The organism is Anthropogastromicrobium sp. (genome assembly GCF_037349415.1).
Taxonomy (GTDB): Bacteria; Bacillota; Clostridia; order Lachnospirales; family Lachnospiraceae; genus Anthropogastromicrobium; species Anthropogastromicrobium aceti.
Genome location: NZ_JAXWCK010000029.1, coordinates 57,672 through 115,342 on the forward strand (window position 1 = coordinate 57,672; position 57,671 = coordinate 115,342).

Genomic DNA, 57,671 nt, shown 5'->3' on the forward strand with positions numbered 1-57,671 from the left:
GTGATCTTTTATTGAAGTAACCATAATTTCAAGATCAGGTGTAAGAACAGAAACTTGTGTGCCATCATCTGGCACATAACAAAGTTCACCAAGCACATAGCCGCCGAAGGTATCATATTCATCAAGCGGAAGTTCCACATCAAGTTCCTCTGCAACCTCATCTAGTGAAGCTGCACCCTGAATGCGCCACAGGCTATCACCAATTTTTTCTATATCACTTGGCTCAGGCTCTTCATCATGTTCCTTCCACTCACCAACGATCAGCTCAAGCAAATCTCGCATAGTAACTATTCCTGCCATTCCGCCATACTCATCAATTGCGACTGCAAAATAGTTTCCTGTCTTTTTCATATTTGAAAACAATGACGCGGCTTTCATATTTTCAGGAATAAAATAAGGCTTTCGCACGCAGTTTTTCAACACGGCTTCCCTTGAATGGTCTCTTGATCTTAAATACTCTCTTGCATCGAGCACACCAACAATATCATCAGTATCCTCTCCGCACACAACATAGAAGCTGTGACGGTTTTCGTAGATTACTTTTTCCCATTCCTCACGGCTCTCATCGGCATACACACAGACAACATCTTTTCGATGCGTACAGATTTCATCGACAGAAACATCATTAAACTCAAACACATTTTGTATAAATTCATTTTCCTGTGTATCAATCGTTCCCTTCTGACTTCCAGACTCTGCCATCAGGCGAATCTCTTCTTCCGTAATTTGAGTCTGACGATGTGGATCAACACCACATAAACGAAGAAGCGTATGTGACGCGGCAATTAAAAGCCAAATTAGCGGAAAAAAGACAATCTGTACCACATAAACAATAGAAGAAAAACGAACTGCCATCTCTTCTTCCTTTTCTGCTGCCAAACGCTTTGGCACCATACGTCCCAAAATCATCGTTACAATGCATAATACAAGTGAAATTGCAGTGACACAAAGTCCATCCAATACATTTGGATTTATTGCCTGTCCGCTTTTTCCAATAAAATCTTCCAGCGGTTTTCTAAAAACAAGCGCCGCATATGCACTTCCTAAGCATACACTTGCCATTGAAACAAGCTGCATAGCTGTTAAAAAACGCTCCTGCTTTGCCTTAAATCCAGATAAAAGCGCTGCTTTTGCTTCATCCCTTTTTGCCATCTCTTCTAATTGATTGTCGTTTAATGAAACGATTGCCGTTTCTGCACACGTAAACACTGCGTTCAGTGCGATCAGAATGACCTGCAGAATAATTGCCCCTATCATGCGAGACCTCCTTTCGAAACTCTCACAAAAATCTGCTTATTCGTATCCGTATCCGCGCTGCCGTCGTCTTCCATTATGGTTTCCTCCTGTTTTTAAATAAATTACTATGTTCATTTTTTGATAGCTATTTCACAATGTTTTTTATTGAAATAATATCCTTTTTATTGTAAGATGGAAGCATGAAATTGTCAATGTATTTCGCATATTATAATGAAAGGAAACCATTTCTATGAGTAAATTTACACTTGACTGGAAGCAATATGCTGCACTTGCAAGACAGGCTGCTGCTGAGGGCTGCGTGCTTCTTGAAAACAAAAACAATACACTTCCTCTTGCCGAGGGCGAGACATGTGCCGTATTTGGCCGTACTCAATTTGAGTATTATAAAAGCGGAACCGGATCTGGCGGTCTTGTTAATACAAGCTATGTACATGATCTTGACTATGCCCTTACAGAATCTTCTCTTATAATTGACGAGGAAGTAAAAACAGCTTACAAAAACTGGTTAAAAGATCATCCTTTTGATTTGGGAAATGGCTGGGCACAGGAGCCTTGGTGTCAGGTCGAAATGCCGCTTAGCGATGAACTTGTATCTGGCGCTGCTTCCCGCTGCCAGACTGCACTTATCGTAATCGGCCGCACTGCTGGTGAGGACCGTGACAATGCTGCTGAGAAAGGAAGCTGGTATCTGACAGACGGTGAAGAGGCAATGCTTGAAATCGTATGCCGCCATTTTTCACGTACAGTTGTTATCTTAAATGTTGGAAATATCATTGATATGAGCTTTGTTGACCGCTATGAGCCATCATCTGTTCTTTATATATGGCAGGGCGGCATGGAAGGCGGTTCTGGTGCTGTCGATGTCATCACCGGAAAGGTTCCTGCCAGCGGACGCCTCAGTGATACGATTGCTTATCATATTGATGACTATCCATCTACCCGGAATTTTGGCTGTGAGGATACCATTCGCTATGAAGAAGATATCTATGTAGGCTACCGCTATTTTGAAACATTTGCGAAGGAAAAAGTTCGCTATCCATTTGGCTATGGTCTGTCTTATACTACCTTTGATGTACAGGCTGCACTTGACATGTGTTCTCTGCCAGCCGGACTTGCAAAGGGCGAAGTTTCTAAAACCGATACCTTACATGTTACTTACGATATTACAAACACAGGCGATGCGGCAGGTAAGGAAACAATACAGTTTTATGTACAAAAGCCACAAGGTTTTCTTGGAAAGCCGTCTCGCGAGCTGATTCGTTTTGCAAAGACTGAACTTCTTGAACCTGGGGAAGGTGAAAGCGGTATTCTTGCAATTGACTTTTATGCACTTTCCTCCTACGATGACAGCGGCATTACAGGACATGCGTTTTGCTACGTGCTTGAGGAAGGCACCTATACAATTTTAGCTGGTACCAATGTGCGAAATGCAAAGGAAATCGGAAGCTTCGCGCTTACAGAAACAGTTGTTTTAGAAGAACTCTCACAGCAGCTTGCTCCTCGCCGCCATCTTGAGCGCATGACTCCTAAGACAAATGAGGATGGTACACTTGTACCTATTATTCAGGCTGCTCCTGTTTACTTACAGCATTACAGTGAGGATACATGTCCGCAATGTGCTGACTATACTGGTGATAAGGGCTATAAGCTTGATGACGTAAAACGCGGCATTGTTTCTATGGACGAATTTCTTGCACAGCTGTCTGATCTCGATTTGTGCCATATAGTAAAGGGCGAAGGCATGTCAAGTCCAAAAGTAACACCTGGAACTGCTGCTGCTTTCGGTGGTCTGACACCAAATCTTACATACTTTGGTATCCCGGCTGGCTGCTGCACAGATGGTCCGTCCGGCCTTCGCATGGACTGCGGTACTAACGCATTTAGTCTTCCTGGCGGAACCTTGCTTGCCTGCACGTTCAACACAAGCCTGAACGCTGATCTTTTTGAGATGGAAGGAATCGAGATGAGAAATAACCATATCGAAAGCCTTCTTGGACCTGGCATGAATATTCACCGCTGTCCGTTAAACGGCCGTAACTTCGAATATTTCTCTGAGGATCCACTTTTAAGTGGTGTGATCGCCGCCTCTCAGTTAGAGGGAATGGGACGCGCTGGTGTAACAGGAACAATCAAGCATTTCTGCGGAAACAATCAGGAGTATCACCGTCGTTTTGTGGACAGTGTCATTTCTGAGCGCGCAGTTCGTGAAATCTACTTAAAGGGCTTTGAGATTGCTGTAAAAAGCGGCTATGCAAGCTCTATTATGACTACCTACGGAAGCGTAAATGGTCTTTGGACTGCTGGAAACCATCAGCTTAACACAGATATTTTGCGTAGTGAGTGGGACTTTGACGGCATCGTTATGACAGACTGGTGGGCTGAGATCAACAATGCACCAAAGGACAAGCCATCTCATGAAAAATTTGCTGCTATGGTTCTCGCGCAGAATGATCTCTACATGGTAACATCCGATACAACACAGGTAATGGGTGATCTTGAAGCTGCACTTGCAAGCGGTCGTTTAGAGCGCCGTCATCTGACTCGCTGTGCTGAAAATATCTGCCGCTTTTTGATGAACTCCCCTGCTCTTCTTCGTCTTACTGGCAAAGAAGCAGAGATTGAGCTTGTAAATGTACCGGAAAATGCACAGATTACTTCTGATTTTGATATCGTATATCATGATATCAAGGGAGTTACCACACTTCCTCTTACTGGAATTTCCAGCGAAAAGGGCGACAGCCATATGTTTGGAATCACCACTGAGGGCTTTGGTACTTTCCGTATCAGCATCACAGCTTCCTCAGAGTCCACACCACTCGCTCAGATGCCGGTATCTGTCTTTGTAGACAATCAGCTGTTTGGCACCTACATTTTCAACGGAAGTGAAGGAAAGGAAGTGACACTCTCCAGAGAGGGCGGTGTATTTGGCTTCCACCACTATGTACGCCTTTACTTTGGTCATGGCGGTCTTACTCCAATTTCCATAACATTTGAGCCAATTGATATTGTCACTAGCTTTAGCGATAAAGATTGATAAAAAAGAGGCGTTCAAAGTTCGGTTAACTCGCACCGGACTTTGAACGCCCTTATTTTGTTTCTATTTTCCTTAGATTCCCTTATACTTCTCGCTCTGTGCCTTAATAAGCTCAACATCATCAAAATAGTTGATCTTCATTGCACTCTTTACCTCAGACAATGTCTGTGCCGCAACCTCTCTTGCAGCCTCGGTACCCTTGCGAAGAATGTTATAAACTTCTGGAATATCCTTCTCGTATTCCTTACGTCTCTTACGAATCGGCTCTAACTCTTCCTGAATGATGTTATTTAAGAACTTCTTTACCTTTACATCGCCAAGACCGCCTCTTGTGTAATGAGCCTTTAATTCATCCAGATTTGCATAATCTGGCAGATATCTCTCAAAGTGCTCCGGCTTACAGAATGCATCCAGATAAGTAAATACTGTATTGCCCTCAAGATGTCCCGGATCGCTGACAAGAAGATGCTCTGGATCGGTATACATGCTCATGATCTTCTTCTTTACATCTGCTTCACTGTCAGACAGATAGATACAGTTTCCAAGAGACTTACTCATCTTTGCCTTGCCGTCGATACCTGGCAGACGAAGACATGCCTGATTAGTAGAAATTAAAGCGCTTGGCTCAACTAATACTTCATCATATACAGAATTAAACTTGCGGACGATTTCTCTTGTCTGCTCGATCATCGGAAGCTGATCCTCTCCAACTGGAACTGTCGTCGCCTTAAATGCAGTGATATCTGCAGCCTGACTGATCGGGTAGGTGAAGAATCCAACTGGAATGCTTGCCTCGAAATTTCTCATCTGAATCTCAGACTTTACAGTAGGATTTCTCTGAAGTCTTGCTACGGTAACAAGATCCATATAGTAGAAAGTCAGCTCACACAGTTCCGGAATCTGGGACTGGATTAAGATATTACTCTTTGCCGGGTCTAATCCGCATGAGAGGTAATCAAGCGCTACTTCGATGATGTTCTGACGAACCTTCTCCGGGTTTTCAATATTATCTGTTAATGCCTGTGCATCTGCAATCATAATAAATATCTTGGAATATTCACCAGAGTTTTGCAGTTCTACTCTTCTTCTTAAAGAACCTACATAATGTCCTACGTGAAGTCTTCCTGTCGGTCTGTCACCTGTTAATATAATCTTTTCCATGGTCTGTTTTACCCTTTCCTAGTTACTGTCTCCAGTCGTATCGCCGACCTTTGAACCTTGATATAATCATATCTCACTTTTTGCTGTACGTCAATCCATATCGTCAAACTATACAACTAGTGATTTACCTCAACACGACAGCTTCTTGTCGTGCTAAGAATTGTCTTGCCATAATCATCCTGCTGTGCCACGCACACCTCAAGACTTCCTCCAAGTTTGAGATCTTCTATCTTAATCAGATTCTGGTGCTGTGAGGTTGGCTCATACTGCTTTCCATTTATGATTACAATTGAAAACTCATTAAAATTGCTTCCATACAGCCACATTGTATCATCTTTGTATACAACACGATCTAATGTTATTGGAAGAATGCCCATCTTAAGATTCTTCGGCTGATACGGATTTTCGCCTCCAAATACCTCTTTATCACCATACAGCATATCATACTCAATAACAGCCATTGAGTCTAAATATGCACTTTCGTTTGCATTCTGCTCCTTAAAATATTTCTGATGATAACGGAACATAATTCCCTCATTGATGCCCATTCGCTGCATTACATATGCACCAAGCTGGTATGCCTCGACGTTTTTATCCTGCTTTTCCATCTGGAAATTACTCCACAAAATATATTTTGTTGTGAAGAGATTTCCCTGGTTCATATCAGTCTCCTCAATTCCAAGACTTGGCAAGTGATCACCATACATAACAAGAATACACGGCTCATTAAAGTCCTTTAATTGTCTTGTCAGCTCAGCTACAAACAAATCCATTTCATAAATCTGATTTGCATAGTAGGTCAGCTGATTTTGTCTGGCCTCATCCTCTTCTTTTAACGTCACTTTGATGTGAGGATCCTTAAGTACCTCTTCTGTCGGATACGCGCCATGTCCCTGCACAGAAATTGTATAGATAAAGTCACTTGTATCAGTTGACTCCATCGCCTCGATAATGTTGGTAGTAAGTACCTTATCCTTTGCCCAATTTTCAGGCGTATATGTCAGGTTATACATATACTCCATGCTCGTAAAGGTATCAAAGCCCAGACGTGAAAATACCATGTTTCGATTATAGAATGTAGCAGAATTGTTATGAATTGCATGAGATGTATAGCCAATGTTGTCATAACAATACGGTAGGCTCTCACATGTCTGCTCACGAAGTACTGTCTGATATGGATATTCGCCGCAGCCGAAGAAATCCAAATTCATGCCTGTCAAAATCTCAAACTCTGTGTTGGCTGTTCCCGCACCGACAGATGGAACGCTCAAAAAACCAGACGAGCATGTATCAAACAGGCGATGGTAATTAGGAATCGGATCTTCATTTACTGTCACATCATTCAAATCAGTAATATCAAAGAATGACTCTAACTGAAGATAAATAACATTGACGCCTGCATCGTACTCTTCGATTGGTGCCTTTGTCTCTTCTTCATATTCTTCTGGGACAGATACTTCCTCTGGTGCCGTAGTTTCCACTGGATCAATCTCTACTTCAGTGTTTACAGGCACAACCTCTTCATCCAGGATATTTTCTACCTTTTGCGCATCGTAATTATCAGGCTTTGAAATTCCAGTACTGATGTATGAATTTGTAAAGCAGTAGGCAAGACCATAAGTCTGATAAGCTTCCGCGATATTGCTGAAATTACGCGGTAAAATTGCAGACCAACGGCCAACACCCCAAAAATAAACTGTTAACAATGCCACAGTTACTACACTTGCCGCACCCTTTTTGTAATTTGGCCTTTTTTCAAGACGTGCTGCCTTTTTAAACAACACAACTATAAGCACAATACACGCTGCAATCACAGCACCGATTGCTACAAATCCAATTCCCGATACATAATGATTCATGACCTGCATCGCAGAATCAATCAGGCTTAAATCATGCCAGTTAAACGGTGTTGTTCGAAACAACAGCAAAACAAAATCTGTAACGCCTATTGCGCCCCAAAAAATCGCCACAAGTCCTCTGACAAATCCCCACCTTCTTGTCAAAAACATAAACGAATATGTTGTAAGCACAATCATAAAGTTCATTAAAAACAAATGCGGTGTCACAAATACAAAATGAAGCAGACTAAATAATGATTTTCTGCTGAGTAATTCCAACAGCAAAACAGTTACAATTGTACTGCCAAACCACACAGCAAGCGGATGACAATCAATTTTCATCCATCCTTCTTTTTTAATCTTCTCTGCAAAGGATTTCTTTTTTCCCTTCATAGAAATTTCTCCTCTCAGTCGAAATCACTTTCAAATGTTTTTTTACTTTTCCCCTTGTTTACCAATATCAATTTTTTTATCATTTTTTTCCAGACGAATCTCATCAAGCTTTTTCTTAACATCATCAGATGTCTCATGAAACAAATAGACTTTACCGCTGTCTGACTTTGTTGTGCACATTTCGCGAATCTCATGACCGGCACTTTCAATTTGCTTTTTTAAGCCAAGTGCTGACATACGCACACCACCCTGTCCAAGAATGATAACCTGCTCAAGACCATCTGATGTAGCCACAGTTACGCGATGCTTTCTTCCCATTGCATGAACTGTTTTTTCAATATATTGATCTGCTGTCTCTGCCTCTTTTGTGTACACAATGTAAATATTGTGGTACTTTTCAACATGCTCTGTTCCTCCTGGCACCTTATAGGCATCAAACACAAGGATCAGCTTACACTTGCTGTAACCCTGATAATTACTTAAAATATCCATCAATGTAAGCCTTGCTGCCGCAATATCTGTCTTTGAAAGCTCATTTAATTCTGGCCAGCCAAAGATAATATTATAGCCATCTACAAGAAGATATTCCTCTTCTTGCTGCTTTTTCTTTGCTGGGCGATATGTAGATGCTCCCTTTGGCGCTGAGGATTGATACTGCTCCTCGTCATCTTGGCGATACACCTTTACAGGTCCATAGGTCCTCTCAAAGATCTGCTTTAGCTCCTCATTCTCTGCCTCATAGTCTTCAAGAGAACGTACTATTTCCTGCTTAGCACGTTTTGCCTCATTTGCTGCACGAAGCATTTTCTCTTCTTCTGATTCCTGCTCCATACCTTCAATATGCATATAATCTGGCACTTCATACCATGGAACAACAAAGCCTGCTCCATGCGCGCAAAATACTGAGTCTGGCGTATTTGACAGATCTGCTTCCGGCAAATAGCCGATGCGTTCCACTACCTCTTCCTCATTGTGGCACGGTGCATATCCCTTTAATGTACAAAAAAGACGACCATGACCTCTGCTGTAGGCAACGACCTCTCTTTGATAGCCCCGCATCGTTGATACTGGTGCTGTTCCAGAAAGTATGCTTAGCTCTCCTTCCTGCTCAGGAGCAGAAAACGTACCGCACATCTGCTGAATATCAGTCATTGCTCTTCCAATACATTCTGATGGAATTTCAAGACGGTACGCGTACACAGGCTCTAAGAGTCTGCTCTTTGCTTGCATCAAGCCCTGTCTGACAGCACGGTAAGTAGCCTGTCTAAAATCTCCTCCCTCTGTATGCTTTATGTGAGCACGGCCTGCTATAAGTGTGATCTTCGTATCGGTCAGCTCTGAGCCTGTCAGCACACCCTTATGTTTTTTTTCTTCTAGGTGCGTTATAATAAGGCGCTGCCAGTTCTTTGAAAGCAAATCTTCGCTGCAGTTTGTCTCATAAACCATTCCGCTGCCTGGTTCTCCCGGTTCTATTAAAAGGTGAACCTCTGCATAATGACGAAGCGGCTCAAAATGACCGATTCCCTCAACAGTATTCTCCACAGTTTCCTTGTAAATAATGGAACCAGAAGTAAAAAAGGCTTCCACGCCAAAGCGCTCACGAATCAAACTTTGCAAAATTTCAATCTGCACCTCACCCATGACTCTCGCATGAATCTCAGAAGTCTCCTCCTGCCATACAAGCTGCAGCTGCGGCTCCTCCTCCTCTAACACAGAAAGCTTTCTATACATCTCGTGAATATCAATCTCTGGCGAAAATGACACGCAGTATGTAAGAACAGGTTCCAAAATCGGCGTTTGCGCCTGAATCTCACAGCCTAAACCTTGTCCTGTCACAGTATCATTTAATCCAGTTACGGCACAAACCATACCAGGCTGTGCCTCTGATACTGATGTAAATGAAGCACCTGAGTAGACGCGGATCTGATCAATCTTTTCCTCACCAATCACCTGCTTTGCTTTAAGCACACCGCCTGTCACCTTTAAATATGTCAGTCGTTTTCCCTGTGCATCACGTGCAATTTTAAATACACGTGCTCCAAACAAATCGCCATACACTGGTACTGTCGTATACATCTCAAAGCCTTCCAGAAATTCTGTTATACCCTGCATCTTTAAAGCTGAGCCAAAATAACATGGAAAAAGCTTTCGATCCTTGATCTGCTTTTTTATATGTTCCAGTCTAATCTTTCCAGTCTCAAAGAACTGTTCCAATAATTCCTCATCTGTCTCTGCCAGACGCTCATCGAAATTTTCAAGATCAGAAAAGTCTACGCAGCGGCCATCAAGGCGTTTCTGCAGCTGCAGCAGCGTTTCTTCTTTATCAGCACCTGGCTGATCCATTTTATTAATAAAAAGAAATACAGGAACATTATACTGCTTTAACAAACGCCACAATGTCTGCACATGACCAGACACGCCATCTGCAACACTAATTACCAATATTGCATAATCAAGCACCTGAAGTGTTCGTTCCATCTCTGCCGAAAAATCCACATGGCCTGGCGTATCTAAAAGCGTAAGCTTTCTGTTTTTCAAATTTAGCTCTGCCTGCTTGGAAAAAATCGTAATTCCTCTGTTTTTCTCAAGCTCATACGTATCTAAAAATGCATCCTTGTGGTCAACTCTTCCCAGCTTTCTTGTGCTGCCTGTCAGGTAGAGCATACTCTCAGCCAATGTTGTCTTTCCTGCATCTACGTGCGCCACAATTCCGGCAACGGTATGTGCACATTCTTTTATCTGAGCCGTTTGCTCCATCTTAAGCCCTCCTGATCATTTACTGAATCTGGTTATAATATTCGTTTGGAACATATCCGGTGACAGCTACGCCATCATCACGATACTCCTCTGTTACAATCTGTCCATACTTGCGAAGCAACTGAATTTTTCCCATCTCATCGTATCCATAGAGACGCTCCACATATTTTTTGCGATTTCTCAGAAAAGAAAGAAGCACCTCGCGCAGCTCGTCAAGACCTGTGCCATCTTTTACTGAAATCTCAATTGTGCGGTCTGCCTGCATATCTCGCTCGAAAAGATTTTTTTCTTCTTCTGATAACAGATCCTGCTTATTCATAAGAGTAAAGATTGGTTTTCCCTCTACACCTAACTCCTTTAATGTCTGGTATACAACCTGCATCTGAGTCTCATGCTCTGGATTTGAACAGTCTACAACATGAACAATCAGATCAGCATGCTTTGCTTCCTCAAGCGTACTTCGAAATGCATCAATCAAATGATGTGGAAGCTTATCAATGAAGCCTACTGTATCCGTCATTAAAAGCGGCTCATCATTGCCTAAACTAAGCAGTCTTGTTGTTGGATCAAGCGTTGCAAACAGCTTGTCCTCTGCAAGTACCTCTGAACCAGTCAGCTTATTTAACAAGCTTGATTTTCCAGCATTTGTATATCCCACAATTGCAGCAACTGGTATATGCGTATCATTTCTTCTTTTTCTTGTAACTTCTCTTGTGCGCTTTACCTGCTCAAGCTCCGACTTTAACTGACCTATACGCTGATGAATCAAACGTCGGTCTGTCTCAAGCTTACTCTCACCTGGTCCTCTTGTACCAATACCACCGCCTAATCTCGACATAGACTGACCCATTCCTGTCAGACGATTTGCACGGTAACGAAGCTGTGCCAGCTCAACCTGAATTTTTCCCTCACTGCTTCTTGCGCGAGATGCAAAAATATCAAGAATTACCATTGTACGGTCAAGCACATTAAAGCCAAGCTCCTGCTCTAAATTTTTCATCTGAGCTGGTGTAAGCTCATCATCACACACAATACCGTCTGCGTCTAACTGTGCTGCCAGCTGGCGAATCTCTTCAATCTTTCCTTTTCCAACATAAGTAGCTGAAATTGGATGATCAAGATTCTGATAGATAGAGCCGACGGCCTCACCGCCAGCTGTATCCACCAAAAGAGCAAGCTCCTCCAGCGATGCTCTTACTCTGCTCTCCTCTGCCGTATTCACCGCAACTAAAAGCAGACGTTCTTTTTTTTGTGCTGTTTCTATCATAAATTACATTTACCCTTTCTTTCTTCGTCCTTTTTTAAGATGCCTTTCATTATAAACAGATAAGCAATCCAAAGGAAAATTCCAGCAGTCACCCATGCGCTTGCATTAGCAACACAGATACCTGTATAACTTTTTGCACTTGCTGCCATGAATGCAAACACACTTCTGCTGATCAGCTCAACGACACCTCCAAGTGTAGGAAACAGTGCATATCCACATCCCTGAAGTACATTTCTATAAATAAAAATCATACCAAGCGGAATAAAGCAAAGTCCACAGATTTGAATATACTCGCGCACATAGCCGATCACCGTGGTCAGATCACCGTCAAAGAACAGTGATGTCATAAAAGGAAGTATAGCAAGAACGACAAAGTAAATAATTACAGCATAGCTACAGCTAAGAACCATTGCTGTCTTTTGGCCTTTTCTTATACGCTCAGTAGAATGTATGCCCCAGTTTTGTGCACTGTATGTTGCCATTGTCATGCCCATTGCCTGAAATGCCTGAGTCACAAGCTGCTCTACCTTGCAGGCTGCTGTATAAGAAGCAACTACTGTAGAGCCAAGCAAATTCAATGCTGCCTGTAAAATCATAGTTCCGATTGCAGTGATAGAAAATTGGAGAGCCATTGGAATACCAATATTTAACTGAATTTTCGCACCAATTGGATCGAGCTTAAAGTGCTCCTTCTTTAGTTTTAGTATATCTACTTTTGTAAGCAAAAATACAAGACATAAAATTCCTGAAACACCCTGTGAAATAACTGTTGCAATGGCAGCACCAGCTACGCCCCATGACAATACCATGATGAAGAACAAGTCAAGAACAACGTTTAACAGTGCTGATAAAATCAGAAAATAAAGCGGAACTTTACTGTTTCCTACTGCACGTAAAATGCTAGCTGTTAAATTATACAATGTTGTAAATATAATACCCACACAGATGATAACAATATATTCCTTTGACATATCAAAGATATCCTCTGGCGTCTGCATTATGCGAAGCAGCCAGTCCATGCCAAGCAAGCTCGCAATTGTCATAATAACAGTCACAATCAAGCCAAGCACAAAAGCATTGCCGACACTCTTTCTAAGCCCTTCATAGTCGCCTGCTCCATAACGCTGTGATGACAAAACAGTAAAGCCTGTCGTCAATCCATTCATAAAACCAAGAATGAAAAATACAATTGTTCCGGTTGCACCTACCGCAGCAAGTGCATCTGATCCAACACCTTTTCCTACTATAATCGTATCGACCATATTGTAAAGCTGCTGAAATACACATCCTAACAATACAGGGACTAAAAACTTTAAAATCAGCTTTAATGGGCTGCCTTTTGTCATATCAAGATTCATAGTGTTTTCCTCCTGTTTACTTAAATCTCCTCTACTACAAAGCCCCATGGTGCAAGCGTCAAACGATCTTTTTTCAAAACTGCGCCCTCCTCTTTGAGCACTCTTGATACCTTTGACGCCTCTTTTGGCAGCTTCACGCTCTGTTCCTTTCCTGAATAATTAAACAGATAGCGAATCTTTTTCCCCTCCTGATTTACACCCTCTTTTATGATAACTGGAAATGCAATTTCCTGCTTCCAGCCCCAAAGTCCTGCCTCTTTTACAATGCTGGCAGTCAATTTCTTTATGTATGCACTGCTTGTCTTGCAGGCGATATAATAGCAAGTACCTTTGCCCCAGCTGTTTTTAGTTACCGCGGCATACTCTTTCCACATATAATGATCATAAAAGGCAAGTACCTTTGCCCCAGTTGGCTCAACTAACTCCATAAAGTCTTGTACCTGCAATTCATCCTTTGACACGCCAAATGTTTCACCAGACAGACCAACATTTTTTGGTGCAGTAAAACGATCATACCAGGCACCCATGCACTCAGAAAGACCTGCCGGCTGTCTGTCACAATTCACCTTGACATGCTCATCAGTAAAGCCTGTCTTAAAGGTAGCAACAAGTGTACCTCCATTTGCTGCAAATGCTGATAAACGCTCAAATACTTCCTTTGGCGCACTATATAATGCAGGGACAAAAATCACTTTATATGCATCGAGATTAGTTTCATCTGTCCAGATAATATCACACTCTATATTCTGCTCATAAAGTGCATCATAAATCCAGCGCACAACATCATTATAGGAAGTTTTTCCGCCAGGAATTTGGAACCAGTTAAGCGCAGTTAATGCTTCATTGCTGACCATAATAGCAGCCTGATTCGTTTTCTTTAAGTGAATCAATTTGTCGCTTAAGGCCTCAAATGATTTTCCTATCTGGCTAACCTCACGATAAATTGCATTCTCCTGCAGATCATGACTTAAAATACCTTTCCAGTATGTTTCACATGCATTGTGAATTGAATGCCAATGCCAGTACATCACACTGTCAGCTCCGCTTGCAAGATGAGAAAATGCCTGTAATTTAAGCTGACCTGGATATGGTGTCCACTCTGGAAAACCTTGTGCTTCTGTCTCAATTACAAGATAATTATCCTTTTTAAGTGAACGTGTCATATCACCACAGAAGGAAATTTCCTTTCCTGTCAGATCATCCTGTGATGGATGATAAATATCACAGCCTGCTATTGTAAGTGCCTTTGATGCAGCCGGATGGTCAACATCTGTTTGAACACCGTAAGAATGACCCTTCCATGCAAAGTCAAAATTATGAGTAACAAACTGATCCTCGCGCAGATATTCCTGCACAATGCTTCTTTGCCACATCAAAAATTCCGTTACAAGACTTCTTTGAAACTGCTCAAATGCACAGCCAAGGCTTCCATTTATAGTACCTCTTACACTTGGAAACTGCTCCCAGCTGTTAATTCTGTTACTCCAGTAATCCAGTCCGAAATCGTGATTGAACCTCTCAATATCTCCCTGATACTGCTTCTTAATCCATGATACAAATGCCTGCTGTACATTTTCGCTGCTCGTACCAAAATGCTTTGTCTCATTGTCAAGCTGAAATCCAATAACGCAGGAATAGTCCTTTACCACTTCCATCAGCTTACGAATAATACGCTCGCAGTAGAAACGGTAAGCGTGATGTGTTATGTCCATAATCTGACGCGCACCGTATGGACGTTGCCCACTCTTATCTGTCACCATGATATCCGGATACTTTTTTGCCATCCAAGCTGGTATTGCATATGTTGGTGTTCCGATAATAACATTAATTTTTTCACGTTCACAAGCTTCTAGTACCTTTGTGACATGAGAAAAATCAAACACTCCGTCTTCTGGCTCTTCTGTGCTCCAAGTCGACTCTGCAATCCTGATTACATTGATTCCTGCCTTTTTCATCATAGCAAGATCCTTGTCAAGCCGTTCATACGGCATATACTCATCATAATATGCACAGCCATATAATAAATGATCCATCACGCTTTCCTCCTGCTGTTTTTTAATTTATTGCTCCTGCCACTTACGCACCATGGCAATCTCTCTTGCATAACCGTCATCCTCGTTAGGTGTCTCAAGAATAAATGGACGACCCTGAAGCGCCGGATGAGTGACAACTCTTCTTAAAGCTTCCTCTCCAATTTTTCCAAGACCAAGCTTTTGATGGCGATCCTTATGTGCACCGCAATCATTCATACTGTCATTTAAATGTACAGCACACAGTTTGTCAAGACCGATCAGACGATCAAACTCAGAAAGAACTTCATCAAGATGATTAACGATATCATAACCGCCGTCCCACACATGACATGTATCAAAACAAACACCAAGTTTTTCCTTACATGAAACACGGTCCATGATTTCTTTTAATTCCTCAAAGCTTCTTCCGACCTCGCTTCCCTTTCCGGCCATCGTCTCAAGTAAAATCGTTACGCTCTGTGTACTGCTTATGCACTCATTTAACGCTGCTGCTATAAGCTCAATGCCGGCTTCGCTTCCCTGACCAACATGTGAACCCGGATGAAAATTGTAAAAGGCACCTGGCAGATATTCCATACGCCTTATATCATCCTTTAGCATCTCCACAGAAAATTTGCGAATATCCTCCTTTGCTGCACAAACATTCATTGTATATGGTGCATGTGCAACAAGAGGACCAAATGAGTGATCTTTCATCAGTGTCAGAAGACGCTGTACATCTTCATCTTTTATCTCTTTTGCGCTTCCGCCTCTTGGATTTCTTGTGAAAAAGGCAAACGTATCGCCGCCAAGCGCTACTTCCTGTTTGCCCATCGCCTCATATCCCTTTGACGAAGAAACGTGATTTCCAATATAAATCATTCTCTATGCTCCTATCACTCTAGCGGCAGACCAATTGTATAAACACCATTAAATACACCGCCAACCTCTAGCATTCTTTCATATGCGCGCTCCTGAAGTGTACCTGTGAAATCATCTGCATCGCATCTTCCATGCCATGGCTCTAAGCATACAAATGGTGCATCGCTCGTTGGTGACCACAGTCCAAAGATTGGCTCATCAAACTGCATAACTACATACTCCTGTCCATCCGGATAAGCCAGTGCCAGACGTGATGCCTGATCATCCTTTGAAATAATAGCATCTCTTGAAAAAAGATCAGCTGTAAGCGGCAGGTCACGCGGCAATACAAGAGTATCATCCTCAAGTGCCATTGCATTTTCTGTAACACGATAGCAGGTAAATGTTCCTTCAATATTATCGCCCACGTGAAGATGATCTGTATCTGGACCAGCCTCTAGTGTCATACTGGTGAAGAATGCCGGGTGTGCACCAATGGAAAAATACATTTCTTTTGTATCTGTGTTGATTACATTCCAAAGTACAGTTACTTCTGTTCCCTTTAACTGATAACCAACCTCAAGACGGAATGTGAATGGATAATTTTCCATTGTCGTCTCGTTAGATACAATTGAAAACCACAGCGTATCCTGTGTCTGACTGTCCAGTGTAAATTCCATATCTCTCGCAAATCCATGCTGTGTCATTGTATAAGTCTTTCCATTATAGCGGTACTCTTTGTTTTTCACACCGCCGACAAACGGAAACAGAATTGGAGAATGACGCTTCCAATACTTTGGATCTCCATCAAATAAATATTCCTTTTTTGTTTTCTTGCCAACCAGACGCACAAGCTCTGCGCCGTGACTTGCAACCTCCAGATAAATGTGTTCGTTTTCTAATTGATATACTGCCATTTTTCCTCCTACATATTTTTTATTGTATTCATTGCATCTTCATAGCTGGTAAACACATGTCCATTCATTTTATTTCGCACTGCACCGTCAATATTTTCCTGTTTGTCATCAAAAAACAGACATTCTTCTGGCTTTAATGAAAATAATTCAAATAACTTCTGGTAGATCGCATCATCTGGTTTTATCATCTTGTAGCGAAATGATAATAGCACACCATCTGCCTGATCAATAAATGGAAGCTTTTCTCTGCTGTCATGCAGCTGCTGATCACTGAAATTGGACAATAGATACACACGATATCCCATTGACTTAAGCTTTGGCACCCATGTGCTTGTATACGGATACTCACCAACTGTACCATTTATATTTTCCATTACCATATAAATTTCTTTTTCAATACCAGGATCGTTCTCAATGAAGCGAGCCAAAAGTTCTTCTTTTGTCAGAACACCTCGGTCAATCTCGTTCCAGTCATCATTTAAAAAGACTGCATCTGCCAGACGTTTCTTTATTTCATCTGAAAATCCAAAATGATCCAGATGCTGCCGCCATGAAAACGGAATCAGTACATTTCCAATATCTAATACAATATTTTTAATCATTACTTTTTTCCTTTCTCAAGCAGACAGACTGTTTCCACATGTTCAGCCTTTGTCCACGGGAACATATCGACTGGTGTTGCCTGCTTTGTATGATAGCCTTTCTTTGCCAGATATTTAAGATCTCTTGCCAGTGTCTGCGGATTGCAGGAAACATATACAATGCACTTTGGATTTAAAACAGCAACCGAATCCATAAATGCTTCACTGCTTCCGCTTCTCGGCGGATCCATGAAGACAACATCGGCATGACTTCCCTCCTCTGCCATCTGTGTCATCTGTTCTCCTGCATCTCCCTGAAGAAAATGAATATTTGTCACATGATTTGCTCTTGCATTGGCAATTGCATCCTTTACAGCGAGCGCATTTAATTCAATTCCAAGTACAGTTTTTGCTTTTGATGCTGCAGTCATTCCAATAGTTCCAATTCCACAGTAAGCATCAATCGCAATTTCCTCACCTGTCAAATTTGCCAGCTCAACAGCCTTTTCATACAGCTTTTGCGTCTGAACCGGATTAATCTGATAAAAGGACTGCGCTGAGATACGAAAACGGTTATTGCAAAGCACATCTTCAATATAGCCCTTTCCGTACAATACAATATTTCTATCGCCAAGCACCATACTTGTCATACGGTCATTTACATTTAATACAACACTTGTAATCTCTGGATGCAGCTTTAAAAGTGCTTTCACAAAGTTATTCTTTGATGGGAACACTGGTGAAGTAACAACAAGAATCACTAGCACTTCACCTGTTGTAAAGCCTCGTCTGATCATAACATGGCGCAGCAGACCATAACGTGTGCGCTCACTGTAAATCGTAATCTTAAATGATTTGAGCAGTCCTCTTATATCACATATAATCTGATCTGCGGTCTGATCCTCTAACAGACAGGAATCTATCGGCACAACACTGTGACTTTTCTCCTCATAGATTCCAGAAAAAATTTCGCCTTTTTTATAGGAAAATGTTGCTGTCACCTTATTGCGGTAATGGTATGGATTTTCCATTCCGATAATTGGATTTACCGGACAAATTCCTTTTAGTTGTGTTCTCACATACTGTTCTTTTTCTGTAAGCTGTTTCTCATAACTTCCGTTAATATAAGTGCAGCCGCCGCACATACCGGCCGCTGCACACTTATTTGCATTTTTTGTCTTCAATTTAGTTTTCTCCATCTGTTGATTCATCTGTTAATTCATCTTTTGACGCATCTTGTTCCTTACTCTCGTCCAGATCGCATTTTGACAGAATCTGACTGCTTAATCCCTGCAAAGATGCCAGATCAAACTCCTCATTTCCAGATACAGACATACCATGGCGTGCTGCCAGATCACTTGTGTAATCAGCCAGCGGATATGTTGTGACAATGTCATAATATTCACTAGATTCTCTCTGCTCATAATGAGTTACAACAAAATCAAGTGAGTAATCTGAAATATGAGTTCCATCCTCTTCCTTACTGATTGTTATATTCGCCTGACCGCCAAGCATATTTTCCACTGTATTCTGGATTGACTGGAAATTGCCAAGTGAATAATAAACAAGAGTACGATCTCCATTTTCTGCTGTGATCCATTTAACAGGTTCTACTACATGAGGATATGATCCAATAATCAGATCAACACCATTGTCCGCCAGAAACTGTGCCTGACGCTCCTGCTCCTGCGTGTAGTCCATGCTGTTTTGCTCGCCCCAAAATGGAAATGCGATAATAAAATCAGCTTCCTCTCTTGCCTGCTTTAATACATCAGACAGCCAATCCTCATCATACTGATTTAATAAATATGGACTTGCATCCAGATCAGCTGTCTGGTTAGAACCATAGCTATAATTAATCATTGCAATCTTAATGTTATTTGTCTCCACATAAACAGGCTCATCCTTAGCCTCTCTGGAGTTATTTACACCAAGAAGCGTAATATTCGGATATTTTGTACTAAAATAGCTCATCATCGTATTCAGGCCGGCACTGCCTTCATCCATGATATGATTATTAGCAGCAAGAACAACATTGATTCCTGCATCTGCCATACCATCCGCAAGTTCCACTGCAGTGTTGAAAATACCTGTCTCAGTAGAGGTCGCCCCAAGTTCAATACCACCTAACACAGTATCCTGACTAATCACAGCAAGATCGGCTGCCTTAAAGATATCAGCCATATTTGCAAAATGCTTAGTAAAATCATATGTTCCATCAGCATTCTTTGCGCTTAATGTACAGGAACGATGCATAAGATTGTCTCCTACTGCGACAAGCTTAGCACTAGTTGGCTTAAACACCTCCTCCGTAACCACTTCTGTATCTGCCTGTACCTGATTTGTCGGTGCCTGTCCATCCACATCAATCGGATATCCCGGATCTTGTACCGGTGTCTGTGAACTAATACTTGCCTTAGCACTCTTAAAACCAGCTAATAAAATACTTCCATAATGGTATCCAAAATAACCAATTACAGCCACCGTAACTAGCATCTCTATTCCCAGTATCATATATATAATTTTAAAAGAATCCTTCTTTTTCTTGTGGGATTTACTCATTCTTCTATTACTGCAGCGTTCTCACTGCACTCCTTTCCATTCTTTATGGGAATTTCCCCTTCGATACCAGATTGCATCAGATTTCTGACCTTTTGACACTGGTATCATCTTATCACATTATAAAACAGCAGGCATAATTTTACAAGATCTTTCTCTGAAATGTCAAGCATGAAAGTTACAGTTCACGGAACGCCCATTCGCAAAACTATAATATTAAAAAAAATAAGCATCTATTTCGTTTCCAAAATAAACGCTTACTTTTTTACATTACATCACCTTTAAAACGGCCTGTACAATCCATGTAACTCCAACGAATGTAATTGCGCCAAACATCAGATATACTGTACGGATCGGCATTGACGTTCTCCATAAATGTCTTTCATCTATAATATCTGTGATAAATTTCATCTCTGACTCGGAAAGCTTTGACTTATCAAGTGTCATGATCTGCTCATCTTTTTTTGTACACAGAACAATTTCTTCCTTGCGGTTATATGCGCCAAGTACCTGAGACCACTCATACTTGCGTTCTTCCTGTGCCTCAATACGATAATTTACGATCTGCTCTTTTGTGATTCGTATATGCTTACCTGTCTTTTTTAACCACTCTTCGTTTTTAGAAGCTCTCTTGAAACGACTGATATGATTATAATTCATATAGACAACAAGAACAAGTAATACAAAGCCCATACCGCCGTTGATAATGGCTGTGTTGTTTGTTCCCGTCAAAATCTGAGGGAGTGCTGATGATATCATTAACATAGAAAATGCATACATAACAGCTGTCAGAAACACATAGCTTTTCTTTCTGCAGTACATATTCCATATCGACATCTCGTAGAATTTTTTTCCGTCCAGCAAAACGGAACAATCGACCTGATACATCTTTTCCTCTTTTCCGTGCTGCAAATCTCACAGCACCTTGTATTCTTCTGAAAAATCAGCCACAAAAATCAGCCATGATCCAATTTGCGACCTCCATGCCTTTAAGCGTGAGCGCAACATGTGTCTCATCTGCTTTCATCATCCCCATCGCAGTATATTTCTTAACTACTTCCCCATATACTTCATTAAATGATTTGCCAAAGCGTTCATAAAATGACGACAGTCTGACACCTTCTTTTGTGCGAAGACCAAGAAAGGCCATCTCCTCCATTTGTTCCTGCAAAGAAAGTATATCACATTCCGCAAAGCATTTGTCTAAAGACGACGGATCATTCCAGTCAATCTCTGAAAACGCTTTTGTATCAGTAATGACCTTCAAACGACAATAATCACCTGATGAATTTGTTTTCATATACGAAGCAGCACCTGTACCGACACCAAGATATTCTTCACAGTGCCAGTACTTTAAATTGTGTCTGCATACGCTTTCTGGCAATGCATAATTAGAAATCTCATAGTGCTCATAGCCAGCCTCACCTAAAAGTTTCCAGGTAAGTTCGTCCATCTGCACCACTTCATCTTCAGAAGGAAGCAATTTCGCGGCATCCTTTTTCTTCTTTTTGGAACAATCAGTTTCACCATACTCATCAAAAAAAGGTGTTCCCTCTTCGATGATCAGGCTATATGCTGAAATATGCTCCGGATGAAGTGCAAGCACACTTGTCAGCGTATTTTGATATGATAAAACTGTCTGACCTGGAAGCGCACTCATGATATCAATATTGATATTAGTAAAGCAGGCATTACGAGCCGCTTCAAAGGTATCTAAAAATTCTTCCCATGTGTGGATTCGCCCTAAAAGCGCCAGTTCCTCATTATCAGCTGACTGCAGTCCTATGCTTAGGCGATTGATTCCTGCTCTTTTGTATGCACAAAGCTTTTTTCTCGTGACAGTGCCAGGATTACATTCAGCAGTAATTTCAGCATCATCTGCAACATAAAAAGATTCTCGCACCACATCCATCAATGCCTGCATCTGATCAGATGATAATAAAGACGGCGTACCGCCTCCTATAAAAATACTGTCTACAATATAATGTTTCCCTGACTTTTTTTGTCTCAGACGTTCACCAATTGCTTTTATCTGACCATGCAGGCTTTTCAGATACGCTTCACGTTCTGAATCACATGCAGGTGCCGATAAAAAATCACAGTATCGGCATTTTCGCACACAAAAGGGAATGTGAATATAAAGACCAAGCATCCGATTACTCCTCATCAAGCTTGAGCACACTCATAAATGCCTTTTGCGGAATCTCTACGTTTCCGACCATACGCATGCGCTTCTTTCCTTCCTTTTGCTTTTCAAGAAGCTTCTTCTTACGGCTGATATCACCACCGTAACATTTTGCAAGGACATCCTTACGCATTGCACGAACAGTCTCTCTGGCGATAATCTTGCTTCCAATTGCTGCCTGAATCGGAATCTCAAAAAGCTGTCTTGGAATTTCATCCTTAAGCTTTTCGCACATTTTTCTTCCTCTTTCATAAGCACTGCCTGCAAATACAACAAATGAAAGTGCATCGACTGTCTCTTTATTTACCAGGATATCAAGCTTTACAAGCTCTGATTTCATATAGCCCTTTAATTCATAATCAAATGATGCATATCCTCTTGAGCGTGATTTAAGCGCATCGAAGAAATCGTAAATAATCTCATTTAATGGCAAATCATACTTTAATACAGCGCGGTTCTCCTCGATATATTCCATACCAAGGTAAATACCTCTTCTTTCCTGACAAAGATCCATTATGGCTCCTATATATTCACTAGTTACCATGATTTCTGCTGAGACAACTGGCTCTTCCATATGTTCAATTGCAGATGGATCCGGCATATTGGAAGGATTTGTCAGCTCCATCATTGTCCCATCTGTTTTATAAATATGGTACACAACGCCTGGTGCCGTGGTTACAAGATCAAGATTGTACTCTCGCTCAAGACGTTCCTGAATAATTTCCAAATGGAGAAGACCAAGGAAACCACAGCGGAAGCCAAAACCAAGTGCAATAGATGTCTCAGGCTCATACTGCAGGGAGGCATCATTTAGCTGAAGTTTTTCAAGCGCATCTCTAAGATCTGGATACTTTGCACCATCAGCTGGATAAAGACCACAGTACACCATTGGATTAACCTTTTTATATCCAGGAAGCGGCTCTGCTGCCGGATTGTCATTATTTGTTATTGTATCACCGACACGAGTCTCACGCACATTTTTGATGCTTGCTGTAATATAACCAACCATTCCTGCTGAAAGCTCATCACATGCAATAAACTGTCCTGCACCAAAATAGCCAACCTCAACGATCTCTTCTACTGCTCCAGTTGCCATCATTCGCACAGTATCGCCTTTTTTAACAGTTCCCTCCATAATACGGCAAAATACGATAACACCGCGATATGAATCATACTTTGAATCAAAGATCAATGCTTTAAGCGGTGCGTTCGGATCTCCCTTTGGTGCTGGAATTTTGTGAACTATTTCCTCTAAAACGGCTTCGATATTTATTCCATTTTTTGCTGAAATGCGCGGTGCATCCTGCGCCTCTATGCCAATAATATCTTCGATCTCAGCCGCCACACGGTCTGGATCTGCACTTGGCAAATCAATCTTATTGATAACTGGAAAAACATCCAGATCATGATCTAACGCTAAATACACATTCGCCAATGTCTGTGCCTCAATTCCCTGTGCAGCATCGACAACCAAAATGGCACCGTCACAAGCTGCGAGGCTTCGTGACACCTCATAATTAAAATCGACGTGTCCAGGTGTATCAATCAAATTGAAAATATACTCCTCCCCGTCATTGGCCTTATACATGGTACGCACAGCCTGTGACTTTATGGTTATGCCTCTCTCTCTCTCAAGATCCATATTGTCCAGAACCTGTTCCTGCATCTCTCTGCTGGTCAAAAGGCCTGTCTTTTCAATAATACGGTCCGCTAACGTGGACTTTCCGTGGTCTATATGCGCAATAATACAGAAATTGCGAATCCTGCTCTGTTCTGATAATGACAATTTGTAACCCAACCTTTCATAGAAACAAGCAGCAGCTGCCTTTGCAGCTGCTGCCTGGTAGTGTTTGCTCGTTGTGCCAGATTATACCAGCGCAACAGTCTCTCTTGCGATTGCCAACTCCTCATTTGTCGGAATTACTGCAACCTTAACCTTAGAAGCTGGAGTAGAGATCATTGTATTCTCGCCTCTTCTCTTATTTGCCTCATGGTCAACCTCGATGCCAAGGTAAGTCAGACCGCTTAAGATCTTCTCTCTTGCATTTACATCATTCTCACCAACACCTGCTGTAAATGCAATTGCATCTACACCGTTCATAGCAGCAACGTATGCACCGATGTACTTGATTACGCGGTAGATAAATGCCTCGTTTGCTGCCTTTGCTCTCTCGTTTCCTTCATTTTCAGCCTTTGTAACATCACGGAAGTCACTGGAAACACCAGAAATACCAAGAACACCAGACTTCTTATTTAAGATATTTAATACCTCATCAACAGTCTTATTCTCTTTGTTGCAGATATACTGAACAACAGCCGGATCAACATCACCACTTCTGGTACCCATGATCAGACCTTCCAGAGGAGTCAGACCCATACTTGTATCTACACACTTACCGCCAATTGATGCAGAAATACTTGCACCGTTTCCTAAATGGCAAACGATAACCTTGCAGTTCTCTGGATTAAGGTTTGCAAACTTAATAGTCTCCTTAGATACGAAGCTGTGGCTTGTTCCGTGGAAGCCATAGCGACGAATGCCGTACTTTTCATAATACTCGTATGGAATTGCATACAGATATGCCTTCTTTGGCATGCTCTGTCCAAATGCAGTATCAAATACTGCTACCTGCGGTACACCTGGCATAGCTGCCTCACATGCTTCAATACCAATCAGGTTTGCTGGATTATGAAGAGGTCCGAGATCGAAGCACTCTCTGATTACTCTCTTAACATCCTCATTTACAACGATAGAATCGCTGTATACCTGACCTGCGTGCAGAACGCGATGGCCTACTGCTGAGATTTCCTTGATATCGGTGATTACACCGTGATCCTTATCTGTCAGTGCATCCAGCACAAGCTTTACAGCAATCTGGTGATCCTTCATCGGAGACTCTACTACATAGTCTTCCTTTCCAGTTGGCTTATGAGTCAGCTTAGAACCTTCAATACCGATTCTCTCGCAAAGTCCCTTTGCCAGTACCTCCTCCGTCTGTGAATCAATCAGCTGATACTTCAGAGAAGAACTGCCGCAGTTAATAACTAATACCTTCATAATTTATCTCCCATCTGCTGCCCATGCAGCGTTTGTATCGTTGCTGTCCGTAGGGCAAACTGTCCCCAGACCGCAACAGGCTAATTCTATTCTACCGCGTTTCAAAAAGGTTGTAAAGTACAAAGTTGCCCGAAAGTTTACTGAATATTTGGATTTGCATAATAATAATCTGCTATATCCTGCTTCAGCTTATTCCATGCATCCTCATGCTCCACATAATAAAGCGGACAATATTTTCCATCACAGTCGAAATGGCGAATCACATGATCCGGTGTCAGACCTTTTTGCTGTAAAAGCCACGCTGTAAGCTTTACAAGTGTATTGTATGTAGTATCTGAAAACTTACCTGTCTCATCTGGATGACACACTTCGATTGAAATCGTATCTGGATTTCTTGAACGAACTGCATATGCCATCTCATTAAGTGGAAGACACTGTACTACCTCACCATCAAGCCCTACAATCAAATGTGCACTTGCCTGGCGGCCGGCACCTTCTACAGCCGGATTATCAAGTGAATCAAAATAATCCCTGTTTGCCTTTGCAGAGCTTCCCGGATTTGCCACATAATGAATTGCAATATCATTTACAGCATCAAGGGCAATTGCTGGTCTTGACACATTATTAATATGGATCAAATCAACAGTAATCCAATCTGGAATAACAATACCAGACGGATCAATGACATGCTGCGCTGTATCAACTGCATTTACTGTCGCAGCAACAGATTCTGCCGGCTGACTTTGCGTCAGCTGTACCTGCTCTGTTTCACCAACTGTCTCCAACTGATTTGTCTCTTGAATCTGTTCCTGTGTAGTTGGCACAGTAGCTTTCACTTCTGGTTCATTTGCCTCTTCAATTTGCCCGCTTGTTATCTCCTCCTGTGAGGTCTGCACAGGCATTGTTTGAAGCTGTTTATCATCTTTTTTATTGCAGGATCTAAAAAGAACTGCTATCACAATCAAAGCAGCAACTACAATCACTGCTGCTATAAACCGCTGCTTCAATGCTTGCTTTTTCTGCTGCAGACGGCGTTCTTCACGCTGTTTTTTTTCATATTGTATGCGACGCTCCATGTCATAAGTGCCATCAGCTTCCTTAGCACGTCTTTCGGCATTGCGCCTTTGATTTTCAAATGCTTTCTTGCGTTCTTGTTCTGTCATATTTTTTACCTTTCATATAGAGGAAAGAAAAAGATTTACTTTTTTCTAATCCTATATTACAATAAGAATGCCGTGTTGTTTACATATATACGCCGGCCAAATGGTCAAACGCATTATTTATTATATGCGAATTTGAATCATCTGTAAAGTAAAAAGGAGCACATTTAATATGAAAGACAAAATCATGAACTTTCCACTGATTCGTTTTATAATCAATCTTAGAATCTGTCAGTGGGCTGCCAATAATCCTGTTTTGTCGCGTTTTTGCAACTACGAAGTCATTAGCTACCTTGTCTGTGGTGTCCTTACAACCATCGTCAGCTATGTAAGCTACTTTCTTGTCCGTATCTTTTCTGGAGTCTTGATTTCTCAATGTATCTCCTGGGTGCTCGCTGTTGCATTTGCCTACGTCAGCAACAAGATTTTTGTTTTCCTGTCAGATGACTGGTCTGTGCCTGTTTTAAAAAAGGAACTGATTCCTTTTTTAAGCTGCCGTATCTTTTCCTTTTTTGTCGATACTGCCTTCATGGAAATTACAGTCAGCCTTCTTTGCTGGAATGAACCGGCAATGAAACTGTTGTCTAATGTATTTGTTCTATTAATAAATTACATTGGCAGCAAGCTTCTTGTTTTTAAGAAAAGAAGCTAGTCACAGAATGATCAAAAAACAATGCTATCATAAAGATATATTTTTAAGAAAGGATTTGTGCTATGAATTTGAATTTTTCAAAAATCATGCCGCAGCAGGCACATTCGAAGCGAACATGGAAGGATCGTTTGCCTTATCTTCTGGCTTTTTTTATTCCAGTTCTTTCCATGATTATGATCTTTATCGGAAAGGAAATCTACCCATTTGGCGACCGTTCTTTTTTGCGTACTGACCTGTATCACCAATACGCACCGTTTTTTCAGGAACTAAAGGATAAGCTCGCAAACGGTGAAAGCTTGTTTTATACATGGGACATCGGTTTAGGTACAAACTTTATGGCAATCTTTGCCTACTATCTTTCTAGTCCGCTTAACTGGTTTTTGTTCCTGTGTCCAAGCTCACTTGTCATTGAGTTTATCACATATGGAATTGTATTAAAAATGGCACTCTCTAGTCTTACGATGACCTGGTATTTAAACAGACACAACCACACAAACAGCATCGCAGCTGCCTTTTTCGGCATCTTTTATGGCCTAAGCGGCTACATGGCTGCGTACAGCTGGAATATTATGTGGCTTGACTGTATGGTTTTGCTTCCTGTAATTTTCCTTGGTTTAGAGCGGCTAATCAACGATGATAAATGCTATCTGTATTGCATCAGCTTAGGACTTGCCATTCTCTCCAATTATTACATTGCAATCATGATCTGCATTACGCTTGTAATTTATTTTGTAATCTGCATGATTCTCGCAAAAGGAAAAAATTTTAATTACCCGAAAAAGATATTAAATTTTGGTCTGTTTTCCCTTTTAGCCGGCGGACTCGCAGGTGTTGTGCTTTTCCCTGAGATTGCAGCACTCTCATATACAGCTTCCGGCAACTTTAGCTTTCCAAAGGACTGGTCCTCTTACTTTTCTATGTATGACATGATTGCTCGTCATCTTGTTAATGTTGAGGTTGAAATCGGACTAAAGCATTGGCCAAATATTTACTGCGGAATTGGCATCCTGTTGTTTGTACCGCTCTATTTTATGAACAAAAAGGTTTCCTTCAAGGAAAAGATTTCTTACCTTTGTCTGATTATTTTCTTCTACTTAAGTTTTAGCACTAATGTGCTTAACTTTATATGGCATGGTTTCCATTATCCAAACTCTCTTCCGTGCCGCCAGTCCTTTATCTATATTCTGTTTTTGCTCGCGATGGGATATAAAGGCTTTCTTGGTTTAAAGGATCGCCCTAAAAAACAATACCTAGGCGTTTTGCTTGGTGTTGTCGCCTTTATCATTCTGACAGAAAAGCTAGAAGCCTCCTACACAGGAACAGGTGATGAACAGTATTATCTGTTCTCCTCATTCTATTTAAGTATTCTCTTTGTGGTAATTTATGGCATTTTAATTCATTTATACCGTTCAAAGGGCAAAAACTGGCGTATGCCTATTACTGTTGTTACACTTATCATTATTACTGCTGAAGCCACAATCAATATGTCGTATACAAGTGTTACAACAGTAGGAAGAACAACTTATAAGGAATATGATTCCAATGTACGCACACTTACCGCTGCTGCCGCAGCTGATGATGACACTGTATTTTACCGTACAGAGAAGGTGAACAATCGTACGAAAAATGATGGTGCATGGCTTGATTATCCTTCTGCATCGATCTTTTCATCAACAGCCTACGCTCATCTAACTTCTTTTTATAAGAAAATTGGTTTAGAGTCATCAACTAATGCATATGGAACTGCCGGCTCCACACCTGCTTCCAATATGCTCCTTGGCATCCGTTACTCTATATACACAGACAACGATCCAAAGCCAGAGGATACTTTGCTTAGAAGTTTCTATCAAAGCACAGACAATGTAGACCTCTACAAGAATACTTATGCACTGCCGTTAGGTTTTCTTGTCTCTAATTCATTAGAAGCAGATTGGGATTTAACAGCAGATGATCCTGGCATAAACTGGAACAATCTTGTTCATTCACTTGGTATTGCTGATGACTTATTTGTTTCGCTTGACGTGACAAACAACGGAACCACTAGCGTAAACGTTACAACAACAGAAGGCGGCTACTACTGCTTCTATTCTGCTAAATCGGGTCCTTCTAAAATTCGCATAAGCCATCATAATACATCAAAAACTTTTGACAATTTAAGCCGAAGCTTTTTTATGTCATTTGACTATCAGACCGACGGCTCACTCTTTACTATCACAAATGATGATTCTTCTAGTTCAACCATCATCAATTTGTCCGCATACCGTCTGAATGAGGATGTGCTAAAAGAGCTTTATGAAATTCTTGACGAGTCACCGATGGAAGTTACTTCCTACACAAGCACAAGTGTAGATGCAACTATTACTGCATCTACTGATGGACGCGTTGTAACAACAATTCCTTATGACACAGGATGGACTGTCACTGTTGATGGAAATACGGTTGATATGACAGCCTTTAAAGACACATTCGTCTCCTTCGAAATTTCTGAAGGTACACATACCATTCATCTTGATTACACACCAGATGGTTTTTATCTCGGTCTTGCAAGCACGCTTATCTGTATTATTTTACTGATTATGATTGCTGCACTGATTCACCTCTGGAAGAAAAATCAAGCAGATGAAGCTTCACTTAATGATCAGGAGGAAATTTCTGCTTCTCAGGCAACTGCTTTGGCTGATTCAGAAGATCTTGAAAATGATTTATCTGAACCTACAGATGGTACTTTAGATGATGAAACAGATAATGAAATCGAGACGGATGATTCAGTAATAGTTGAAGATGATGATCTATCTGATGAATTTTTTGAGGAAGATTCAAACGAACCAGAAAAACCTTCAGAAGAAGAACTTTCGGAAGAATTTTCAAATAAAGATTTTTCGAAAGAACTTTCAGATGAAATGCTTTCGAATAAAAATTTTTCAAAAACAGATGAAAAGCGTGATTCATCAGCGAAAAAAAATGTCAGCCTAGACAGTATTGAGCTTGATTTAACTCGCAGCCGTCACAATTCATTAAGCAAAAAAACAAACAAAGACAGTCAATAAGCTGTCAGAAAAGAGGATTGATTATGAAATTATGGGGTGGACGCTTCACCAAAGAAACTAATGAGCTTGTAAACCATTTTAATGCATCACTTCCATTTGACTGTCGCTTTTACGCACAGGATATTCGCGGCAGCATTGCACACGTGACTATGCTTGCAAAATCCGGCATCCTGACAAATGATGAGCGAGATCAGATCATCAGTGGTTTAACAGGTATTCTTTCTGATATTAACAATGGCACACTTACATTCGATGACGGAAGTGAAGATATTCACAGCTTCGTAGAAGCTCATTTGATTGAACGCATCGGAGAGGCTGGAAAGAAGCTTCATACAGGCCGAAGCAGAAATGATCAGGTTGCACTTGACATGAAGCTTTACACAAGAGATGAGATTGATGAGACTGATGGTCTTTTAAAAACTCTCCTTGAAGAATTGCTCACTATTATGAAAGCAAACCTTGACACCTTTATGCCAGGCTTTACTCACCTTCAAAAAGCTCAGCCAATTACACTTGCTCATCATTTTGGTGCATATTTTGAAATGTTTCGCCGTGACCGCAGCCGTCTGGCTGACATCCGCCGCCGCATGAATACATGCCCACTTGGAGCTGGCGCTCTGGCAGGAACCACTTACCCGCTTGACAGAGAGTACACTGCGTCTCTTTTGGACTTTGACTGCGCAACTGTAAACAGCATGGATTCTGTTTCTGATCGCGACTACCTGATCGAATATCTGGATGCACTCTCAATTATTATGATGCACCTGTCCCGCTTCTGCGAAGAGATTATCACCTGGAATACTAACGAGTATCAATTCGTCGATATTGATGATTCTTACAGCACCGGTTCTAGTATTATGCCGCAGAAAAAAAATCCTGATATTGCAGAGCTGATCAGAGGAAAGACAGGACGTGTTTATGGTGCTCTTGTGTCTCTTTTAACTACCATGAAAGGTCTTCCGCTTGCATACAACAAAGATATGCAGGAGGATAAGGAGATGGCATTTGACGCATTTGATACTGTTAAGGGTTGCATTGGTTTGTTCACAGGCATGATCGCCTCTATGACATTCCGTAAGGATCGCATGGAAGCCAGTGCAAAAAATGGCTTCACCAACGCTACAGATGCCGCTGATTATCTTGTAAATCACGGTGTTGCATTCCGTGATGCACATGGCATTGTTGGTCAGCTTGTTCTAATGTGTATTGATAAAAACTGCTCCCTTGATGAGCTTTCTCTTGACGCATATCGTTCCATCAGCCCAGTATTTGATGAGGATATCTATGACGCAATCAGCATGAAGACTTGCGTAGAAAAGCGTCTTACAAAGGGTGCTCCAAGCCGCACTTCCATGGAAGCGCAGATCGCTTTTTGCGAAAAATATCTGCTTGAGAACTAAATTGATTTTACTATAAGATCCTGAATAATTATGTTTTTTACAGAGAAAGGGCACGAATCTAAACTTGATTCGTGCCCTTTTTATACTTACCAGATGCTTCGATCTGTTTCTTTTATCTTACCTTATTTTTAATTTCTTCATGGATCTTCTCAACAAACTCATCAAGTCCAACTGTTGTAGTATCCATTTCTCCATGAAGTCTATAGGAGACTGACTTATTCTCCATTTCGTTAAATCCGATTACAAGCAGATACGGTACCTTCTGAACCTGACCTTCGCGCATACGATAACCAAGCTTTTCTGCTCTGTCATCTAACTCAACACGAACATTTCTATCCTCAAGATTCTCACAGATCTGTCTTGCATACTCCATGAGCTCCTCGTTATCTGTCTTAACAGGCATAACCTTTACCTGAACTGGTGCAAGCCATGTTGGCAGATTTCCCTTTGTCTCCTCAAGAATATATGCCATGAAACGGTCAAGAGATCCCAAAATTGCTCTATGCAAAACAACAGGAGTCTTCTTCTCGCCATCCTTGTCAATATAAGTCAGCTCGAACTTTGCCGGCAGGCAGAAATCAAGCTGGCAAGTGGACAGTGTATACTCGTTTCCAACAGCTGGCTTTACATTTACATCAAGCTTCGGACCATAGAAAGCAGCCTCACCAATCTCCTCTGTATACTCGATTCCAAGGTCATTCATAACGTCTCTAAGAGCATTTTCTGCCTTATTCCACATCTCATCATCATCATGATACTTTGTCTTATTTGCCGGATCTCTCAAAGACAAAACACAGCGATAATCTGTGATACCAAAATCCTTGTAGGTACTAAAGATCAGATCAACAACATTTGAGAACTCATCCTTGATCTGCTCTGGTGTTACAAAAATATGCGCATCATTCTGGCAGAAGTGACGGCCTCTCTCAATACCCTTTAAGGTTCCACTTGACTCATAACGGAAATCATGAGCAATCTCACCTATACGGATTGGCAGATCCTTATAAGAATGCATACGGTTTGCATAGATCATCATATGATGCGGACAGTTCATCGGACGAAGAACAAATGCCTCTCCATCTACTTCCATAGCTGGGAACATGTTCTCCTTGTAATGATCCCAGTGACCAGATGTCTTGTACAGATTAACTGTTCCAACACACGGTGTCATAACATGCTGATAGCCAAGCTTTCTTTCCTTATCCTTGATGTAGTTTTCAAGCTCCTGCCAGATTACATAACCCTTTGGAAGGAACATTGGAAGACCACGGCCTACCAGATCGTCTACCATGAACAAATTCATATCTTTACCGATCTTTCTGTGATCTCTCTCCTTAGCCTCCTCAAGAAGCTTTAAGTGCTCCTCTAATTCCTCAGCTGTCGGGAAACATACACCATAGATTCTCTGCAGAACCTTATTATTCTTATCTCCCTTCCAGTAAGCACCAGAATGCTTTAACAGCTTAAAGTAACGGCAAAGCTTTACATTGTCAACGTGAGGTCCGCGGCAAAGATCTGTAAAATCTCCCTGCTCATAGCATGTAATATTTCCATCTTCCAAATTGGAAATCAGATCAAGCTTATACTCATCATCCTTAAACATTTCCAGTGCTTCTTCCTTGGAAATCTCCTTACGGATAATCTTAAAGCCTCTCTTTGCGATCTTCTTCATTTCCTTCTCGATTGCAGCCAAGTCCTCTTCCTTAAATACGTGATCACCGAAATCAACATCATAATAGAATCCCTCTGCAACAACTGGTCCTACCCAGAATTTTGCCTGCGGATACAGATGACGGATTGCCTGTGCCATCAAATGTGCACAGGAATGATTCAATGTGTTTAATGCTTCGTCTTCTTTAAAGTTTACCATTTTGATCTCCTCTTATCTTTTTACATTTTATTTTCCATCGGTGACAGAGCAGGATACAGGAACATAAAGTTTAACTTGTGCAATAAAAAAACACCCTCAGGTATCTCAATACCTAAGGGTGCTAGCGCACGGTTCCACCTTATCTTTCACTCTTTGCTTATAACGCAGCAACACGGCAACGCTTCGAAGCTTTTTGCTTCTTTCACGCACAGCTCAGGAATGGTCTTCATACAGTATTCCCATAAACCGCTTCCACCATACACGGCTCTCTCTGAATGATCTTGCTGTACTACTCTTTCCGTCATTGCTTTTATTTTAAAGATTTCAGATCTCATTCTACCACGGCTTTTTATAATTTACAATAGCTTTTGTAAATTTATTTTTTATTTTGGTTATTTCCATAATAATAACCGTAATTTCCCTTGCCATAATAACTGGAATCCTTTTTGCTACCGACCATATTCTGGACAACACCAATTACATTCGCACCCACTTTATCCATCTCAGACTTCATCTGCGCCAATGTCTTCTTCTTTGTAACACCATTTTCAATAACAAGAAGTGTTCCATCACAAAAAGATGCCACAATTGCTGCATCTCCCACTACGCAGATCGGAGGTGTATCAAAAATAATATAATCATAGGAATCTCTAACTTCTGTACAAAGATTTTCCAACCACTTTGCAGACAAAAGTGCAGATGCATTTGGAACAAGCTTTCCACTAAACAATACATGCATATTTGGAATGCCAACATCATAAATAACCTGACCTAGCTCTGCATTTCCAGAAAGATACTCAGAAAGTCCAAGCTTTACACCTTCTAGTCCCATACGTCTTTGAAGCACTGATTTTCTCATATCTGTATCAACAAGAAGAACCCTTTTTCCCACCTGTGATAAACTATATGCCAAATGGAATGAAATAAAAGATTTTCCCTGATTTTCAAATGCACTCGTAACTACAATCGTTTTCACATCCTTGCTGCTGTATAAAATTCCTGTACGCAACTGATAAATAGACTCCGATGCATTAAATGGTAAATCCTCAGGCCACATAATTTTCTTCTGTTTTTTTCCTTTGTAATCTGGAATCGCACCAAGAACTGACAAACCAGTACACTTTTGCACATCCTCATCAGTTTTTACAGATACATTTGTAATGACCGTCAATGCTATAATGCCACATGCAAAAAACATTCCAAGAGCAACACCAATCACAGAATAAAACAAAATAGAATGGCGTGTATTCTCTGTAAATAAAATGTCAGCCTTATCTAGTACTGTCGGTACACTGCTTCCTAAAACATTCGGAATTTCTTCAATGCTGATTTGCAAAATTTCATTTGCAATATCAACTGCTTCTTTTTGATCTTGTGAAACTACGTTTATTTTGATAATTCTTGTTCCATCTGGATTCTCTATAGAAACTGCATTATACAATCCCTTATATTCAATATCCAGTTTTAGATTTGCAATTACTTTTGTAAGAACAACACGACTTTTAATAATTCCTTCATAATCATTTATCAGTGCTGATCCAACTTGCAAATCACTCATAGACACTTCTTTATTGCTGTCAATAATACACATTGATGCCTCAGCTTCATAAGCATCCTTTACAACAAAGCGTCCATATGCTCCCAATGCAAAACCAAACGCTACAGCTACAAAAAGAACAATATACCATTTTTTTGCGATTGCATGAAAAATACCCCAAAAGTCTATGGTTATCTCATCCTCTTCCTCATTAACAATCATTACTTCATCGCTGTTCATAACAACCTTCCACCCGGCAAATAATAGTTTTCTCCTTTGTTTATTTACCGCCCTTTTCTATTTTTTATTACTTATTTATGATAATAAACATTTATGATTTTGTCAATAGATAAAATACCTCTATGTTTGTTCTATCCGTATTCACTTAAATTTGCTTTCGAACAATTCTATACTCATCTTTGTACTGAAAGTGCGGACAAATATAGCGATCACCATAAAGGCTCGCTCTTGCAATATCATCCTCATCAAAATAGAATTGACAGCCGTATGATTCCTCTTCCTCATCATATTCAAAATATGCGCACTCTTCACAAGATGTTCCCTTCATCTTTTCCCTGCCTTTCTTATTTTCTTCATCCATTTTAAAATACCTGCGGCTGTTACCGCAGGTATCCACTTCTTTTAATTTCACTCGCCTAATCTGCGAATTTCTGTGTACGCCAACAAAAATGGACCAACACCCTTTGCATCATCCTCAACTACTGGTTCAGACATATAGTATTCGTAAGTTCCATCTCTCATCTGCGGACCACCAAGTCCTGCCACTAAGCATATTCCGCCAAGACTTAAACGCCCGTCTTTTTCCTTCAGATAGCGATCACAAATACCATGAAATGCTTTTTCGCCATATGCACGAAAACTCTCTGGCAAAAAGCCAAGTCTCACGCCCTTAAGCATTGAATATGCCATAATTGCACTTCCGCTTGTCTCAAGATAGTTTTTCTCACGGCCACCCATATTGACAACCTGATACCACATGCCACTTTCATCCTGAAATTTTACCATAGACTCCATCAAATCAATAAATATCTGCTTTAATTGATCGTATTCTGGCTGATAGCTGTTATCTGCTTTCGTCAATGTATCAAGCAGCGCCATTGAATACCATCCAAGCGCACGCAGCCAAAAATTCTTTGAAAGACCTGTCGTCTTATCACACCAGAACATTTCTTTTGATGAATCATAAGCGTGATAATAAAGACCTGTTTTTTCGTCTCTCATATTCTTTACGACATTGAAGAACTGTTTAAAGATATCTGGATAGTTCTTCTTGTCATTAAAGCGTGTCTCATATTCCATATAAAATGGCTGTCCCATATAAAGTCCATCAAGCCAAACCTGATTCGGATAAATCTTCTTATGCCAAAAATTACCTTCACTTGTTCTTGGCTGACCTTTAAGCTGTCCATAAATTACATCAATTGCCTTGCGGTACTTTTCCTTACCAGTAATGTCATACAGCAAAAACAAGGTCTTTCCTGCATTAACATTATCAATATTATAATCCTCCGGATTATATCCCTTTATCGTACCATCTTCCTGCACACGATGGTCAATATAAGCTTCCGCAAAATCAAGGTACTTTTTCTCTCCTGTAATCTTCCATGTCTCTATCATAGCAAGGATCATACATCCGTCAATGTAGTTCCAACCGGACTTTCCACCCTTTCTTGCTGCCTCAATGTTCCATGCCGGTACATCGAGTGTGCTGTTTTTAATAAGATCGTCCAGGTAAGCCTCTATAATCGGCATCTTCATACCCTTTTTCCCCCTTTTCGTATTTTTATTCGTTGTCTATTTTTCTTTTTTTTCTTTTATTTTTGCCGGTATGATTGTTTAACTGCGTCTATTATTTTCTTATATGTGCATTTTCGCGAAGTACCTCAACTACCTGATCTACATACTTTTCACAATCATCTGGATCACTTGCCTCAACCATAACACGAATTAATGGTTCTGTTCCGCTCTCCCTTACAAGAATGCGTCCGCGATCTCCCAGTTCCCCTGTGATTCGTGCAACTGCTGCCTGAACATCTGCATCTTCTCTTGCTGCCACCTTATCCATTACTCGCACATTCGTCAGCTTCTGCGGATATGACACAAAACCACGTCTTAACTGAGAAAGTGTCTGCTTGCCTAGTACCATTACTTCCATCATCTTAATTGCAGTAATCAGTCCATCTCCTGTTGCTGCATACTTGCTGAAAATAATATGACCAGACTGCTCACCGCCAAGACGATATCCATTTTCGCTCATGCACTCATATACATACTTATCGCCAACAGCTGTCTTTTCATAAGAAATACCTGCTGCATCAAATGCCTTATACAAACCAAAATTTGACATGACAGTTGTAACAACTGTATTGTCAGCAAGCTCTCCTTTATTTTTCAGATACTTACCGCAAATATAAAGAATCGCATCGCCGTCTACTACATCTCCATTCTCATCTACACAAAGGCAGCGGTCTGCGTCACCATCAAATGCAAATCCAACGTCAAGGTGCTTTTCCTTTACCAAAGCCTGCAATCCCTGAATATGAGTAGAACCACAATTTGTATTAATATTAGTTCCATCTGGCTCGTTATTGATCACATATGTTTTTGCACCAAGTGCATCAAAAACATTCTTTGCAATCATCCAAGCACTTCCATTTGCACAGTCTAAACCGACGCGCATATTTCTAAAGGAACACAGTGCCAGAGACATTAAATATCCAAGATAACGGTTTCTTCCTGCTGCATAATCCACGGTACAGCCAATATTTTCCTTTGTCGCATATGGCAGATTCTTCTTATCTTCATCAAGATACTTTTCAATCTCATCAATGACAAATTCCTGCATTTTTTCACCCTTATCATTAATCAGCTTGATTCCGTTATCATAGAATGGATTATGACTTGCAGAAATCATAATTCCACAGTCGAAATCTTCTGTACGAACAACATATGATACACTTGGTGTTGTGGTAACATGAAGAAGATAAGCATCTGCACCGGAAGCAGTTAAGCCTGCAACAAGTGCATATTCAAACATGTAGCTGCTTCGTCTCGTATCCTTTCCGATTACTACCTTGCACTTATGCTCCTTTCCAAAATACCAGCCAATAAAACGACCTACCTCAAATGCATGCTCAACCGTTAAATCTACATTTGCCTCACCGCGAAAACCGTCTGTTCCAAAATACTTTCCCATTAATTCTGTCCTGCCCTTCGTTGATGTTAAAAAAACTTCTTATCTATGTAAAGCTTCCCAGCCATTCATAGCAGATGCAATAACCTTGTCCATATCATAATATTTATATTCTCCAAGGCGGCCGCCGAAAAATACTTTTTCCTGCTGTTGTGCCTTCTCGCGATATTTCTGATACAGCATCTGGTTTTTCTCATTATTTACCGGATAGTAAGGTTCCATGCCTTCCTTCCAGTCAGTAGAATATTCCTTTGAAATTACTGTTTTAGGCTGTGTTCCAAACTCAAAATGCTTATGCTCAATTACTCTTGTATAAGGTGTCTCTCTGTCTGTATAGTTAACAACTGCTACACCCTGATAATTATCTGTATCAAGCACTTCTGTCTCAAAACGCACAGTACGATACTCAAGCTTTCCAAAGCAATACTCAAAATACTCATCGATTGCTCCTGTATAAACTACTTTATCAGCCATTGACATCCATTTTTCCTTTTCTGCAAGGAAATCAACGCCTGTCTTTATATCAGCACCCTCAAACAATGCCTCTATCAGCTTGTTATAACCGCCAATCGGGATTCCCTGATATAAATCATTAAAATAATTATTATCATATGTAAAGCGCACTGGGAGTCTCTTTATAATAAAACTCGGAAGCTCGCTGCAGTCGCGTCCCCACTGTTTTTCCGTATAACCCTTTACAAGCTTCTCATAAATATCTCTTCCTACAAGCGCAATTGCCTGTTCCTCAAGATTTTTAGGTTCTCCCGTAATCTCTGACTTTTGTTTGTCAATGATTGCCTTTGCTTCCTGTGGTGTACTAATTCCCCACATACGGCTAAACGTATTCATATTAAACGGCATATTGTAAATCTCACCCTTATAATTAGCTACCGGGCTGTTTGTATAACGATTAAATTCCACAAAAGAATTTACAAAATCCCATACCTTGCGATCACTTGTATGGAAAATATGGGCACCATATTTGTGCACATTAATTCCTTCAATCTCTTCACAGTAAATATTTCCACCGATATGGATGCGTCTTTCTAACACAAGGCAGTTCTTTCCTGCCTGCTTTGCATGCCAGGCAATAACTGCTGAATAAAGTCCAGCTCCTACTAATATATAATCGTAATGCTTCATAATCACCTCTTCTGCATTTTTGAAATCACATATAATAATTGCGCTCCCATCTGTCATAAAACGGCATAGGGCGCATAAAACAAAGCTTTGCCGGATCTGCATTATGATATAAATCAATCATCTTCTGACGCTGCTTTGGTGTGAGATTAATCCACTCCATATAATCAAGCTCACAATTAGCCATCGGCGATGAACAGCACTGACAGTCCAGTTTTCTAAGCAGACTTACCATTCGCGTTGCTTTGCACTTTGGGCAAATAAATACATACATCATAATAATCTGATAACCCTTCCTTTTCCATCATTTTTATTCATAGATGGTAGATTGCAGATAGCTTTTATTTGCCCCAAAATCAACAGCCAAAACTTCCTGATTAGCCCCCATAATTGCATTGCTCCATGTGCCGTCCGCCGGAACTCTCGCCTGAACCATATCATAATTCAGATATAAAACTGACTGCATCAGCAGTGAGCACATTTTGGAATCTGAAATATTTGTTGAAATATCTGGCAAAATAGATTCTACTGCTTTATAAATCGTAACTACATTTGCCTTTTTAACCTTCTCCAACAGTGCATTCATTACAGTTCTCTGTCTCTGTGTTCTTGCAAAATCATTTCCAATCTTACGGATTCGTGCATAGCCAAGCGCCTGTTTTCCCGTCAGTGTAATCTGACCGCCAGCAAACTGTTCGTCCACAAAGCCATCACGATCTGCGACTCCACTAACCTGATTGTATTCTGCAATATAGCCATTAATCCATTCCACCTCCGCCTGTTCCACATTGATGGTAACACCGCCAAAAGCATCAATCACATCAACAAAGCTAAAAAAATCAACCTGCGCATAATAGTCAATGCCCAGCTTATAATTTTCTTCAATTGTCTGAATCAGCAATGCCGCTCCGCCTCTTGAATACGCCTCATTTATACGATTCTCTCCATACCCTGGAATTGTCACATAGCTGTCACGCATAATAGATGTCATAACAAACTTTCTTTTATAAGGATTGATCGACACAACAATCATCGCATCTGATCTGGCATCATTTGAACCTGCTACTCTAGTATCAGTTCCAATCAGCAAAATATTGGTAACGCCTTTTTGTGTCAATACATCAGCCTGTCTTTCATATGAAGTCTCATATGGCTTATAATTGGTCTGCGCAATGGTTGTACGCAAAAAAGCATAAACACCGGCAAGCGCCACAGCCATAATAATCAATATAATGATCAGCACCTTAAGCAGCTTGTGTAAAAAGCCCTTTTTCTTTTTTTCTTTTCGTGGCTTCTTTTCCGCCTTTTTGACCGTTTCCCTTACTTTTTGTTTTGTTTGTTTAGGACGTTTCTTTTTTTCTGCTTCCGGCACTGGCATCTTCTTTTCAATTTCAGGAGCTTTCTTTATAGCTTCATTCGATGCCTCTGGACCATAAATCGAGCGCTCATCTACAGGTGATGTTTCATTTGCTGTATTTGACTTTGGCCTGGTCTGTTTTCTTTGTCTTTGAATGGGTTTGTCAGTTGACAAATCTTCATCCACAGCTTCATCCACAGACACTTCTCCTGCCTCAAGCTCCTCTGCCTTAATTCTTTCTTTTATCTCATATGCCTGGCGCAGTATTTTTTTCTCTTCTTCTGTTAAATCTGGCATACTCGCCTCCTTTTTAGAATAGTTAAAAGTTACGGTAACTATTATAGTATAGAAACGCTTGATTGGCAAGAAATATCTGTATCACAAATATGGCCTGTCATACCCATGTGAATATGACAGGCCATCTTATGTACAAAATTTGTAATTATTCAGCTACCGTTACAGCTGTTTCTTCTTCAACTGGTTCCTGTGCAGCGTAGAACATTGCAACAGTATTCTTTACAACATCGCGAAGCAGTGTTGCTGTCGGTGCCTCTGTATCAGTAATGGTAACACCATCTTCCTGTGTGAAGCTGCCAGCCATAGAAACTTCTTCGTTTCCATCATTTGTTGTCAGAGCAATGCTCAGTCCATTGTCAAGTAATGTCAGTGCAACATTCATATTTACTGTTTCGCCATCCGCTGTAGTAGTCATATCCATACCAAAATCATTATCCTGTGCGGTAATTGTTCCGTTTGCATTCATGATCTCAGTTCCGTCCTCTGTTACAACATAGTTAAAGGCTGTACCATCAAAGGACATATCAACCACAACAGTTGACTCACCATTTACAACAGTAACATTCTCTGTCATAGTACCATCTGCATTTACTGTAGCTGTACCGTTTATAGTAGCACCCTCATCAAGCATCTGCTGAATCTGGTCTGAAAGCTTGCTGCCATCTTCTGTCTGAAGTGGTGTTACATCAAATGAAGATACCATCTCCTCAACCAGAGAATTCATCATATCAACAATCATTCCCTTTGCATCTTCAACAGAAACATCTGGTGAAGCCATGTTGACTCCCTCTGCTGCTGCCTGAAGATAATCATCAAATACTGTTACAAGCTGTGATGCATCTGTTCCCTGAACCTGTGATAATAATACTGACATAGCATTATCAACTACATTCTCAACTGCCTTAACAGTGTTTACAATTGCCGGTCCGTCAAATGTAATTGTAGTAGAGCCATCTTCTGCCGTCTGAATATCAAAATTTTCTGCCAGTGCAGTAAAATCATTCATCATAGAATCTACATCAAAATCAGTCTCTGCTTCAGTCTCTACTGCTGCAAAATCAATTGCCGGAATCTCAACCCAATCCTGATCAATACCAAACATTGGAAGCATTGAGCTGATATCAGAACCTAACAATTCACCATATGTACTTGCAATTTCAGCGACATTAATATAAAGATCACCAGAAACAACGCGAAGTACATCATTAAGACCATAGACTGTATCAGCCTCTTCTCCTGTAACAGATGGCGGAAGCGTAACATTTGCTGAAACACTAACGCCATCCTCTGCAAACTGCTCTGCAGTTATGGAAAAAAGCATAGACTCTCCATCTGCTGTAAGAGAAAACTCACCTACATATGTAGATGGTGTAAACGCTGTTTCACTTTCTGCCATTACTGGCATTGTACTTCCCGCAGCCAACGCCGCACTCATAATTACCGCAAATTTTCTTTTCATACCTCGTCCTCCTAAAATTAAAAATTTGATAACTTTGGTTATCTGATTTGTTTTTCTTCCCCTTCTCATATGTGTGTCGTTTTTATTATATCACATTATGAACAATTTGTTCAAGTAAAAAAAAGCTAATTTTATTTTTTTGGTAAATTTTTATTTTTCCCTTGACAACTTTACATTATTGAAGTAAACTACGTTCAAACAAGAAACCTGTGATTAAGAGTAAGTAGTCATGGTTGCGTGTTCACAGAGAGCTACTGTTGGTGGAAAGTAGCAGCACAGATTATGATGAATGGGCTTATGAGGGCGGCCGAACGCGATTTTCGTTAGTAGCAGCCGACGGGGCGCGCAGCCCGTTATCCGTTGCGTATCGCATAGTTGTGCAGATTTTTCACATGAATGTGCGAGTTGAGTTGGATGCATTAGCATCAATATGGGTGGCACCGCAGGATTAACAGTCTTGTCCCATTAGGATTGGGATAGGGCTTTTTTTGTTACAAAAATTTCTTTCTCCCGATCTATCTAACTCACTAACTGATGCCTATGAATTGCTCCGTTGCTTTGAAGCTTTTGCCCTTGGCATCCTACAAATTTTATTCATCAAAAGGAGAACACTATTATGAGAAAAAATTATTTAACCTGTGCCACACTGATTTCTGCAATGAGCATGAGCACCATTGCATCTGCACCTGTATTTGCATCCGACAATAGCGATGCCCAAACATTTAAGATTGGTATCTGCAACTATGTTGATGACGCTTCTTTAAACCAGATCGTTTCTAATATTGAAAAGCAGCTTGAAAAAATTGAAAAAGATTCTGACGGTGCTGTTTCTTTTGAAGTCACAACAGAAAATTGTATGGCTGATGCCACTGTTCTTGATCAGATCATTGCAAACTTCATCGCAGATGACGTGGATTTGATGGTTGGTGTTGCCACCCCTGTTGCCATGGCAATGCAGGCAGCTACCGAAGACAACGAGATTCCTGTTGTTTTTGCAGCTGTATCTGACCCAGTTTCTACTGGACTTGTAGAGTCCATGGAAGAGCCTGGTGCAAATATCACTGGTACTTCTGACTACTTAGACACAACTGCTGTTATGGATCTTTTATTTGCTGCTGATGAAGAAGCTGATCATATCGCCCTTCTATATGATCAGGGTCAGGATTCTTCCACAACTGCAATCGAAGAAGCTAAGAAATACCTCGATGATAAGGGTGTTGATTACACAGAATACACTGGAACAACAGTTGACGAAGTTATGTTAGCAGCTGATTCTATCATCGCAGACGGTGCTGACGCAGTCTTTACACCATCTGACAACACCATCATGACAGCTGAACTTTCCATCTATGAGGAATTAGCAGAAGCTGGCATTCCGCATTATGCAGGTGCTGATTCTTTCGCATTAAACGGTGCTTTCTGTGGATATGGCGTTGACTATATTAATTTAGGTGTTGAGACAGCAAACATGATTAACAGCATCTTAGTTGACGGTAAAGAACCTGCAAAAACACCTGTCATGACATTTGACAATGGTATTGCAACTATCAACACCGAAGTATGCGATCAGTTAGGCTATGACTTCGATGAAATCAGTAAGACATTTGAGCCACTCTGCACTGCTGTAAAGGGCATCGAGACTGCAGAAGAATTTGAAGAAGAATCAGAAAGTGAAACTGAGACTAAAGAAGAATCTACAGAGGCTCAGGAAAAATAAATTTTAGTAATAAAAATCAAAGGGGTTTTCTCGTGGATATTCAAACATTATTGTCACTGGGACAGACTGCTCTTGAACTTGGTTTAATCTGTTCCCTTACAGTTCTTGCATTATTTTTAAGCTATTCCATGTTAAATGTCTGTGATCTTTCTACAGATGGATGTTTTACTCTGGGCGCCGCAGTCGGCGCTCAGATTGCACTTATGGGTCATCCATTTTTAGCAATTCTTGCTGCTATGGGGGCCGGTATTCTATCCGGTTTTGTCACCGGCACATTGCAGACAAAATTTGGCATTAACAGTCTGCTTGCCGGTATTGTAGTCAATACTGGTCTTTACTCTGTCAACATTGCCGTTATGGGCGGTTCCTCTCTTTTAAATATGAACAAAACTGTGACGGTATTTACAATGATGAAAGGACTCCTCTCGGGCACGCCACTTGCCAGCTATTATAAACTGATTGTGGCACTGATTGCAGTTATTCTTGTCGTTGCGCTGCTGACATTGTTTCTTGGTACCCGTCTTGGTCTTGCAATCCGTGCAACTGGAAACAACCCGATCATGGTAAAATCTTCTTCTATTAATACTGTTTTTACCACCATTGTTGGTCTTTGTGTTGCTAATGCATTTACCGGTTTGTCAGGCTGTCTGCTTGCTCAATATCAGAAATCCGTCAATATTGACATTGGATCTGGTATGGTTACGATTGCACTTGCCTCACTGTTAATTGGTGCAACAATCCTCGGACGCGGAAAAATTGTTACACGTGCTGTTGGTGTCGTACTCGGTTCCTTCATTTTCCGCCTTGTCTACACCATCGCACTTCGTTTCCATCTTCCGGCATTCATGCTCAAGCTGGTATCTTCTATCATTGTCGTCATTGCTCTGTCTTTCCCATATTTGAAGACACAGCTCCCAATGATGAAGCGCCGACTAACTCATTCAAAAAATAATAGATAATTTGTACCTGACTGCAAAGCAGGCTACGGAAAGGCATTTGTAATCTATGCTTGAACTAAAAAATGTTTCGAAAACCTTTAATCCTGGTACGGTAAATGAAAAAAAAGCCCTTGATAAACTTTCTTTAAATTTAAATGAAGGCGATTTTGTTACCATCATCGGTGCAAACGGTGCTGGTAAATCTACGCTGTTTAATGCAATCTGCGGTACCTTCTACACTGATGAGGGACAGATCATTCTTGACGGCGAGGATATAACACTTCAGCCAGACTATATACGAGCAAAAAAAATCGGTCATCTGTTTCAGGATCCCATGAGCGGAACTGCTCCTGGCATGACCATTGAAGAAAATATGGCACTGGCAGGTTCCAAAGGCGGCTGGCTCTCTCACGTAAGCAAAAAAGAAAAGGAACTGTTTCGCGAAAAACTCCGTCCTTTGAATATGGGACTTGAAGATCGCATGCATCAGCCTGTCGGACTTCTCTCTGGCGGACAGCGTCAGGCTCTTACTCTTGTAATGGCGACCATCAACCCTCCAAAGCTGCTGCTTCTTGATGAGCATACTGCAGCTCTTGATCCTGGCACTGCCGAGAAGGTGCTAAATCTAACCAAGTCTATTATTGCTGAACACCATTTAACTTGCATGATGATCACACACAACATGCAGTCAGCTCTTGAACTTGGCAATCGTACCTTCATGATGAACAGCGGACACATCATTTTCGATACAGCAAATGAAGAGCGCTCAAAGCTTACCGTAAATGATCTGCTTGAGCGCTTCAAGGAAGGTGTTGGAAAGCAGCTTGACAACGACCGCATGCTGCTCTCCTGATATTTAACTATTAAAAATTTATATTTAGTTTTGCCATCTGATCTGCTCACCACACACAAGTGGGAAGCGGATCAGTTTTTTTGCGTTCAAATCTTCCTTATTCATATCCACTGCTGTAATCTGATGATTCTCATATGTTGTATAATAATAAATTCCCTTTGAAGCATTACAGCAAGATGTGTAAATAGTAATCTCATATGCACCTTCCTTAACTTCACAGCATCCTCTTTGCTGATCTACAGAACCAAGGATATGGAAAAACTGGCTCACACTCTCTGACTCCGAATCACCTGAAAGTGAATTCATCTTCACAAAAGAAACACGAACAAAACGAGATTCTGATGAAAGATCACCCGGAAGACCAAGCGCACCCATTCCACGGCTGTAAGCCTGAAGCGGCAGCTCATTAGCTCCGCCAAATGTGTTCTTTGGCTGTTTTGCTGAAAGACCCATATAGCGATTTAAACCAGCCAGTTGTCTGTCAAACGGCGGATTATTTGTTAAAACACCAACTGGATTGTCATAGATCTTAATGCCCTCACGTACAGACTCTAACGTAATTGCCTCATCTTGATCTGCAATAATCCAGTGAAGTGATGACACCGGCATTGATTCATGAAAAGAAATATTTGTAATGCAAATGCGTTCAAGTAGTACTCTTGCCTCTTTTACGCTCGTGCACTGACCTAAAATCCACGGAATCAATTCAAACTGTGCCACGTTGTCTTTTCCCTCTGCCGGTTCTGTATAAAATGCATTGCCGACAAAATTAAGACCTGCCATTCCAAGACCCTTTTCATTAATCGCATCATAATACAGCGGATACTCGCCTGCCACATGTGCCATACCAATCAATGCGTACTTTGTCTGATATGGCTGTCCGTGGCGCATCACAAATGTATAACCACGCGGTGTTATCGTTACTTCCTCTCCATAAGAACACTCATAATCAAGTGTTCTTCCCATATAAAAGTCCTTTGTCTTATAGGTTGCTGCTGTACACATAATTTGCCTCCTTATTGCTCTTCCTAATTGTTTTTTGCTTTTTCTGTTTATTTCTATTTGTTCTGCTGCTCTTTTCTTTTGATTTTGCTCTTTTTCTTTATTTCTTTATGCTGTCAATAAATGGCTCTGCAAGATCCTTTAGCTGCTCTATCTGTTCATCAGTCAGCAACAGTTTCGGCGCTGTTATCGTATTTTGCTCGTCTAGTTTATTTGCCGCTGCATGTACTTCTGTCTGAAGACAATTTCCATCAGCATCTGAAATGGTTATTGTAAGAGTAAACGTATAGTTATCTTCTTTGTCTACAAAAAATGACAGCCTAGCATCTGCCTGCTTTGGCTGGATTCCTACAAGCTGTGCAAAATAATCAGCATCGATTGTAAACTCGGACGCTCCATCATTCTTGCCACTCACCTTTACGGCTGACCAAAGCTTTGGATCAAATAAATGATCTGGTTCAGCTAAAAACAGCACTGCATCCATTCCACCCGGCATTTTTAACTGATTCTCGACTGTTACACCTGTAAGATCGTATACCAAGCTAGTAAACTGCTCTAGTGTAACACAATGATCTTTAATCCATCCATTGTATGCTACTTTTAATAGAAAATTTTTGTCAATCTCATCACCTGCAAGTGCAGATATAATTGAGTCTATCCCAAAATAACATTTTCCATCCACCAGATAAAACGTCGTTAATGCAGTCTGCTTATCTGTTATATTTTCCTTTAGCTGCAATTTTAAATTTTTTTGTGCACTATCACCTGTTGCGGTAAATTTTGCTGTAAGTGAATCGGTGTTTAGAAGTTCCTGAACAAGATCTGTTACTGGCTTTAGCTGATCTGATGGTTCAAATGTCATCGCGCAATCCGCTGTAATATCATAGCCATTTCCTGCCACCAGCTTTTGCAGTGTCTCGATGGTCTGTCCTGCATTCATAATAAAATGCATATAGAAGATGATCGCTCCAATCAAAAAAGCTGCCAGAACAAGTCCCACTGCAAGCACTGCTTTTTTTCTTTTGCTCATATACCCACTTCCTTTCAACCAGCTTGCAAGACTTTAGCCTTTTACAGAATTATAAATCCTTTGGTCGTTTCTGTAAACGGACAAAATGACTCTTTTGTAAGGCTATTAAAAATTAGGGGGATTTTTTCTCTCCCTATCATTCGAGTAAGCAAGCACAAAAATAAGGCGTATACCTTATTCAGATATACGCCTTTTCGGTGTACTAACGATGGTGTACTAATAATGTACTAACCGACCGTTATTTGACACGTTTTGTTGTTTTTTTGGTTCCAATTTCCTTGAAAAATTAGAACTTACCAGCCTTAGCAGCTTCCTCGATGGAAACAGCTACAGCTACAGTCATACCAACCATAGGGTTGTTTCCTGCACCGATCAGACCCATCATCTCTACGTGAGCCGGAACTGAAGAAGAACCTGCAAACTGTGCATCAGAATGCATACGGCCTAAAGTATCGGTCATACCATAGGAAGCCGGACCTGCTGCCATGTTATCTGGATGCAGAGTACGTCCTGTACCACCACCTGATGCTACTGAGAAGTACTTCTTACCAGCCTCGATACGCTCCTTCTTGTAGGTACCTGCAACTGGATGCTGGAAACGAGTCGGGTTTGTGGAGTTACCAGTGATGGAAACGTCTACATTCTCCTTCCACATGATAGCAACACCTTCCGGTACGCTGTTTGCACCGTAGCAGTTAACCTTTGCACGAAGTCCCTCAGAGTATGACTTGCGGAATACTTCCTTTACTTCGTTGGTGTATGGATTGTACTCAGTCTCTACATATGTAAATCCGTTGATACGGGAAATGATCTGTGCAGCATCCTTTCCAAGACCGTTTAAGATAACGCGAAGAGGCTTCTGGCGAACCTTGTTTGCCTTCTCTGCGATACCGATAGCACCCTCAGCTGCTGCGAAAGACTCATGACCTGCCAGGAAGCAGAAGCACTCAGTCTCCTCTTCCAGAAGCATCTTGCCAAGGTTTCCGTGTCCAAGACCTACCTTACGGGTATCTGCAACAGATCCCGGGATACAGAAGGACTGAAGACCCTCACCGATAGCAGCTGCAGCGTCAGCAGCCTTACGGCAGCCCTTCTTGATTGCGATTGCTGCACCAACGGTGTAAGCCCAGCAAGCATTCTCAAAACAGATCGGCTGGATACCCTTGATCTGAGCATATACATCCAGTCCTGCATCCTTTGTAATCTTCTCTGCCTCTTCGATAGAAGCGATACCATAGCTATTCAGAACCGCATTAATCTGGTCAATACGTCTCTCATAGGACTCAAATAAAGCCATTTTCGTTACCTCCTGTATTATTCTTTTCTTGGGTCAATGATCTTAACTGCATCAGCAACACGGCCGTACTGACCCTTTGCCTTCTCCCATGCAGTATTCGGATCGTCGCCCTTCTTAATGAAATCAGTCATCTTTCCAAGGCTTACGAACTGATAACCAATAATCTGATCCTCTGCATCCAGAGCGATACCGGTTACATAGCCCTCTGCCATCTCAAGGTAACGAGGTCCCTTCTGAAGAGTACCGTACATTGTACCAACCTGAGAACGAAGACCCTTTCCAAGATCCTCAAGACCTGCACCTACAGCCAGTCCATCCTCAGAGAATGCACTCTGGGAACGACCATAAACGATCTGTAAGAACAGCTCTCTCATAGCGGTATTGATTGCATCACAAACAAGGTCTGTATTCAGTGCTTCCATAACAGTCAGACCCGGAAGAACCTCAGCTGCCATAGCTGCGGAATGGGTCATACCGGAACATCCGATGGTCTCAACGAGAGCCTCCTGAATGATACCCTCCTTAACATTGAGGGACAGCTTACATGCGCCCTGCTGAGGAGCACACCAGCCAACTCCGTGTGTGAAACCGGAAATGTCTTTCACTTCCTTTGCCTGCACCCACTTTGCTTCCTCCGGAATCGGAGCAGCACCATGATGAACGCCCTGCTTTACAACGCACATCTCTTCAACTTCACGTGAAATAACCATTGCAAAAACTCCTTTCAGTTCTGTATGTTGCACCTAAAAAGGTGCTGATTATGGCTTTGCCGACTGCTGATCAACAATTACAGCCATATCTTCAATATGTGTCTTCGGCATACCAGGCTACAAAACGCAGTATACCTCATACACTTCTATTTTCTCACAAAATGCGCTGTTCGTCTAGTCCTTTTTTTTTATTTCTCGCAAAATGTTGCAGTTTTTACTATTATTTTCAGTATTGTTTTTTATTTTTTTCTTTCAAGCGTCCGAATCCTCTGGATTAGCTGCCACGCAGTCTCATGCAATGCCTCATTTTGAAGCTGCAGTCTGGCATTCTCCTGTTCATAATAATCAAGACGTTTTTGAAGTGCGGCTGCCTGCTCTCTCCAGTCTTGTTCTTTTTGCTCATGATATACCATCTAAGTTCCTCCCTTTCTGCTGCCTTGCCTATGATGTCAATTTTGGTCTCCTGCCATTTTATGGAAACTTTATGGTTACATCATACTCCATATATGGTGCTTTTTCACGCAAATTTTCTCGCATATTTCGACTTTTATGTTACAGTTCATGGATAAGCCAATATTGCGGCAAAAAAAAGCCGCACACGGAATTTCTTCCGCATGCGGCAGTCTATTGTACCGGTCAGGCCGGCTTTGTCTCATATTTTAGTTCAGTGCAAAACGATTTAACGCTACTTCGAACTGGTCATCTTTCAGTGGGTATCTGACAGTTAAGCTTCTGGTCAAATCAAGGCTGAAAACACCCATAATTGATTTTGCATCTACAACAATACGGTTATAACCTAAGTCTACGTCAAAGTCACATTTGCTTGCCTCTGACACAAAGTCCTGGACTGTTTCCCGAGATAAATGAATTTCTCTTGTAAACACTGCTTTCACTCCCTTCAATATCGGTGATGTCTTTGTCTTTTTGTTACCCTCTGCAGCGTACCGGTTCACTGCATTGACATACTTATAGCACATTGTCTTTATTTTGTCAAATCAACCGGTTAACCTATTTTTTTGCATTATTTGCACTTTTTATTCAAAAAAGGCTCATTTCTTTTTTCTTTTTTATGCACTTTGATATTTTTCTTTTCATCATCATTTAATCATTGATTCCGTATTGAATTATTTTCATGCTCGTTTGCACTCGATTCTCTGCATTTTTGCAGAATTTTCGATTGTTTTTCTCATTTCGCAGTCATAATCATTCAAACTTCGTCAAACTCTGCTTTATTCTCTGTTGTACTGTCTCCACCAATGTACACTTCAAACTTTCCTGGCTCGCTGCCATACGTCATATCGATCCGCCAAAAGCGAAGCATAGGCTCGATGATCTCAAACGACACCTCACGGCTCTCGCCTGGCTTTAGCGTAATCTTCTCAAAGCCTTTTAATTCACGTACTGGGCGCACCACACTGCCGCTCACATCACGTATGTAAAGCTGAACAGTTTCCGTTCCCTCACGGTCGCCTGTATTAGTTACCATAACTGATGCCACCCATGCTGCTTCTGCCTCATTTGCTTTCGTATTTGTTTCCCGCTTAATGACAGTTACCGGTGAATAAGAAAATGTGGTGTATGACAATCCATAGCCAAATGAATGCAGCGGACGGTACTCTGTATCAATATAGCCTATGCAAAATGCCTTAGGATCACCCGGATTTCGCGGTCGGCCCCCTTGAAACCGATTATAATACAGAGGCTCCTGCGAGGAGACATTTGGAAAGCTCATAGCAAGACGACCTGTTGGTTCTTTTACTCCAAATAATACGTCAGTAATCGCTACAGCTCCTTCTGTTCCTGGCATCCACACATACAAAACAGCCTTTGCAAGCGATTCAATCAAAGCGACCTCGATTGGACGTCCGGCAAACAAAACAACGATTACATTATTGTTAACTGCCGAAACCCTTTTTAGAAGTTCCATCTGAATCTCTGGCAATGTGATACAAGTTCTGCTTGCGCCCTCTCCAGTCTGACGGAACGATTCGCCCAAAAATAATACCACCTTTGATGCAGATTTTGCAGCCTGTACAGTCTGCTCAATTGACGCTTCTGCTTCATCTAGCGTCATGCCTTCCTCCACATAATCACGAATTACTTCCTTATCATAGAACATGCTGCAGCCCTTCATAAAATGACAAGCATTCCCTATATGCTCCTGTATGCATTCCTGTACTGTTTTTATATTGTCGTAAGTTGCAGGGAACGACCACGCACCGCAAAGCGCTCTGGTGTCCACATATGGACCTGCGAACAAAACACCCGTAGCTTCCTGTGCAGAAAGCGGCAATGTTTTATTTTCATTTTTCAAAAGGACAAATGTTTTTGCTGCTGCCTCACGCGCTGCTGCACGATGTGCATCGCATAAGATCAGATTTTTCTCGTCCTCCTCACTTGCATCCTTATATGGATTCTCAAAAAGGCCAAGATCATTTTTTAGTTTAAGAATACGAAGCACTGCCTCATCCACAAGTGTTTCATCTACCTCTCCCGATGTTACAAGCTCTTTTAAGTAATGAAGATATACATCCGACATCATATCGATATCCACGCCTGCCTCAATGGCAAGCCTTGCTGCTTCTCTCTTATCCTCTGCGATACCATGTGGAATCAGTTCTTCTACTGCCGAATAGTCAGAGATCAAAACACCATCAAAGCCTAAATCTTCTCTTAATACCTTTCGCATCAGCCACTTATTTGCAGTTGACGGCACACGATTCAACGTATTAAATGAAGTCATTGCCATACGGCAGCCGCCATCCACAGCACCCTGATAGCCGCTCAAATAATCTTGACGTAAGGTGCGCTCTGACAGCTCCACATTGTCATACTCACGACCACCCTCTGGATAGCCGTAGCAAGCAAAATGCTTCAAACAAGCTGAAATGTTTCCCTTTTCTTTTAAATTCTCCGGCGTTTCACCCTGAAAGCCCTCTGTCATCGCCTTTGCAAAACAATAGTTCAGATATGGATCCTCCCCAGGTGACTCCATAACTCTTCCCCAGCGTGCATCTCGCACCAGATCTGCCATTGGCGCAAATGTCACATGAAGACCCGATGCCGCTGCCTCCTTTGCCGCTATCTGCGCGCCCTTTCTAGCAATCTCTGGTTCAAAGCTGCAGCCTTGAGCCAGTGGAATTGGGAAAATCGTCTGGAATCCATTGATTACATCAAGCATAAAAAGCATTGGAATGTGATGTGGCTGCGTGGCCATTGCATTGTCCTGAATCTCCTTTAACTTTGCTGCACCACTTGTTCCGAGAATTGTTCCGCAAAGCTTCATATCCTCTGGCTCGATTTTTGCGCTTCCCATCGGACCTGTAATGAGCATATCCGTTCCATAAAAATTTGCCGTCAGCTGCACCATCTGACCAATTTTCTCCTCCAGACTCATGTCTGCCAGAAGATCTTTTAACTGTTGTTCTGTCATCGCACTTCTCCTTATTTTTCATTTTCAAGATAGCTTGCACGCTCGCCGCCAATAAACTTTAATCTCGTGCGTGCACAAACCACATGTGCCTCTCCAATTTGCTTTGTGCTAATACGCACTGGAACAGCAACTGGACGAAGATGCATGCCAATTAGTGTATCGCCAATATCAATTCCAGCGTGAGCCTGAATTGCCTCTACTGCCACAGGTGCCTGCAGTGCAGCATAAACAGCCGTCGCAAACGAACCGCCTGCTTTTAACTTTGGCACTACATTTACCATTGGAAGGCGATATTCTTTCGCTGCCGTCTTCTCAATGATGATCGCGCGGTTTAAATGCTCACAGCACTGAGCTGCCAAATAAATCTTCTTTTCCTTGCAGCAGTTAAGAAATGTCTGTGCCACTGCTTCTCCAATCTCTGCACTTGAATATGAGCCAATTCTATGACTTGCGATCTCACTTGAAGAGCAGCCAACTACTAAGATATCGCCCTCTTCCAATTTTGCCTGTTCCATCAGTTCATCAAATACTGCTTTTGTCTGCTCCTTAATCTCATCAATATGTGTGTATTTTTCTTCGGATATTCCATTCATAGTTATTGCCTGCCTTTCATCAGTGTCATTCCATATTTTTTCAAATCAATTTTTCCATCTTCGCTCATCACGCCTTCCGCTGCCAGACGTGATGCCTGAACACCTGGGCCGCCAAACACAAATTCACCTGCCAACTCACCTTTTGAATTGACAACACGATGACACGGTATGGTAGATGGATCTGGATTTTTGTGGAGTGCATTTCCAACGGCTCTTGCCATACGCGGATTTCCTGCCATTTGGGCAACCTGTCCGTATGTCGCCACCTTGCCTTTGGGAATCTTCTTTACAGCCTCGTAGATACGCTTTGTCGGGCTGTCTGTCACCATACGGTAGCTCTCGTCAATCATATTTTTAATGGCATCATCTGGCACTGTTCCATCTAAAATAATCGTACTCCAATGCTCCTTATTCAAATGATATCCTGCTGTTACGGACGCAAAGGCAGACCTCCAGTAGTCACGCCACTCGGGGTCTGCCTTTACATTTAAATTTATATAGCCATCTTTCTCATAAGTCCACAAGAAAACTTTTTTGCTGCTCTTAATCCGCACTAACTGCCAATTAGGATCATGAAACGGTGCATCCTGACAAGTATCTGGATAAGACAGGCCAAACGCCAAAGCTTCTTCTCTCGTTGTCATATTCTTCACTCCAATCTTTCGCAAATTAAATCGCTTTGCTATTATTGGAATGATAACACACTTATGTTTACAAATCAAGCGCCCACTTCACTGCATAATACAATGCCCAATCTTGATCATTTGCCCATGGATCATAGTAATGTGCCTTTTTGCCATTTACTGTATCTGGATAGACCATCGCGCAGGATGCCATGCCATCTATAAAGAACAGATTCAGACAACCTCGAAATGAAGCCTTTGCCTTATGCTCATATGATTTGTCTCCCGTAATCTGTGCGTAACTTGCAAATACATCACCGCTGAGTGTACTCCAATAATGTGGAAACGTATCGCCATAGCACTCATATTTTCCAAACCAATAACCGTCCCAATGACGAATCGCATTCTCAAACAAGTGATAATCGGCCTGTTTTCCATTAAACAGCTCCAAAAGTTTTAATTGTTTTCTTGCTTCTTCAAGATATTTTTGCTCCCCGCTTATCTGGTAGGCCTGCAGCAGACAACTTACCGCTGGTGCAACAATGCTCTGCTCATATTTTACCTCTGAAGTTGGATAATTGACGCTAGTCTGCGTAAGCTGATCAGCATGATTTAAAAATGCTTGTGTAAATGCTTCTGACTGTGCTTCAAATCCCGCCTCGTCAAGAAGTGTCTTTAATTCATACGCTTCAATTCCAATGGCATAGAAATGTTCACCACCTGAGCGATAATATCCCATCATTGTCTTATAGGCATTTAACAGATAACGCACGTCCTTCTTTAAACGATACAATGCAATCTGGAAATTTGCCACCCACGGATAATTATAGAGACGATGCCAGTCATTATTTCGATTGATATCGTTATATACCACACCAGTATTCTCATCATACAATTCGCGGTATACATATCTTTCGTACGCATTCAAGCTTTCCATACACTTCGCATCTTCAGGATGACGCTTAAGATATTGTGCCATTATTATGCCCATTGCCAAACGCTCACGTCCTCCATTATGATCAGCTTTGTGACTATAATAAAGTGCATCCTCCTCGCTGTCATATATCAGATACGCACCGTCTAATGCACTGCCTTCTTTTTTATACTGCTGCTTTGTTGCAAGGAATTGACTTCTGCGCGTCAAAAGTATATCTACTGATGCACTGCAGTAAAAGAGAGCATGTGTATGCTTTTCTCCTGACCAAATATCAAAGCGATACTCTCCTTCTTTTTCTGCTGGATACTGATACCAGACAGAATAAGCAGGTTGTGAATATTTATCATTCGTCTCATCAATGCGAACATGTTTAATTTCTTTTTCATTGAATTTTACAAAAAGCTTCTGCGCCATTTCTTTATTTTTTGTCTGGACACAAAATTCAAAGTTTTCTCCCTGAATGCATGTCATCTGCTCTGCCTTCACAAGCAAGAATTCATCCTCATTTAAAAGTCTGTTGTAAAAATCATCCTTGCCCTGATGCCAAAAAAGCTTCCAACGAATCTCCTTCTTCTCACCTGGCTCAAATATACCAAGTTTTGGATAAAAGAGAAAATCACCGCGATCTTCGCTTCTAGCTGAAAAATCACGTTCCACACCATAGCCTATGATGCTTCCCTTTGTTAATACAAGTCCCAGATGTGGCGCTCTTCCTCCCTGGCGAAGTGCCATCACATAAGTAGCATTTTCGCCGATAAACAGATGTGCATTACAGCGCTTCTCAAGACCAACCTCTGCCTTTTCATAGCTGTCATTAAATGGCACATAGATATATGCATCCTTCTCCTTGATAAAAAGAGGTTCCCCTGATACATTTTCAAATGTGTAGCATTCCTCTAATTCTCCATTTTCCAAAACAGACAATGTTCTTGTCACATTCAATCCCATTGGAACTTTTACACTTCCCCAGCACTTTTCACCTTCAACCCAGTTCATCTGCGATGGGTCATCCTTATGGCTTAAAAACCATAAGCCTCGCTCATCATTTCCAATAATCGATTCACCTACACATCCAACTGTTGGCATATTCATTTTGTCTCTCCTCCATTCTCATCTTCTTACTTTTATTATTTCTCGCACACTTCAATGATGGTCTGTGCCTGACGCAGTCCATCTCCGAACGCATGCACACTTACTCTTCCTGGCTTGCAATAAAGTTCAAGCATTACGCTTGCACAGCCATGATACAAATGAACACTGTCTTCCTGATATGGCTCATTGCTGCAGATATCACCATTATCAACACCAACTATCTTCGCTGCTCCTTCTACTGCAAAGTGAACCTTTCCGCTCTCACGAAAACACAAATTGCCATTTTCATCCACAGCACGAACTGTCAGCAATAAGTGCTGTTTCTTCTCTGGCATACCCAAATTTACCGTACTTACGCATTCCTTATGATCACACTCCTGGTCAAATGCCAGTGCGACTGCCATACCTGGTGTCACCACTTCATGGCGGCAAACTTCCTTACCGTCTTTATAACCAATAGCTGTTACATTTCCCGGCTGCCATGGCAAAAATCCTGTGATGATACCGTTTTTGCACTCAGATGGGCGCGGAATGAAAAATTGCTTTCCATTTAAGAACAGATGAACCTCATCACAATTTGACGCAATCATATACGGAATCAACGTCTTTCTGAATTGTGGGAAATGCCAATGATCTGCATAGATTGGACTGTCCCAATGCTCCTTTACTCCTTCATCGTCAAGTGAGTAATCCATAACAGAAAAATGGACAACAGGTTCTTCACTCCAGATGCTCTTTAACATATAAGCAACTGGACGATACTCATTGTTTGTGCGAATCAGTGCACCACTCCAACCCTTTGCAGGATACCCCATAGACTCGCCAAGATAATCATATCCTGTCCAGATAAAGCTTCCTATACAATAATCGTACTCAAAAGGAATTGCTGACGGAATCTGTTCTGTAAAGTTTTGCATTTGATCATAATGACCGCAAAAATATTCATATACCTCGGTTCCTAAAATCAACTTATTTGGAATCTGTTCATGAATCAGCTCATACCACTGCTCCTGATAATTACATGAAATGATATCGACAATTTCTGCGATCTTTGCAATGCGGCTGACACGCTCCT

Annotated in this window: 44 protein-coding genes and 1 other annotated feature (2 of these 45 cut by a window edge); of the genes, 7 read left to right on the forward strand and 37 right to left on the reverse strand. The window is 41.2% G+C overall.

What is annotated here, in order from left to right; translation table 11 throughout:
- A protein-coding gene (locus WJP93_RS06380) for a hemolysin family protein (protein ID WP_337547358.1) crosses the window boundary here: on the reverse strand, positions 1-1,257 show its 5' portion. The gene continues 54 nt to the left of window position 1, outside the view; the window shows 1,257 of its 1,311 coding nt (coding positions 1-1,257); the start codon lies at positions 1,255-1,257; its stop codon lies off the left edge, out of view.
- A 229-nt stretch (positions 1,258-1,486) separates the two neighbouring features.
- Between WJP93_RS06380 and WJP93_RS06385 the strand changes: the two genes are divergently transcribed.
- Positions 1,487-4,291, forward strand: a complete 2,805-nt coding sequence (locus WJP93_RS06385; RefSeq protein WP_337547359.1) for a glycoside hydrolase family 3 C-terminal domain-containing protein — start codon at positions 1,487-1,489, stop codon at positions 4,289-4,291.
- A gap of 72 nt (positions 4,292-4,363) precedes the next feature.
- Here WJP93_RS06385 and trpS read toward each other — a convergent pair whose 3' ends face one another.
- The 16 genes from trpS to WJP93_RS06465 all read right to left on the reverse strand — a co-directional run bounded on the left by trpS (position 4,364) and on the right by WJP93_RS06465 (position 26,401).
- Entirely contained in the window at positions 4,364-5,452 is a 1,089-nt protein-coding gene (gene trpS, locus WJP93_RS06390; RefSeq protein ID WP_066561475.1) for a tryptophan--tRNA ligase, read from the reverse strand.
- A 116-nt stretch (positions 5,453-5,568) separates the two neighbouring features.
- Positions 5,569-7,683, reverse strand: coding sequence for an LTA synthase family protein (locus tag WJP93_RS06395; RefSeq protein ID WP_337547360.1), 2,115 nt, complete (start codon positions 7,681-7,683; stop codon positions 5,569-5,571).
- Positions 7,684-7,725: 42 nt separating this feature from the next.
- Complete coding sequence (locus WJP93_RS06400; protein WP_337547361.1) at positions 7,726-10,440, reverse strand: translation factor GTPase family protein; 2,715 nt, start codon at positions 10,438-10,440, stop codon at positions 7,726-7,728.
- A gap of 19 nt (positions 10,441-10,459) precedes the next feature.
- Positions 10,460-11,707 carry a GTPase HflX gene (gene hflX, locus WJP93_RS06405; RefSeq protein WP_227100871.1) on the reverse strand — a complete coding sequence of 416 codons (1,248 nt, stop codon included), beginning with the start codon at positions 11,705-11,707 and terminating at the stop codon, positions 10,460-10,462.
- Positions 11,704-13,065: an MATE family efflux transporter gene (locus WJP93_RS06410; protein WP_262536862.1), complete on the reverse strand. Its 1,362-nt coding sequence runs from the start codon at positions 13,063-13,065 to the stop codon at positions 11,704-11,706. Before WJP93_RS06410 ends, hflX begins: the two co-directional genes overlap by 4 nt.
- 20 nt (positions 13,066-13,085) lie before the next feature.
- The gene (locus tag WJP93_RS06415; RefSeq protein WP_262536863.1) at positions 13,086-15,098 is read right to left on the reverse strand and encodes a beta-galactosidase; all 2,013 of its coding nucleotides are present in this window, start codon (positions 15,096-15,098) and stop codon (positions 13,086-13,088) included.
- A gap of 27 nt (positions 15,099-15,125) precedes the next feature.
- Complete coding sequence (locus tag WJP93_RS06420) at positions 15,126-15,959, reverse strand: deoxyribonuclease IV (protein WP_337547362.1); 834 nt, start codon at positions 15,957-15,959, stop codon at positions 15,126-15,128.
- A gap of 14 nt (positions 15,960-15,973) precedes the next feature.
- The gene (locus tag WJP93_RS06425) at positions 15,974-16,855 is read right to left on the reverse strand and encodes an aldose 1-epimerase family protein (protein ID WP_337547363.1); all 882 of its coding nucleotides are present in this window, start codon (positions 16,853-16,855) and stop codon (positions 15,974-15,976) included.
- Between the two features lie 8 nt (positions 16,856-16,863).
- Positions 16,864-17,457, reverse strand: a complete 594-nt coding sequence (locus tag WJP93_RS06430; RefSeq protein ID WP_066561494.1) for an HAD family phosphatase — start codon at positions 17,455-17,457, stop codon at positions 16,864-16,866.
- Positions 17,457-18,647, reverse strand: coding sequence for a 23S rRNA (uracil(1939)-C(5))-methyltransferase RlmD (rlmD, locus tag WJP93_RS06435; RefSeq protein WP_337547364.1), 1,191 nt, complete (start codon positions 18,645-18,647; stop codon positions 17,457-17,459). The genes WJP93_RS06430 and rlmD overlap by 1 nt, the downstream gene beginning before the upstream one ends.
- On the reverse strand, positions 18,622-19,920 hold the full coding sequence (locus tag WJP93_RS06440) for a CapA family protein (RefSeq protein WP_337547365.1): 1,299 nt from the start codon (positions 19,918-19,920) through the stop codon (positions 18,622-18,624). The genes rlmD and WJP93_RS06440 overlap by 26 nt, the downstream gene beginning before the upstream one ends.
- Positions 19,921-20,265: 345 nt before the next feature.
- Positions 20,266-20,907: a hypothetical protein gene (locus tag WJP93_RS06445; RefSeq protein WP_262536870.1), complete on the reverse strand. Its 642-nt coding sequence runs from the start codon at positions 20,905-20,907 to the stop codon at positions 20,266-20,268.
- A 31-nt stretch (positions 20,908-20,938) separates the two neighbouring features.
- Entirely contained in the window at positions 20,939-22,147 is a 1,209-nt protein-coding gene (hemW, locus tag WJP93_RS06450; protein ID WP_337547366.1) for a radical SAM family heme chaperone HemW, read from the reverse strand.
- A 4-nt stretch (positions 22,148-22,151) separates the two neighbouring features.
- Positions 22,152-23,966: a translation elongation factor 4 gene (lepA, locus tag WJP93_RS06455; protein ID WP_337547367.1), complete on the reverse strand. Its 1,815-nt coding sequence runs from the start codon at positions 23,964-23,966 to the stop codon at positions 22,152-22,154.
- 81 nt (positions 23,967-24,047) lie between these two features.
- Positions 24,048-25,238, reverse strand: a complete 1,191-nt coding sequence (locus tag WJP93_RS06460) for an acetate kinase (RefSeq protein ID WP_066561506.1) — start codon at positions 25,236-25,238, stop codon at positions 24,048-24,050.
- Between the two features lie 137 nt (positions 25,239-25,375).
- On the reverse strand, positions 25,376-26,401 hold the full coding sequence (locus WJP93_RS06465; protein WP_227100883.1) for a peptidoglycan recognition family protein: 1,026 nt from the start codon (positions 26,399-26,401) through the stop codon (positions 25,376-25,378).
- Between the two features lie 169 nt (positions 26,402-26,570).
- Between WJP93_RS06465 and WJP93_RS06470 the strand changes: the two genes are divergently transcribed.
- The 3 genes from WJP93_RS06470 (at position 26,571) to argH (ending at position 31,497) form a co-directional block, all read left to right on the forward strand.
- Positions 26,571-27,050: a GtrA family protein gene (locus tag WJP93_RS06470; RefSeq protein ID WP_337547368.1), complete on the forward strand. Its 480-nt coding sequence runs from the start codon at positions 26,571-26,573 to the stop codon at positions 27,048-27,050.
- Positions 27,051-27,112: 62 nt separating this feature from the next.
- The gene (locus tag WJP93_RS06475; protein ID WP_337547369.1) at positions 27,113-30,097 is read left to right on the forward strand and encodes a YfhO family protein; all 2,985 of its coding nucleotides are present in this window, start codon (positions 27,113-27,115) and stop codon (positions 30,095-30,097) included.
- A gap of 23 nt (positions 30,098-30,120) precedes the next feature.
- Positions 30,121-31,497, forward strand: a complete 1,377-nt coding sequence (argH, locus tag WJP93_RS06480; protein WP_337547370.1) for an argininosuccinate lyase — start codon at positions 30,121-30,123, stop codon at positions 31,495-31,497.
- A gap of 112 nt (positions 31,498-31,609) precedes the next feature.
- Here the strand turns inward: argH and thrS are convergent, their stop codons facing one another.
- The 9 genes from thrS to WJP93_RS06525 all read right to left on the reverse strand — a co-directional run bounded on the left by thrS (position 31,610) and on the right by WJP93_RS06525 (position 42,371).
- Positions 31,610-33,367, reverse strand: a complete 1,758-nt coding sequence (thrS, locus tag WJP93_RS06485) for a threonine--tRNA ligase (RefSeq protein WP_337547371.1) — start codon at positions 33,365-33,367, stop codon at positions 31,610-31,612.
- Positions 33,368-33,743: 376 nt separating this feature from the next.
- Positions 33,744-35,144 carry a polysaccharide biosynthesis tyrosine autokinase gene (locus WJP93_RS06490; protein WP_337547372.1) on the reverse strand — a complete coding sequence of 467 codons (1,401 nt, stop codon included), beginning with the start codon at positions 35,142-35,144 and terminating at the stop codon, positions 33,744-33,746.
- 145 nt (positions 35,145-35,289) lie between these two features.
- On the reverse strand, positions 35,290-35,472 hold the full coding sequence (locus WJP93_RS06495; protein WP_066558703.1) for a DUF6472 family protein: 183 nt from the start codon (positions 35,470-35,472) through the stop codon (positions 35,290-35,292).
- An 80-nt stretch (positions 35,473-35,552) separates the two neighbouring features.
- Complete coding sequence (locus WJP93_RS06500; protein ID WP_337547402.1) at positions 35,553-36,677, reverse strand: glycoside hydrolase family 88 protein; 1,125 nt, start codon at positions 36,675-36,677, stop codon at positions 35,553-35,555.
- Between the two features lie 97 nt (positions 36,678-36,774).
- Positions 36,775-38,121, reverse strand: coding sequence for a phosphoglucosamine mutase (gene glmM / locus WJP93_RS06505; protein ID WP_337547373.1), 1,347 nt, complete (start codon positions 38,119-38,121; stop codon positions 36,775-36,777).
- 39 nt (positions 38,122-38,160) lie between these two features.
- Entirely contained in the window at positions 38,161-39,261 is a 1,101-nt protein-coding gene (gene glf, locus WJP93_RS06510; RefSeq protein WP_337547374.1) for a UDP-galactopyranose mutase, read from the reverse strand.
- Positions 39,262-39,286: 25 nt separating this feature from the next.
- Positions 39,287-39,535, reverse strand: a complete 249-nt coding sequence (locus WJP93_RS06515; RefSeq protein ID WP_337547375.1) for a hypothetical protein — start codon at positions 39,533-39,535, stop codon at positions 39,287-39,289.
- 33 nt (positions 39,536-39,568) lie between these two features.
- Positions 39,569-40,912, reverse strand: a complete 1,344-nt coding sequence (locus WJP93_RS06520) for an LCP family protein (protein WP_337547376.1) — start codon at positions 40,910-40,912, stop codon at positions 39,569-39,571.
- Between the two features lie 145 nt (positions 40,913-41,057).
- Complete coding sequence (locus WJP93_RS06525; RefSeq protein ID WP_337547377.1) at positions 41,058-42,371, reverse strand: hypothetical protein; 1,314 nt, start codon at positions 42,369-42,371, stop codon at positions 41,058-41,060.
- Positions 42,372-42,571: 200 nt separating this feature from the next.
- Positions 42,572-42,839 (forward strand) — a binding site (T-box leader).
- A gap of 148 nt (positions 42,840-42,987) precedes the next feature.
- Here WJP93_RS06525 and WJP93_RS06530 point away from each other — a divergent pair.
- Genes WJP93_RS06530 through WJP93_RS06540 form a run of 3 tightly spaced genes read left to right on the forward strand, consistent with a single transcriptional unit; the run spans position 42,988 to position 45,879 of the window.
- The gene (locus WJP93_RS06530; RefSeq protein ID WP_337547378.1) at positions 42,988-44,088 is read left to right on the forward strand and encodes an ABC transporter substrate-binding protein; all 1,101 of its coding nucleotides are present in this window, start codon (positions 42,988-42,990) and stop codon (positions 44,086-44,088) included.
- 32 nt (positions 44,089-44,120) lie between these two features.
- The gene (locus WJP93_RS06535; protein WP_118612159.1) at positions 44,121-45,047 is read left to right on the forward strand and encodes an ABC transporter permease; all 927 of its coding nucleotides are present in this window, start codon (positions 44,121-44,123) and stop codon (positions 45,045-45,047) included.
- A gap of 46 nt (positions 45,048-45,093) precedes the next feature.
- Positions 45,094-45,879 (forward strand): ATP-binding cassette domain-containing protein, encoded by a 786-nt coding sequence (locus tag WJP93_RS06540; RefSeq protein WP_118612158.1) that lies wholly within the window; start codon positions 45,094-45,096, stop codon positions 45,877-45,879.
- A 24-nt stretch (positions 45,880-45,903) separates the two neighbouring features.
- Here the strand turns inward: WJP93_RS06540 and bsh are convergent, their stop codons facing one another.
- The 11 genes from bsh to WJP93_RS06595 all read right to left on the reverse strand — a co-directional run.
- Positions 45,904-46,884 (reverse strand): choloylglycine hydrolase, encoded by a 981-nt coding sequence (gene bsh / locus WJP93_RS06545; protein ID WP_337547379.1) that lies wholly within the window; start codon positions 46,882-46,884, stop codon positions 45,904-45,906.
- A 97-nt stretch (positions 46,885-46,981) separates the two neighbouring features.
- Positions 46,982-47,911, reverse strand: a complete 930-nt coding sequence (locus WJP93_RS06550) for a hypothetical protein (RefSeq protein ID WP_337547380.1) — start codon at positions 47,909-47,911, stop codon at positions 46,982-46,984.
- A gap of 286 nt (positions 47,912-48,197) precedes the next feature.
- Complete coding sequence (locus WJP93_RS06555; RefSeq protein ID WP_227100906.1) at positions 48,198-49,208, reverse strand: GGGtGRT protein; 1,011 nt, start codon at positions 49,206-49,208, stop codon at positions 48,198-48,200.
- Between the two features lie 17 nt (positions 49,209-49,225).
- Entirely contained in the window at positions 49,226-49,918 is a 693-nt protein-coding gene (locus WJP93_RS06560; RefSeq protein ID WP_066558656.1) for a hypothetical protein, read from the reverse strand.
- 239 nt (positions 49,919-50,157) lie between these two features.
- Positions 50,158-50,331: a hypothetical protein gene (locus tag WJP93_RS06565; RefSeq protein ID WP_156500767.1), complete on the reverse strand. Its 174-nt coding sequence runs from the start codon at positions 50,329-50,331 to the stop codon at positions 50,158-50,160.
- A 246-nt stretch (positions 50,332-50,577) separates the two neighbouring features.
- Positions 50,578-50,820: an HPr family phosphocarrier protein gene (locus tag WJP93_RS06570; protein ID WP_262536898.1), complete on the reverse strand. Its 243-nt coding sequence runs from the start codon at positions 50,818-50,820 to the stop codon at positions 50,578-50,580.
- Positions 50,821-51,125: 305 nt separating this feature from the next.
- Positions 51,126-53,351 (reverse strand): glycoside hydrolase family 3 N-terminal domain-containing protein, encoded by a 2,226-nt coding sequence (locus WJP93_RS06575; RefSeq protein WP_337547381.1) that lies wholly within the window; start codon positions 53,349-53,351, stop codon positions 51,126-51,128.
- Positions 53,352-53,362: 11 nt separating this feature from the next.
- Entirely contained in the window at positions 53,363-53,944 is a 582-nt protein-coding gene (locus WJP93_RS06580) for a TIGR01440 family protein (protein WP_337547382.1), read from the reverse strand.
- Between the two features lie 2 nt (positions 53,945-53,946).
- The gene (locus WJP93_RS06585) at positions 53,947-54,588 is read right to left on the reverse strand and encodes a methylated-DNA--[protein]-cysteine S-methyltransferase (RefSeq protein WP_308730789.1); all 642 of its coding nucleotides are present in this window, start codon (positions 54,586-54,588) and stop codon (positions 53,947-53,949) included.
- A gap of 67 nt (positions 54,589-54,655) precedes the next feature.
- On the reverse strand, positions 54,656-56,596 hold the full coding sequence (locus WJP93_RS06590) for a hypothetical protein (protein ID WP_337547383.1): 1,941 nt from the start codon (positions 56,594-56,596) through the stop codon (positions 54,656-54,658).
- A gap of 35 nt (positions 56,597-56,631) precedes the next feature.
- On the reverse strand, positions 56,632-57,671 hold the end of the coding sequence (locus WJP93_RS06595) for a glycoside hydrolase family 2 TIM barrel-domain containing protein (RefSeq protein WP_337547384.1). Its footprint extends 1,426 nt past the window's final position; 1,040 of the gene's 2,466 nt are visible here — the last part of the coding sequence; its start codon lies beyond the right edge, outside the window — the gene reads right to left on this strand; the stop codon is at positions 56,632-56,634.

What these genes read in the sequence shown, in the direction of transcription:
- WJP93_RS06550 (WP_337547380.1), bottom strand. Translation starts at nt 47,911, where the DNA reads ATGAGCAAAAGAAAAAAAGCAGTGCTTGCAGTGGGACTTGTTCTGGCA.
- WJP93_RS06520 (WP_337547376.1), bottom strand. Translation starts at nt 40,912, where the DNA reads ATGCCAGATTTAACAGAAGAAGAGAAAAAAATACTGCGCCAGGCATAT.
- WJP93_RS06425 (WP_337547363.1), bottom strand. Translation starts at nt 16,855, where the DNA reads ATGGCAGTATATCAATTAGAAAACGAACACATTTATCTGGAGGTTGCA.
- WJP93_RS06515 (WP_337547375.1), bottom strand. Translation starts at nt 39,535, where the DNA reads ATGATGTATGTATTTATTTGCCCAAAGTGCAAAGCAACGCGAATGGTA.
- WJP93_RS06495 (WP_066558703.1), bottom strand. Translation starts at nt 35,472, where the DNA reads ATGAAGGGAACATCTTGTGAAGAGTGCGCATATTTTGAATATGATGAG.
- WJP93_RS06585 (WP_308730789.1), bottom strand. Translation starts at nt 54,588, where the DNA reads ATGACAACGAGAGAAGAAGCTTTGGCGTTTGGCCTGTCTTATCCAGAT.
- hemW (WP_337547366.1), bottom strand. Translation starts at nt 22,147, where the DNA reads ATGCTTGGTCTTTATATTCACATTCCCTTTTGTGTGCGAAAATGCCGA.
- argH (WP_337547370.1), top strand. Translation starts at nt 30,121, where the DNA reads ATGAAATTATGGGGTGGACGCTTCACCAAAGAAACTAATGAGCTTGTA.
- WJP93_RS06500 (WP_337547402.1), bottom strand. Translation starts at nt 36,677, where the DNA reads ATGCCGATTATAGAGGCTTACCTGGACGATCTTATTAAAAACAGCACA.
- WJP93_RS06420 (WP_337547362.1), bottom strand. Translation starts at nt 15,959, where the DNA reads ATGATTTATATTGGAAATCACGTTTCTTCGTCAAAGGGATATGAGGCG.
- WJP93_RS06530 (WP_337547378.1), top strand. Translation starts at nt 42,988, where the DNA reads ATGAGAAAAAATTATTTAACCTGTGCCACACTGATTTCTGCAATGAGC.
- WJP93_RS06410 (WP_262536862.1), bottom strand. Translation starts at nt 13,065, where the DNA reads ATGAATCTTGATATGACAAAAGGCAGCCCATTAAAGCTGATTTTAAAG.
- glmM (WP_337547373.1), bottom strand. Translation starts at nt 38,121, where the DNA reads ATGGGAAAGTATTTTGGAACAGACGGTTTTCGCGGTGAGGCAAATGTA.
- WJP93_RS06555 (WP_227100906.1), bottom strand. Translation starts at nt 49,208, where the DNA reads ATGGCTTTATTTGAGTCCTATGAGAGACGTATTGACCAGATTAATGCG.
- bsh (WP_337547379.1), bottom strand. Translation starts at nt 46,884, where the DNA reads ATGTGTACAGCAGCAACCTATAAGACAAAGGACTTTTATATGGGAAGA.
- WJP93_RS06590 (WP_337547383.1), bottom strand. Translation starts at nt 56,596, where the DNA reads ATGAATATGCCAACAGTTGGATGTGTAGGTGAATCGATTATTGGAAAT.
- WJP93_RS06415 (WP_262536863.1), bottom strand. Translation starts at nt 15,098, where the DNA reads ATGGATCATTTATTATATGGCTGTGCATATTATGATGAGTATATGCCG.
- WJP93_RS06465 (WP_227100883.1), bottom strand. Translation starts at nt 26,401, where the DNA reads ATGACAGAACAAGAACGCAAGAAAGCATTTGAAAATCAAAGGCGCAAT.
- WJP93_RS06575 (WP_337547381.1), bottom strand. Translation starts at nt 53,351, where the DNA reads ATGACAGAACAACAGTTAAAAGATCTTCTGGCAGACATGAGTCTGGAG.
- WJP93_RS06460 (WP_066561506.1), bottom strand. Translation starts at nt 25,238, where the DNA reads ATGAAGGTATTAGTTATTAACTGCGGCAGTTCTTCTCTGAAGTATCAG.
- rlmD (WP_337547364.1), bottom strand. Translation starts at nt 18,647, where the DNA reads ATGAATCAACAGATGGAGAAAACTAAATTGAAGACAAAAAATGCAAAT.
- hflX (WP_227100871.1), bottom strand. Translation starts at nt 11,707, where the DNA reads ATGATAGAAACAGCACAAAAAAAAGAACGTCTGCTTTTAGTTGCGGTG.
- trpS (WP_066561475.1), bottom strand. Translation starts at nt 5,452, where the DNA reads ATGGAAAAGATTATATTAACAGGTGACAGACCGACAGGAAGACTTCAC.
- WJP93_RS06400 (WP_337547361.1), bottom strand. Translation starts at nt 10,440, where the DNA reads ATGGAGCAAACGGCTCAGATAAAAGAATGTGCACATACCGTTGCCGGA.
- WJP93_RS06470 (WP_337547368.1), top strand. Translation starts at nt 26,571, where the DNA reads ATGAAAGACAAAATCATGAACTTTCCACTGATTCGTTTTATAATCAAT.
- WJP93_RS06560 (WP_066558656.1), bottom strand. Translation starts at nt 49,918, where the DNA reads ATGGTTATTTCACGTGAAGTTGAAGAGATGTGCGTTGTAAAGCAGGGC.
- WJP93_RS06430 (WP_066561494.1), bottom strand. Translation starts at nt 17,457, where the DNA reads ATGATTAAAAATATTGTATTAGATATTGGAAATGTACTGATTCCGTTT.
- WJP93_RS06540 (WP_118612158.1), top strand. Translation starts at nt 45,094, where the DNA reads ATGCTTGAACTAAAAAATGTTTCGAAAACCTTTAATCCTGGTACGGTA.
- thrS (WP_337547371.1), bottom strand. Translation starts at nt 33,367, where the DNA reads ATGGTAAACTTTAAAGAAGACGAAGCATTAAACACATTGAATCATTCC.
- WJP93_RS06565 (WP_156500767.1), bottom strand. Translation starts at nt 50,331, where the DNA reads ATGGTATATCATGAGCAAAAAGAACAAGACTGGAGAGAGCAGGCAGCC.
- WJP93_RS06385 (WP_337547359.1), top strand. Translation starts at nt 1,487, where the DNA reads ATGAGTAAATTTACACTTGACTGGAAGCAATATGCTGCACTTGCAAGA.
- WJP93_RS06580 (WP_337547382.1), bottom strand. Translation starts at nt 53,944, where the DNA reads ATGAATGGAATATCCGAAGAAAAATACACACATATTGATGAGATTAAG.
- WJP93_RS06490 (WP_337547372.1), bottom strand. Translation starts at nt 35,144, where the DNA reads ATGAACAGCGATGAAGTAATGATTGTTAATGAGGAAGAGGATGAGATA.
- WJP93_RS06525 (WP_337547377.1), bottom strand. Translation starts at nt 42,371, where the DNA reads ATGAAAAGAAAATTTGCGGTAATTATGAGTGCGGCGTTGGCTGCGGGA.
- WJP93_RS06475 (WP_337547369.1), top strand. Translation starts at nt 27,113, where the DNA reads ATGAATTTGAATTTTTCAAAAATCATGCCGCAGCAGGCACATTCGAAG.
- glf (WP_337547374.1), bottom strand. Translation starts at nt 39,261, where the DNA reads ATGAAGCATTACGATTATATATTAGTAGGAGCTGGACTTTATTCAGCA.
- WJP93_RS06395 (WP_337547360.1), bottom strand. Translation starts at nt 7,683, where the DNA reads ATGAAGGGAAAAAAGAAATCCTTTGCAGAGAAGATTAAAAAAGAAGGA.